Consider the following 57,671-nt stretch of genomic DNA (forward strand, 5'->3'; position numbering starts at 1 on the left):
TTGCTCATTTTGCTTTTTTATAGTGTGTGCTCACTCAAAATTTACGTTGGCGCTTTGTTTTGTTCAGTTTTCAAAGAGCAATTTCGTTGTCGTTTACTTCGTAAGCGACTTATACATCTTATCATGTTTTCGTTTAAGTTGTCAACATGTTTTTTTGATGTTTTTTTATTTCGTAAAGCTTCGTTGAAGCTGCGAAAGCTGATGTCCCGCAGCGACATGTATTAATATAACACCTATATTATTATTGGTCAATACTAAAAATGATTTTTTAGTATATTTTTTTAAACTTTATAAAATCGGTGATAAACATCGTGCCCTTTGGTCTCGACTATAATGGTATCCACTACTTTCTTTTCAATTAAGTATTCTAAAAGAACGCCTAGATCGATTGAATAATAACTTAGTTCTGGATGCTCCATTAACTCCGCTATGGTCCAAGACCCTTCTCTAGCATTCATTATTTCCAGTAGGTGTTGAGAACCGGCATTGGTACGGGAATAAATAAGGAACTCACTAGCTAGAAAAAGAAGCTCCAACCTTTTCTCCAGGGTTTCTTCACTGCTAATCAGTTCTTCGTACAACTTATATATTTCAGGTTCCATATGCTTCACTTGATTCCAAACCGTCACCTCTGGATGAAAACCTTGTTCTATTATTTCCAATCGAGCTAGATGATGTAGCGAGTGAACAATATGGTTATAGGCATCCAGGTAATGGCCATTCTCAAAAAAGTCTTTTCCATCCCTATACCTACGAATTAACTTTGAAAATTCCATTCCCATCTTCAGCTTTCTTCCATAGAAGGGAAACTCACGGATTTCGGTTTTTAAATGCTCCAGGTATTCATTTCGGTCGAATAAAATCTTCCCATTATAAATCCAATCCACGACTTTACGATTCGACCCTAATAAAATCCATTCCTTGACTTGCTCTTCTTTCACAACATGTAAAGCCGCTTTCTTATCCTGATAGGTATAGTGCTTTAAAAATACAGGTTCCTCTGCATCATCCACGATGACAAATAGGACATAATCAAACGTATCAGTGATGGGGCTTTTGTGCTCCCTTTTTTCTATTAACAAAATCCCTAATGTGGACTTCAAACTTGCTCGCTCTTGATAAATCGGGCGAAGGATATCTTCCATTATAAATTCCTCCAAAACCATTTTTCTTTTTACATTCGACAATTCTCTTCAAAAATCCTGTTTTCTGAACCTAGATGTTCTTTCCTATTTTTCCGATGGTCCACCATAAGTCATTTGTATCCTTTATTTCTTTTTTGTTCCAACCTTAGTTTATGTTATAGTTAAAGTTATATTTTAGGAGGGTCTAACATGGCTAAATATTCTAGCAAAATCAATAAAATCCGTACGTTTGCTTTAAGTTTGATCTTCGTTGGCTTTATCGTGATGTATATCGGTCTATTCTTTAAGTCGCACCCTATCGTCATGACGCTCTTCATGGGTCTTGGACTTCTATTCATTATCGCAAGCACGGGCGTTTACTTTTGGATTGGGATGCTGTCCACAAAGTCGGTACAGGTTATCTGCCCGAACTGCGGGAAGCCTACGAAAATATTAGGTAGGGTCGATATATGTATGCATTGCAATGAAACGCTGACCCTTGATAAAAAGCTGGAAGGCGAAGAGTTCGACGAAAAATATAATCGCAAAAGCCTGAACGACTGAATGGAATGGATTTTAGTTACAGTGCTTTTGCAACAAAAAAAGTTCCAACCAAGTGGCGGAACTTTTTTTAATGCGCTTCTTTCTTTGCACAATCCGTGCATTCCCCATAGATTTCCATCCGATGGTGACTTACGTTGAATCCGGTGACCTGTGCTGCAAAGTGTTCGACCTCATCCAATGCAGGATAATCGAAGTCGACGATTTTACCACAGCTTTCGCAGATAACATGATAATGATTCGTTGTTACGAAATCAAATCTAGCTGACGAATCGCCATAGGTAAGCTCTTTGACCAATCCCACTTCACGAAACACACGCAGGTTGTTATAAACCGTAGCCACACTCATATTCGGAAACTTGCCTTCTAACGCTTTATAAATATCATCAGCAGTAGGATGCGACATGGAGTCTATCAAATACTCAAGAATTGCATGGCGTTGAGGAGTTATTCTTACACCGGTATCTTTAAGGGAATCCAACGCTTCTTTCAACTGAACTTCAGACACCGTCATCCACCTCTTTTTCTAATTAAGTATGAATTATTACATTGTAATGTTTATAAATAGTGTACTCCCCATAAGCAAGCTTTGTCAATATATCTACACCCTTAGTTTATTCCTCATTCATTTAATTATTTCCTGTTTTTCTAGTTGGTCCTAGTATCCCTTTTTAGGGTCGATGATATTAATGAAATCCTTTCCGTCTTTTAGGTAGACTTTCATGTTTTCTTCAAAGATTGCAAAGGTCCTTGGTAAATATTCGCCGCTTTTGCTTGATAGGTGCGGGGTTACCGTGACCTGCTCCATTTTCCAGAATGGGTGGCCCTTCACTAGCGGTTCAGGTTCGAATACATCCAGTATCACATGAGCGAGTTCATGCTCCTGCATGGCCTCTATGAGCACGTCTTCCTTGAACAGATCTCCCCGTCCTATATTCACGAAGACGGCTGTACGTTTCATTGCTTTAAAATGTTCTTTCTTTAACAAATCCTTCGTTTCATCCGTACTAGGCAAGACGCTTACGATATAATCCGCTTTGGGCAATGCTTTCTCAAGCTCCGTAAGGGCGTATAGATGATCGATGTGTTCGACGGCTTTCCCACTACGATTCACTCCGAGGGTCGTCATTCTAAAAGCCTTGGCAAGACGTGCCACTTCCCCTCCAATTGCCCCCGTTCCTAGGATCAGCATCGTTTTTCCATTCAACTCGCCTACTTCTATCTTCCGGTCCCAGATTTCTCCCGCTTCATTCTCAATTAGTTGTTTTAATTTCTTTTCATACTGTAAAAGCATGCCGATTGTATATTCAGCCATCGGGATTTTATGGATGCCCCTAGCGTTGGTCACCATGATTCCGCGTTTCTCAATGGCGGCAAAAGGCATTAACTCCAATCCGGCACTCATGACCATGATCCATTTCACGTTCACTGCCTCTTCAATGATTTCATCGGTTAAATCTTCTCCATATGTAATAAGAACTTCGGCTTCTTGGAGCTTTTCATCCGCCCAAGTTTCTTGATACATGAATGTCAAATCGGGAAATGCTTGTGCCATCTTCTTTTGAATGTCTTCATTCGGAATGATTGTTGAAAATACTAACATGATTATCTCTCCTTTTCTTTACATAAAAAAACACGGGCACTGAATGTCCCGCGCAACTTTCTATGAGGAGGTATTCCCTTACTAAATCATATTCAGGGGTCCTCTATTTGAGTTGGACAAACGCCTCTCCCTATTAAAAAGGGCTTTATTTTAATTGATTTGGATTCAATTCGCATAATTCCCGTGGCACGAATAAACCGTCCTTACGAACCAGTATATCATCAAAGTAGATCGCTCCGCCGCCATATTCGGGTCGCTGGATCAAGACCATGTCCCAATGAGACGATGATTGATTTCCATTATCGGCCTCTTGGTAAGCTTGACCAGTGGCAAGATGGAGGCTGCCGCTAATCTTCTCATCGAATAGGATATCACCCATCGGTTCCATGATATACGGATTGATTCCCAGGGCGAATTCCCCGATGTACCGGGACCCTTCATCCATATCGAGCAAACGATTCATTTGGTCCGACTGATTGGAAGAAGCTTTCATGATTTTTCCCTTTTTAAATGTAAGGGTTATCCCATCAAATACCTCTCCTTGATAGGCGGAAGCAGTATTGAAGGAAATCGTGCCATTGACACTGTCTTTTACCGGTGCCGTGAACACTTCACCATCTGGAAGATTGTTTTTACCAGCGCAAATGACAGCGGGGATATTTTTAATGGAAAAAGCCAAGTCAGTCCCCGGCGATATGATCCGGACTTGATCCGTTTGATCCATCCAATCCTTTAGAGGCTTCATGGACTTTTCCATTTTGTGATAATCCAGTGTGCACACGTTTAACAAGAAATCTTCATACTGTTCAAGGCTCATGCCGGATTTTTTTGCAGAACCGATGGTCGGATAATTCAGTAACACCCAGCGCCGGTTATTGACGAAGAACATGGTGGACGTTTTCATGGCATCCTCCTGAAGGCGATATCTCTCATGAGGGACACTCACTCCTCGCCCTTCGTTTCCATCGCCCGATATGATGATGACTGCATCCACATCTTCGTATTTCTTATAATTCCATTTCGATAAGGTATCGAGCTGTTCCTTAACATTCCCTTTTAGCAGATGACTGGTAATTTCGTCATCTTCAAGTTCCGCATAAGGATAGGCCCCCATTCTATAGGCTTCGTCAATCAGTTCCTTCAATAGGGCCTTTGCTGCAACAGGCCCACGGATCAAGACTCGCTCTTTCGCCTGCAGCCTCAGTGAATGATGAATCAGCTGCTTGGCAAGCTTGATAAGTCGCTCATCCTTCATTAGCCTGTACCTTATTTTTCTAGGTCACGAAGAGTTTCCAACGCTTCTTCGACGTGGCCCTTTACTTTGACTTTACGCCATTCTTTAACGATCGTTCCTTCCTTATCAATCAGGAAAGTCGAACGCTCAATGCCCATGTATTCCTTACCGAAGTTCTTTTTCAATTTCCATACGCCATATAATTCAGCGGCTTCTTGCTTTTCATCAGCAAGCAACAGGAAAGGCAACCCATGTTTTTCAATGAATTTTTCATGACGTGTTACCGGGTCCGGGCTAATGCCTATGATGACAGCATCAAGCTCTTCGAATTGTTCATTAGCATCACGGAAATCACAAGCCTCCGTCGTGCAACCGGGTGTCATGTCTTTTGGGTAAAAATATAATACAACGTGTTTACCCTTGAATCCTGATAGGGTAACTTGTTCTCCGTTGTTTGCTGGTAATTGAAAGTCTGGTGCTTTTTCTCCAATTTCGACCGTCATTCTAAACCCTCCATTTCTTTCATCATGGTAAGCGTACCCAATAATTGAAAGAAACACAACTTTCATTTCTTGTTCTTTCTTTCCTTCTGTTCAAAATCGATGACAGCCCTGATCACAAATGCCGCAGGAAGCGTATAGCCAATGAATGCTTGGATTGTCGCGATCATCCGGCCAATGCCGATTGGGGAGATATCCCCATATCCGACGGAGAACATCGTCATCGCACTAAAATAAAATGAGGTCTTCAGCTGCTCGGAAAAGGTCCCATCCAAGCGATTGCCCATATCAAGAATCACCGAATGATTCTGAAGCTCGTATAATAAATAAATCAGTGCAAAACCGACTAATAATGTCGCATATAAATTGCCGAGCCACAGCATATCTTCAAGAGAAAACTTCTTTGCCTCCGACTCAGAAAGAAATAAGGTCCGAATGCTCATCACCATGCAAAAGATAATCCCCACAATCAAAATATAAAAGGTCATCCCCCACGCCTCATTTCAAAAACAACCCACTTCCCTTATACATACTCTTTTCCGAGTCAATATATGCTCGTTTTAGGGGTCAGACCCTATTTCCCAGCTACTGCACCATCTAGGAAACATAGATACAGCATGGGTTCTTGTGCCATATGGTGGGGGTCAGACCCCATTTCCCGACTTTTTCCTTGTTGACCCATTTGGTTGGGGTATGCTAAGATGGGTTAAGTTTTTATAATATTTTGTAAATTTCAGCGTCCGTGTTTATGCGGTCGGAGTTTTTTGTGAATTTCATATGTGGAGATAGGTTCCTAAGCTTTTAGGATTAAAAGGGAAGTCCGGTGTAATTCCGGCACGGTCCCGCCACTGTAATGGGAATGTATAGCGCTTTTGTTTGATGCCACTGGTCCTTTTGGATTGGGAAGGCTTTTAGTGCTAAGTAAGAGTTCCCTGAGTCAGGAGACCTGCCTATTTCGACAACACTGTTTTAACCTACGGGAGATAGGGAGGTGTTAGGGACCTTATAATGATAAGGGGTATTTTCGTGCCCCTTTATTTTAAGCATTTCTAACTTTCTCTTTTGACGGTTAGGGATGCTTTTTTGTTGTTATTTCATTAAAAGGAGATGGATGTGTTGAAAAGTAGTAATATAGGGTACCCACGAATCGGTGAGGATCGTGAATGGAAACGTACATTAGAGGCCTATTGGGCTGGAACATTAAATGAAACGGAATTCATGGCGCAATTGGAAGCGATCCGTTTAGGCAATTTGCAAAAACAAAGAGATCAAGGCATCGATATCATCCCGGTCAACGACTTTACGTTATATGATCAAATGCTCGATATGTCCGTCATGTTCGGCCTGGTGCCAGAACGCTATTCGGCTTATAAAGGTCGCATGGTCCCCCTTTCCGTTTATTATTCAATGGCCCGTGGGAACAAGGATGAAGTCGCTTCCGAAATGACGAAATGGTTCAATACAAATTATCACTATATCGTTCCAGAGCTAAAACAGTCCCAGCTTACGTTGACAGAAAACAAGCCGCTTGCCGCTTACCGCGAAGCCAAGGAAAAACTAGGAATCGATACGAAACCGGTTATAGTCGGACCTTACACATTCATTTCTTTGTCAAAGGGCTATGAAAAAAGTGATCTTCCGGCCATCATCCTGAGCCTGTTGCCTTTATACACAAAAATTTTGCGAGAGCTGGAACAAGAAGGCGTGAAGTGGGTGCAGATCGATGAACCTTCCCTTGTTTCTTCCCTTTCCAAAGACGAGATGAAAACTGTTACATACCTGTATGAAAAATTGAACGAAGCTGTCCCCAACCTGAACATCATGCTGCAAACATACTTTGATGCTGTAGAACACTACCAAGAAGTGATCGACTTGCCCGTTCAAGGAATCGGCCTTGATTTGGTCCATGACAAAGGAAAAAATCTCAGCAATCTTCAAACAGTCGGTTTCCCGCAAGATAAAATACTTGGGGCCGGTGTGATTGACGGGAAAAACATTTGGCTTTCTGACTTGACGAAAAAAATCAAGTTGGTCGAGTCCATTACGAAACACGTAGCCGAAGATCGAATTTGGCTTCAACCTTCCTGCTCCCTGCTACATGTTCCAGTGACGGTTCGAAACGAGACAGAACTAGCTAGCGAAGTGAAAGAAGCCCTTGCCTTTGCTGATGAGAAACTAGAAGAAATCACACTTTTGGTCAGAGGAAACAACGAAGGTCCAGAATCAATCGAAGAAAAGGTGACGGCAAACAAAGCTGCATGGCAGACCTTAAATAATTCAAAGGCCAGAAACCATAAAGACGTTCAATCCGCTGTCGAACAGGCGAAGCAGCAATCCCATGGCCGTACCCTGCCATTTAAACAGCGCTATCAAAAACAACAGGCGTATTTCAACCTGCCCTTCCTTCCAACCACGACAATTGGAAGCTTTCCGCAGACCGCGGAAGTTAAACAGGCCCGCGGGAAATTCAAACGCGGTGAATGGACGGCTGATCAATATGAAGCATTCGTGAACGAGGAGATTGGCAGATGGATTGATATCCAGGAAGAAATCGGATTGGACGTCCTTGTGCACGGGGAGTTTGAACGAACCGATATGGTCGAGTTTTTCGGCCATAAATTGGGCGGCTTCGTCTTCCTTGAAAAAGGCTGGGTTCAATCATACGGCTCCCGCTGTGTCAAACCTCCCGTTATCTATGGAGATGTCCATTTCATCGATCCGATGACGGTCAAAGAAAGTGTGTATGCACAAGCCTTGACGAAAAAAACGGTGAAGGGAATGCTGACCGGTCCTGTTACGATTCTGAACTGGTCGTTCGTCCGTGACGATATTTCACGGGAAAATATCTGCTATCAATTGGCATTGGCCTTGAAACAAGAAGTAGAGGCACTGGAATCAGCAGGGATCAAAATGATCCAAGTCGATGAACCAGCCCTGCGTGAAGGCCTTCCATTGAAAAAAAGCGACCGTGATGAGTACTTAAACTGGGCGGTCCATTCATTCCTGATTTCCACTTCGAGCGTCGAAGACACAACACAAATTCACACCCATATGTGCTATTGTGATTTCAATAGCTTCATGGATGTCATCTCTTCCCTGGACGCTGATGTGATTTCCATTGAAACGTCCCGCAGCCACGGCGAGCTCGCTTCCGCATTCGAGGAGAAAACATATGAAAAAGGAATCGGCCTTGGTGTGTATGATATTCATAGCCCTCGCGTTCCTGCAGTGGAAGAAATGGTCGATATGATCGAACGTGGCATCAAGGTACTGGATAAAGACCAATTTTGGATTAACCCTGACTGTGGCCTGAAAACAAGGGGCGTTCCAGAAACCGTCGCTTCACTGAAAAATATGGTCGAAGCCGCAACGGTTGTCCGGAATAAGCTATTGGTCCAACAGGAAAATGACTGATTTAACAACAGGCATTCCCGTTCAACAGTCACGGACGTTTTTAACGGACCTCGTTTTTCCACCTGATACGAACCATCACAATACCATCTTTGGTGGAAAAGTGATGGCGTATGTGGATAAAATCGCCTGCATTGCAGCGATGCGCCACTGCCGGAAACCGGTCGTAACCGCTTCAAGCGACTCCTTTGACTTCCTGGCCCCCATTAAGACCGGGGATGCTATCAATTTGGAAGCCTATGTCACCTGTGCCCATCGAACGTCAATGGAGGTATTCGTAAAAGTAGAACGGGAGAACCTGTTGACTGGCGAAAAGCAACTCACCGCCCGCGCTTTTTTAACGATGCTTGCGATAGACGAAGATGGAAAGCCTATACCGGTTCCACAGGTCCAACCGGAAACGGAAGAAGAAAAGCGGCAGTACGTCCAAGCACAAGCTAGATATCTCGAGAGAAAAAACAAACGCATATAAGCAAAAAATCCCTTCAACAAAATTGTTGAAGGGATTTTTTTTAGTTTCCTGCTCCGCGGTACCTTTTCACACCCTGATTCCAAATGAAGATTGAGATCATGAAAAAGACGACCCCTATAACAGGTGTGGCGAATGCATACGCGTACCACTCTTCTTTTCTAAGAAAATAGGAAGCGGGATACACACCGACAAAGGCAAACGGCAGCACCCAAGTCAGAACAAAGCGGATGACCTTATTATAAATATCAACCGGATAGCGCCCGTAGTTCCCGATGTTATACATCATCGGCATGATGGACGTTTTGGCATCAGACCAGAAGCCGATGCTTGCAATCGCAACAAAGATGGCGGCATACGCGAGTGCCCCGCCGATTGCAAAGATGATGAAGAGAATCGGGTCATACCAAGTTAGTTCCAGGTTTAACGAAACACCGGAATAGAAGATGATGATCAAACCGGTCACGACACCAAATAATGATTCAAGCTCAATCCGCTCTAAGATGACTTGAAACAGGCTGTGAATCGGCCTTGTTAAAATCCGGTCCATCTCCCCTTTGACGATGTAGCGATCGTTGAAATCCCAGATGTTGAAAAAGGATGAAAATAACGCAAACGGGATAAGGAAAAAACCGTATATGAATATGATTTCATCCCGGCTCCACCCACTTAGGAACTCCGTATGTCCGAAGACCACTAAGATAAACACCAGATTCACGACTTGGTTCAACAAATCAGAAAGAATCTCGATGACGAAATCAGCCCGGTACTGCAATCTCGTTTTCATATATTGACTCACATATTGAAAAAACATTGATACGTAGAACATCCCATCAACCTCCCTGAATAATCAGCTGTTTTTTTGCGACTATCCATAAAACCTGGATGGGGATAACGAGAATGATGACCCAGATCAATTGCTGTAAAAGAGCCATGCCGATGTCTCCCGTTCCGTATCCATTTGTGAAAATCATACTCGGGACATAGCTGATTCCTTGAAACGGCAGAAACTTCATGATGTCCTGTGCCCAGATTGGATAAAAGCTGATAGGCAATAACAAGCCTGAAAACAAATCAACAATGACACGTTTTGCCCGGATCAATCCAGCATTATTATATAAGAAAAATGTCGTGATTCCCGTTAGCAAATTGATTTGCGTATTGATGATGAAGCTGAATAACAGGGAAATTCCGAAAAGCCCCCATGTTGCCGGTTCATTTGGCAAATGGATGGGGAAAATGATGGCGACGAGCAGCATACCTGGTATGGAGAAGAAAAAGAAACGGAAAATCCCCTCACCCAGGCCTTGCATCGTCTTCATTCCTAAGTAGTTATAAGGTCGAATCATCTCGATTGCGACCTTGCCGTCCTTGATCTCATCGGCAATCTCACGGTCAATATTATTGAAATAAAAGGCACGCGCCATCCAGGCAACCGCCACATAGGTGGTCATCTGCATGCTGGATAGCCCTTCAATGGAACTTTTTTCTCCATATATCGCATTCCACAAGAAATAATAAGCACCAATATTGATGCTATAAATTAAAATACCGGTATAATAATCGGTTCGATACGCAAGCATCATCAAAAAACGCATGCGAATCATCGCAAGATACTTTCCCATGGTCCTCTCCCTTCTTGGTAGACACACTTTTTCTGAAAGAGTCAGACCGTGCCTTCTTCATAAATATTACGAACAATCTCTTCGATGGACGTTTCATGGATTTTGACGTCCTTGATTTTAAAATGTGAAACGACAGCGGCGACAAGTTGTGAAATATGATCACTTTCCTCTTTTAACACGGCTATGTATGCATGATTCTTTTCATCGTGCTCCCAATTGACGTGAAAGGATAACGGTAAGGATTGCAGTTCATTCAGTTCGACAGGTTCGATGAATTGGAAGTGGACCTGTTTTTCCTCTGCCCAATTATCTTTCAGGCTTTGCAATTCCCCATCATAAATGATTTGACCTTCATCAAGCATGATCACCCGCTCGCACAAGGCCTCGATATCCCCCAAGTCATGCGTGGTCAGAAGGATGGTCGTGTTGTATCTTTCATTGATTTCCTTCAGAAACTCACGGATTTTCATTTTCACTAACACGTCAAGACCGATCGTCGGCTCATCCAGGAAAAGCAACGGTGGATTGTGTATCAAGGCAGCAGCCAGTTCACAACGCATCCGCTGGCCAAGGGACAGCTTACGCACCGGCTTATCGAGTAACGGCCCGATATCCAACGTCTTGATTACATGTGCCATATGATCGTTATATTGTTCATCAGACACCTTATATACTTTTTTCAGCAGCCGAAAGGATTCCTGGACGGCGATATCCCACCAAAGCTGCGATCGTTGCCCGAAGACGACCCCGATGGTCTGGGTGAACTTTTCCCGTTCTTTATGCGGATTCATGCCATTGACCATGATATCACCGGACGTCGGCTCCAAAATCCCCGTCAGCATCTTGATCGTCGTCGACTTGCCTGCCCCATTTTCCCCGATATACGCTACCATCTCACCCTTTTTTACAGTAAAATTGATATCGTTGACAGCAGGCACGATTTTATAATTTCTTGTAAGTAAGTCGCGGAAGGCCCCTTTTAATCCGGAACGGCTTGAAACCGACTTGAATTCCTTCCGTAATTGATTAACCTGAATTGCATTGCTCATTATGTTATTTTCCTCCATATTCCTTGTCCTAATCAAATAGTTTAGCCAACCTCAGCTTTTTAAACAATAAAAATGCCTGGATTCAGGATATCCTGGGTTGGGCGAATTTCGACGATGTATGTATTACCTATAAAAAGGAGACTAATCGCTATGAATATAAAAAAGTTATTGCTCACGCAAATCGAAAAAATCGTACTGGAATTACGGTATGATTTCTTGTACGAGGACGAATACGACCAACTATTGTGCCAGATCGTCCAAAGGGATTCGTCCGGGTCCATCGAAAATACCCCACTAAGCTTTCATTTACATATTAATGAAGAAAAAGGAACAGGACACGTAACCTACTACCAGGCCCAAGGCGAAATCAAACGCCAAACCTTCAACATCGAAAACCCAAGCACCATCCTAGATATAATGTCCTTCATAAGTGAAACTTTGGGGTCAGACCCCATTTCCCAAACGAAATAATTCATCCAAAAAGCTGTACCATCAAGGGTTCCAGCTCTTTGGATTGGGGGTCAGACCCTATTTCCCAGCTCTTTATAGGAGACTAGTTCGATGTCACGCGCGGCTATGGCTTTTTGGATCAATGGGTCTGTCAGGACGGCCATTTCCTTTACACGTGGCAGGGCGTAGGAACTTCCGTTTAGTATCGATTCGTCTATATACCCGGGATGGCACATGATTTCGACTGTCTCGGAAGTTAGACTTGTATCCAAGATATCAACTAAATGGCCTGTCGTCAGGTCCAATCCAAAGAAATCCGTTATCAATTTCTCTGTCCTTTTCACCTCTTGATAACCATGAAGTGCCCCATCCAATTTCCGAACCGGCAAGCTATGCGTTTTCGCTATCTTTTCAACGATGGGATAAACCTTCTCCAAGCCGTGAACATGGTGATGGCTATCAATGTGAGTCGGTTTCAGCCCCAATGATAGGAATCTCTCCATCTGGCTGTTCAATTCTTTTTCTATATCCGCAGGTTCAGCAAACTTATGCATATCGTTGCGTCGATGAAACGCGCCATCCTCCCTCACCAGCGAAGGAACATCGCTTCTCACTGGATAGCCGCAGGTCAAAACCAAGTGAATCCCCACGCCAAGATTCGGATTTTCCTTAGCCAGCGCTGCCGCATGCTCGGCACCCGGCATATTGGCCATCAAAGTTGCCGACGTCACGACACCATTCTGAAAACATTCAATAATCCCCAAATTAATTCCCTTACAATACCCAAAATCATCTGCATTAATAATCAACTTCGTCATCCTTATCCCCCTCCCATTTCCCGTACCTACTACTATGAATATACCAGACCATGGGGGTCAGACCCTATTTCCCAAACAAAATAAAAAGCATGGAAGCTTGGTATATATGGGTTTCGGTCAGCTTGTTTGGGGGTCAGGCCCCATTTCCCAGGGATTTTAAAGTGGAAAAGTGCTATGATTAGGAGTGATTATGTTTGTATTTTTAGGAGGTTTTTAGATTGGATTTTACTAATTCGGAAATTATACATAAAGAGGCGTTGGAGCATATCGTCGGTGGGGTTAATAGTCCTTCCCGTTCTTATAAAGCCGTGGGCGGCGGTTCGCCGGTGGCCATGGATCATGCCAAAGGAGCTTATTTCTGGGATGTTGATGGCAACAAGTATATCGATTATTTGGCGGCATACGGCCCGATCATCACAGGTCATGCACACCCCCATATCACAAAGGCGATCACAAAGGCTGCAGAAACAGGTGTTTTATACGGTACGCCTACAAAGCATGAAGTCACCTTTGCCAAAATGTTAAAAGAGGCGATGCCTGGCCTTGATAAAGTCCGTTTCACCAATTCTGGTACGGAATCCGTCATGTCCACCATCCGCGTAGCCCGCGCTTACACGGGTCGCGATAAAATCATCAAGTTTGCCGGCTGCTATCACGGTCACTCCGACCTTGTGTTGGTTGCTGCAGGTTCTGGTCCATCCACACTTGGAACACCGGATTCCGCTGGTGTCCCTAAAAGCATTGCACAGGAAGTCATCACGGTTCCTTTCAATGATATCGAGCCATTCAAAGAGGCACTGAAAAAATGGGGCAACGAAATTGCCGGTGTCCTGGTCGAGCCGATCGTCGGCAACTTCGGCATCGTCGAACCGCACCCTGGATTCCTGGAAGACGTGATTTCCTTATCTCATGAAGCTGGAGCACTCGTCATCTTTGATGAAGTCATCACTGCATTCCGCTTCATGTACGGTGGGGCTCAGGACTTACTTGGCGTTCAACCCGATTTAACCGCTCTTGGAAAAATCATCGGTGGGGGTCTTCCAATCGGTGCTTACGGCGGCAAAAAAGAAATCATGGATACGGTCGCACCATTAGGACCTGCATATCAAGCAGGAACGATGGCCGGAAACCCTGCTTCCATGCTATCCGGGATCGCTTGCTTGGAAGTGTTGAAGGAAGAAGGCGTTTACGACGAGCTTGATCGCTTAGGGAAGCTCCTTGAAGACGGCATCCTTAAAGCCGCTCGTCAATATAATGTACCTATTACCATCAACCGCCTAAAAGGTGCTTTGACGATCTATTTCACTACAGAAACAATCGAAAACTACGAGCAAGCTGAAAATACGGACGGCGAAATGTTCGGTAAATTCTTCAAGCTGATGCTTAATCAAGGAATCAACTTGGCACCATCCAAATATGAAGCCTGGTTCTTGACAACGGCCCATACGGATGAAGATATCGCTTATACTTTAAAAGCGGTTGAACATGCATTCAAGAACTTGATTTAAGCTGGACAAAAGAATAAATATGCACCAACCATTCAACCCCAAGATGGATATCCATCTTGGGGTTTTCTCATATCAGCTAAATAAAACTTTCAAATTGGCTTTCACGGAGTTTTTTCTAAATAACACACTCTTCCACCCTATCCAATATACTGTATAAAAAATTGATTTCTGAATATTTAAATGATATGATACCAATACATTTATATCCATTTATTCTATTTTATATCATTCAATTAAAAAGCTTGAACAGTTGTTTAAGTTTACCAATATGAACGTTTCATAAAATCAAAAGCCACAGGGGGTGAACGGCAGCAAATAAGGGTTATCCTTATTGACGCCAAACATATGAATCAACAATGGACACCTGCTACATTCAAAGAATTCTATAGAGAAGAACATGATGCCTGCGGTATCGTAGCCCGTATCGAAAAAAAGAAAATCCCCACCAATGAGAACATTTTCGCATGCATCGATGCACTGGTTAAGATGAATCACCGTTGCGGATTCATCAATGGCGAAGGCGATGGCGCCGGTATCCATATTGATATTCCACGTGCTCTTTGGAAAAAGAAACTTGAAAAGGAAAACATCGATTCCGGCATCGTCGATCAAGATGATTTCATAGTCGGTCACCTATTTTTAAGCAGAAAAACAGATGCAGGCAAATTAAAAACCGAAGTCAAAGAAAAGTTGCAGAAACGTGGGCTATCGCTCGTTTTTGAAACGGATAAAGCATACCGCTCTGAAGCTTTGGGCCCGATTGCCATCCAAGAAGATCCTGTGTTCTGGCAAATTGCCTGTTCATCCACGACTAACAATCAACAGGAACTCACCAACATCCTTTTCGAGTTGACGTCCGACATCGAAAATAGTGATTACATCCATGTCGCTTCCTTAAGCCAGCATCATGCCATCTACAAAGTAATGGGTGCCGGAGATACACTCCCTGCCTACTATCATGATCTTGCCGACCCCCTTGCAGCCTCAACTATGACACTGGGTCATAACCGTTTTTCCACCAATACTCTATCAAGTTTTTTCCGTGTGCAGCCATTCAGTGTTCTAGGGCACAACGGCGAAATCAATACCATTGCCAAATTACGTGATGAAGCCAAAATGATCGGGGTTCCGATTGCTAAAGACGGAAGTGATTCCCAGGATTTGAATAAAACGATTGAAACATTCATCTGCCGTCACGGCTACTCTTTATTCGAGGCAATCGACCTGGTTTTTCCGCCAATCATCAACGAGATCAAGGAATACCCTGAGCATTTGCAGAACCTTTATACGTATCTAAGGGAAGCATGGGGGCATTTTGCACAAGGCCCAGCTGGAGTCATCTCCCGATTCGGAGATGAAGCCGTATTCTCCGTAGACTCGTTAGGCCTACGTCCGCTTTGGAATATCGAGACGGCTTCTTCCTATATGTTCACTTCCGAGCCTGGGATCATCCCCTCTTCAGAATATACGGGAGACCCAAGACCGATGGGACCAGGGGAAAAGGTCGGGTTAAAATGGAATGGCGACCTTATTGAACTATATAACTATAAAGAATATCAAGGGAAAGTGTATGAGCGCTTCAATGAACGTTTTGTTCTTTCCGATGACCTCGTTCGCCTGCAGCCACCAATTTTCGAGAAGGTGATCACCATGACGCAGCCACAGGCCATTCATAACGGACAATATAAGGCATTCGGTTGGGAAAGGGAGCACGTTCAATTAGTCGAGCAGATGGCTGAAAAAGGTGCAGAACCCATCCGTTCATTGGGTCATGACGCACCGCTTGCCGCCCTTAATCCACAGCGGACCAACCTGTCGGATTTCATTAAGGAAAGTGTCGCCGTCGTAACCAATCCAGCCATCGACCGGGACCGGGAAACCGAGCACTTTTCCACGAGAACCATTATTGGAAGACGTCCTTCTTTATTTGAAGCAAAGAAGGCCGGTCACGTTACCGAACTTCTGACACCTTTATTAATCGAGGGACTGACAGGGTATGAATGCTCCTCCACCCTTTCACAACCAAGCTATGATCAATTTGTCCGTCACAAGCAGGATCAAAAACTGGCACATTTCATTTCAAGCACGTTTACGGAAAAGGAGAGTATCCCTGAAGCGTTAAAAAGGATAACGGATGAAGCCGTAAAATCGGTCGATGCCGGGAAAACGCTGCTCATCCTCGATGATGCCCTTGCTCATCAAAACGGGAACCTATGGCTTGACCCTCATCTTGTCACGTCAGCTGTCGATCAAGCATTGGTCAATTCCGGCAAGCGCCGCGATTGCTCGATCCTGTTACGTTCTGCATCCCTAAGGTCACTGCATGATATCATCGTTGCCTATGGCCTCGGTGCCAACTTGATCAGTCCCTATTTCATGTTCCTTTCACTATCTTCCGGGGACCTGAAAGGCGTTATGAATCTATATAACTCGTTGACTAAAGGACTGGAAAAAGTGATCTCCACCATCGGGATTCATGAATTGCGCGGCTATGGCCGGCTATTCTCAAGCATTGGGTTACATGAGGAGATTGCCTCTTATTTGAATGTGGCCAATTTCTTCGGAGCAAACCATTTAGACTATGATTTTGACAAAATCAAAGAGGATAGCATCCAGCGTTCATTAGATTATGATAATGAAAAAGAACGGATGGGTAAAACCTTTCATCTATTCCCGCGGATTTGGAAATCCATCGGCGAAGTCGCTTCCACGGGAAATTATGACGCCTATCGTGAAAAGATCACGGAGCAAGAAGAATCAAACCCGACGACAATCCGTCACCTGACATCACTTAAGTTGTCAGACACACCTGTCCCAGCCGAAGATGTCAGTCTATCCATTGGCGATCAGGAGTTGCCTTTCGTCATCGCCTCCATGTCATTCGGTTCGCAAAATGAAATAGCTTTCCGAGCGTACGCAGAAGCGGCAGACCGTTTGGGCATGATCAGTATGAATGGCGAAGGCGGAGAAATTAAGGATATGCTCGGAAAATACCCGAAATCACGTGGGCAGCAGATTGCTTCCGGAAGATTCGGTGTCAACGCCGAACTCTTGAACTCTTCCAATCTCTTGGAAATTAAGATTGGGCAAGGGGCAAAACCTGGTGAAGGCGGACATCTTCCCGGTTCGAAGGTTACGGCAAAAATTGCGGAAGCACGGAATGCGACGATCGGTTCTGACTTGATCTCCCCTTCCAATAACCATGATATATATTCGATTGAAGATTTGGCCCAAATGATCCATGAGCTGAAAACGGCCAACGACAAAGCCAAGGTGGCCGTCAAGGTACCGGTTGTGCCCAATATCGGAACGATTGCCGTCGGCGTTGCCAAAGCCGGTGCCGATATCATCACGCTTTCCGGCTTTGATGGCGGAACGGGTGCAGCACGGATTCATGCCCTTGAACATGTAGGTCTGCCTGTCGAAATCGGCGTAAAAGCCGCCCATAATGCGTTGCTTGAATCCGGGATTCGGCAAAACATCGAAATCTGGGCTGACGGTGGATTGAAAAGCTCGATGGATATCCTGAAATTGATGTTGCTCGGGGCCAACCGCGTTGGTTTCGGTACCCTATCGATGATTGCCGTTGGCTGTACAACATGCCGCGGTTGTCACCTGGATACATGCCATGTCGGGATTGCCACTCAAATCGAATCGGAAGCACAGGCAAAAGAACATGGATTGCGACGCTTTGTTCCTCGAAAATTTGATTTGGCGGTTCAAGGATTGACGAATATGTTCACGGCATTCGGCCAGGAGCTCAAAACCCTGACTGGATCACTGGGTGTGAAGAACCTTCAGGATATCGTCGGCCGCTCTGATTTGCTTGAGCAAGTGAAAGGCCAACAATTGCTGGATCTGACCTATTTATTAAAGAACCTTGATATCACGCCATTCTCCAATAGGGAAAAAGAAGCTTATTTGAATGAAAGTTCCCTACAGGTGGCGGTGGGAGCGGAATATCTCGATTCACATGTTGAAGAATTACAGCAATCACGCAGTTATAGTGGCATCACTTCCGAGCAACGGGTCCTTGGTAGCCGTGTTTCGTGTCACCGCGTCCGTAACAGATTGGATGGTTCGTATAAGAATCTGCCTCCCGTTCATCTTTCCTATCAGGATGGTTCCATCCCTGGTAATGGCCTTGGTGCCTATAACACCGAGGGAATCACCATTAGCGTAAATGGAGGAGCCCAGGATGGAATCGGCAAAACGTCAATCGGTGGGAATATCGCCATTTTCAAATCACAGGGCAAAGATGGCAACCTTTACAATGGCTCTGTCGGTAAAGGTTTCGGGTATGGGGCACAGCACGGACTCCTTATCGCCCAAGGTGATGCCGATGCAAGGGCGGGAATCCGGCTTTCAGGTGCCGACATGATTATCGGTGGCCTAGTGAAAAAGCCGATTCCAGAAAATGAACATGGCAATATTGCGGTAACCTCGAACATCAAGGGATTTGCATTTGAGTATATGACAAATGGCAGAGGATTGGTTCTAGGGGATCCGGGTCCATGGATTTGTGCAGGCATGACCGGCGGTGTCGTTTATTTAAGGCTTCAGCCGGAAGTCGGCCTAACGAAAGAAGTTATCCAAAGAAGGATTGCGAAGGGTGCGAAAGTGTCGATTGAATCCCTTTCCAAAAAAGGACTTCAGGACGTGAATGAGCTCCTTGGCAAATACGTTGCCCTTTTAAAAGAGCAAGGGCAAGAAGAGGAAGCAGCCTCTCTTGGGGCCTTGCTCCATAATCCGGGAAACCACTTCCTTCAAGTTGTTCCCGTTAAGGAACAAGCAGATCCATCTGTATCAACCGAGTGATGATAAAAAAGCTAATGTCTTTTTACAGGACATTAGCTTTTTTCCATCTTTGTAACTCCCCAAGCAAGGGGAAAAAAGCACCTCATTTACATATGTCATAAAATCTTCATTTTTTCCCTTCCGTAAAAAGCTTATAATTACTTTTACGGCTGCTTCGCTCCATTACTTTTTGTTTACAACATTAAAAATTAGTGTAAAGTACTAACATATAAGTTAGAATACAACTTTACGAATATCCTGTATAAAGAAAGAGCTTCTTATCAGGAACAATAACATCACAAAGAAAGGATTTACCTATATATGAAGTTTGGTGCCCGCATTCTCAAAACAGGAATAGCGATTGTTTTAGCGCTTTATATTTCGGAACTGCTTAATCTTCCTGCTCCTGTCCTTTCTGGGATTGCTGCTATTTTTGCCATCCAGCCAACCATCTATCGTTCTTATCAGACGGTGCTGGAACAAATTCAAGGAAATATCATCGGTGCCTTAGTCGCCATTTCCTTCGTTTTATTGTTTGGTAATGATATTTTCATTATCGGATTGGCCGTAATGGTAGTCATTACGATAAATCTGAAATTGAAAATGGATAAGACGATCGTACTTTCCATCGTGACGGTTATTGCCATTATGGAAAGCCAAGAAGGAGAATTTTTAAACTTTGCATTTGTGCGTCTTTCATCCGTCTTACTTGGGATTATTGCTTCATTTATTGTCAATCTCGTTTTCATCCCGCCAAAGTATGAGGCAAAGCTATATACGCGCATAACCGATGTGACAGAAGATATTTTGAAATGGATCCGAATAAGCACTAGGCATGCTACAGAACATACCTTATTGAAAAAGGATATTAGCAGATTAAAAGAAGATTTGCTTGATTTAGAGCATATCTATTCCATGTATAAAGAAGAACGTGAATATTTCAAAAAGAAAAGTGTAGCTAAATCAAGGAAGCTTGTCGTTTATCGTCAAATGATCATCACGACGAAAAAGGCGTTTGAGACCTTGAGAAGGATTCATAAATTCGAGAATGAAATCTATCATATGCCTGAAGACTTCCAGAAGACGATTTTACATCATCTTGATTCCCTCATACGTAAGCATGAGCAGCTGATTTTATTGCATATCGAAAAAATCAAAAACATTGAGGAAATCGATGATTGGGATCAGGGTTCCCTCAGCCGCAAAGACCTTCTTGCCCTCTTCTTTGAGCAACAAAACGAAGTCGACGAAATGCATGATGACCTCGGGCATCTTTCCGCCCGCCTTGTTCCATTGATTTCTTACATCATTGAGTATGACGAACAATTGGAGCATCTCGAAAAGCTGATTGTCAGCTTCCAATCCTTCCATAAAGATGAGAATGAAGTGTCTATCCAATATGAAGAAGATTAATAGAGAGACGGTTCACTAGATAACCGTCTCTTCTTTTATGTTGGGCTCCCAATATTTCCTCTTCAATATATGCGAATAGTCTAACTATATAGAAAATATCATTCCCCATTGACATTTATTCACAAACGAATTAAGCTAAGATAACTCAACAATAATGTTTAAACTCAGCACTTGCTGAGAGACGGAATTTTAAAAGGATTTCCTTTTTTCGTTCGTCACTTGCCATCTAGGCAGGTGGCGATTTTTATTTTTTAGGGGTGAAAAAACATGCAACTTTTGAAGTATTCTATAATGGTTTTAATTGGTTCCATCTCATACGGCACATTATCCACCATGATGAAATTCGGATTCAAGGATGGTCATTCTTCCGGGGACCTAGTCGGCAGTCAATATTTGATTGGATGGCTGATCGTCGCCGTTTTGTTCCTTTTTTCGTTTAAATATAAAATTCCTTGGAAAAATGCCGGTTTGCTTGCCATTACTGGGATGATGTCCGCTTTTGTCGGAAAAGCCTACGCGGTGGCTGTTGCGGAGCTTCCGGCTTCCATTGCCGTAGTATTTTTATTTCAGTTCACCTGGATTGGTGTCCTTATTGAAAGCATCATAAACAAAAGACGTCCAGATCGAAGCAAGGTCCTGGCCATCTGCTTGCTCTTTATCGGGACATTATTTGCAGGTGCCATCTTTGGCCAGCCTCTCTCTGCCCTTAGTTTGACGGGGGTATTATTCGGGCTTCTGTCTGCCTTGCTCTTTGCTCTTTACATGTTCTGCAACTCTAAGTTCGCCGTTGAAGAGCCCTCGATGAAACGTTTGTTTTTCATTGCGACAGGTGCCATGCTGACTGCGGTATTCACAACCAATCCGGTAACGCTTGCCACCAATCTTGTCGAAACCAACCTTTGGCAATTCGGTCTATTGCTCGGTACACTTGGTGTTGTGGTTCCCTTCTTTTTCTTTGCCGTCAGTATGCCGAAAGTCGGCGTCGGCCTGGGGACGATCCTATGTGCCGCAGAATTGCCTTCCGCGATGGTCGTTTCCGTCATCTTCCTTGGAGAAGGCGTAACATCCCTTCAATGGTTTGGAATGTTCTTGATTATCGTCGGAATCGCCTTGCCGGAGTATTTAAAGTATTTGTTGAAAAAGACTCATACCAAGAAAAAGCCTTTGCACGAAAAAAGGGTTTCTTAATGTAACATTCATACGAAAAAAAGAGAAGGATAGCTGAAGCAACTATTATTTGCCTCAGCTATCCTTTTTGCCGTTTCAGTATAATGCCTTGATGGATAATAATAGACATATACATGCTAACGTAAAGAAAAGAACCGAAATTTTGAGATTCTTTCTCATATTAAATCCGTAGGCACTAAAGAAGATGGCAGCGGCTAATTTGGCAAAACCTTTGAAATAAGCATGATCTGAAAAAAGAGTACTGCTAAAAACAACGGAAATCACCAAAGTTACAAAGATTAGAATTTTAAACCACAATGGCTCTCTCAGGAAATGTCTAACCATAAATTTTATCCGCTGCATGATTGTATAACTCCCCTTCGATACTCTTTATTAACTAATTGTATGGTATTTTTCACAAGTTTATTAGAATACTCTGCCTCGAAATTCATCTGCATCCTATGTATTCCAAAATGATCAAAAAGACCATCCCGCAACAGCGAGATGATCTTTTTTTGATGTCAGTTATCCAATTGCTGCACCTGAAAGAGTTTATAATAATTACCTTGTTTTTGCATGAGTTCTTCGTGTGAGCCGATTTCAGTTATTTCCCCGTTATCGATATGGACAATTCGATCGGCATGCGTGATGGTGGAGAGACGGTGCGCCACGATGATCGTGGTTCGGTCCTTCGCCAATATATCAAGGGCTTCTTGAATATTATGTTCACTTTCCAGGTCAAGGGCCGATGTTGCTTCATCCAGGACAAGAATCGGTGGGTTTTTTAGAAAGACCCTGGCGATGGCTACCCGTTGCTTTTGGCCACCTGAAAGTTTCACGCCCCGCTCGCCCACTTTCGTATCATAGCCTTCTTTCAATCCCATAATGAATTCATGGGCATTGGCTGCTTTGGCGGCTGCAAATACCTCTTCGTCAGTGGCGTCGGGTTTCCCCATCAGGATATTGGCCTTCACAGATTCACTGAATAAGATGTTATCTTGCAGCACCATCCCGATTTTATCGCGCAAGCTTCGAACTTGATAGTTTCGGATATCGGTTCCGTCCAGTAAAACGGCCCCTTCCGTGACATCATAGAACCGGGAAATCAAACTGACGATGGAGGATTTTCCCCCACCACTCATGCCGACCAGTGCAATGGTTTCGCCAGGCAACACATCCAGGTTGATATGTTTTAGAACAGGTGCCTCCTTCTCGTCATAAGCAAACGAGACATCCTTGAAGGTGATCCGTCCGTCCACATGTTTCAGTTCTTTTGAATCCGGAGCATCATCGATATCGTACTTCTCATCCACGAACTCGAATACCCGGTCCATGGAAGCCAATGTTTGGGTCATCGTCGTCGATGAATTGACTACGCGACGTAGAGGATTATAAAGCCTGTCTATGAACCCGACGAAGGCGACCATCGTTCCGAGTGTCAGCTGCCCCTGTATGACTTGATATCCGGCAAAGCCAATCACCAGTAATGGGGCAATGTCCGTAATCGTATTCACGACGGCAAACGATTTTGCATTCCAGCTTGTATGCTTGAGTGCCTTATCGAGGAAATTTTTATTCTGCTTCGCAAACAGTTCCTGCTCGCGGTCTTCTATCGCAAAACTTTTGATGACAGACATCCCCGAGACACGCTCGTGAAGATGACTCTGCACATCGGCCAGAGCTTGTGACCGTACTCTCGTATAGATCCTAAGCTTGCCGAAGAAATGCTTGATTGAAAACGCATAAAAAGGCAGCATGAGAATCGAGACGATCGTCAGCTTCACATCCATCGTAAACATGATCACAATGACAATGGCGATGGTGGCGATATCGAGCCAAAGGTTCATCAGGCCCGTAATCACGAAATTCTTCGTTTGCTCGACATCTGTGATCATCCTTGAGATGACCTCGCCCACCCTCGTATTGGAATAATATTTAAAACTTAATTTTTGCACATGAGTGAATAAATTATTGCGAATATCATATAAAATCTTCGTTCCGGTCCATTGGGCAAAATACTGTCGGTAATATTCAATTGGAGGCCTTATTGCCACGAAAATGAATACCATGATGCCCATCGCCCACAGGAGGTGTTCGGTTTTCTCTTCCGTTGTCAGATTTCCATTAATGATGTCATCCACAACATATTTACTTAATAAAGGAATCAACAGTGGAATTCCGAATTTTAACAGACCTATGAAGACTGTCCCGATAATCTGCCATTTATATGGCTTAACGAATTGCATATATCTCTTAATGCTGCCCACGGGGTCCCTCCATTTTCATCTATTTTCTCTTCTTACTATACCCTATTAGCCTTGATCGACCGACCATCTGCAAAAGAAAAAGCCTGCAATGTTAGCAGCAGGCCATCTCACTGTTATCGATACGTTAAAAAACGTTCATACCAACTATCAATGAATTCCGCTGAGAATGGTCCCTTTCTCTGGCGAATCATATATATTAGATAGTCTACATTCTGCTTTAAAATTTTATCGATAGCTTCAGGATAATTCATTTCTTTCGAATGTCTTTCATATTCATCCTCATCCAGCAAATTAAACGTCATATCTGGGAATACTTTGATGTCCAGGTCATAATCAATGTATTTCAGTGCTTCGGGATCGTATGTGAACGGAGAACTGATATTACAGTAGTAATACACCCCGTCCTCTCTCAACATGCCAATCACATTAAACCAATACTTTGAATGAAAGTAACAAATCGCCGGTTCCCTTGTGATCCAGGTCCTACCATCAGATTCCGTCACGATCGTTCGGTCATTGGCCGCAATCACCAAGTTTTGAGTTCCCTTCAAGACGGTGGTTTCTTCCCAGATACGATGGATATGTCCATTATGTTTATAGCTTTGGATTTGGATTTTTCCTCCTTCAGCAGGAACAATCCCCATTTATCTCTCCCTACTTTCTATAGACACCTTCAACGTACTGTGCCCTATTCCGTTACAATCGTGTGGATTCGTTTATATACATTTTTCCATTTACCCTATATTCCTATATTATAGCGATTTATTCGGAAATTTAAAACAAAAGAGGCTAATCTACAGTAAAAATGTGTAAAAAGATTAAAAAAAGCAATCTTTTTCCTCATTCTCATCTGAAAATTAGCCAATGTTTTTATTGAACTGCCGCTTGTTCCTGTTGATAACATCGAATGACATCCTCCGTTTGCCGCTCGAACGTTTCATGAATCGTCTTCAATTCCATTTTTCTATGTTGAATTTCCTCTTGAACGGTGACCGCTTTATCTTCTTCCTGATTCGCAAGGAATTTTTTCTCTATATCTTGATATCTTTCGATTTCGGATTGTACATATAAAAGTCGTTCCATCGTTTTCAACTGGGCGTTAATGAGCCGGTTAAATTCCTCCATATTTGCACCATCCTACATCTGTATTTTTCCCATAGTATGTATATTCTATTTATTTACAGTATTTCCTTTTACATTTAATTTAAAACTTATCCCTTCTCTAAATTTTAACAAAATCCCCTTTCATCTATTCGTCTGGGCAGGCAAGATTAAAACGGGACCAAGGGCGCCAAGCGTGAAGTGGAACTAACATCAATTTAAGGTATAGGTTTTCCATGGCAAATGATCACAATAAAAAGGCACCCTTCATAAGAAGGATGCCTGGTCGTGGTTGGAGTTCAATTACCCTTGGCTTTTTTTGCTTTGGGATTTTTGATTTTGTTGTTTCACATCTTGTACATTTGTTTCACTCGCAAACTCTGTACCGTATTGGCCTTGGCCTTGTTGAGATTGCGCGTTTTGTTTTTTAACTTGTTGAATGTCAGTACCTGATTGTGTTTTGTTTTTGTAATTAGCCATTGATATCACCTCCACGGTAATAAGGTATCCATCATCACCGTGGGCTATCCGGCTAATTTTTACCAATTACTTAAACAAGCAGGGAAATTCCGCCATCGACGATGATCGTTTGACCACGGATCATGCTTGATTCATCCGCTATCAAGAAGAGAATCGTGTTCACCATATCCTCCACTTCGACCATCCGTCCTGCAGGTGTTTGTTCGGCGGCTTCCGCAAGCATTTGTTCGCGGTTTGGGAATGACTTTAAGGCATCCGTATCAATGACACCGCCTGAAACCGCATTGACGCAAATGTTTCTTGGTGCCAATTCAACGGCCAAATACCTTGTCAATGCTTCGAGCGCAGCCTTTGATACTCCGACTGCAGTATAGTTTTTCAGATAGCGAATGGACCCGAGTGAACTGATGCTGACAATTTTCCCTCCGCCGTTTTTTTCCATTAGCTTTGCCGCTTCCTGGGCACAAAATAAAAGGGCTTTCGTATTGATATCCATGGTCCAGTCCCAATGTGTTTCTTCAAGCTCCATTAAAGGACGCTGTACGCCAGATGCCGCATTATTGATGAAAACATCCAAACGCCCGTAATGGGCATCGATTTCGGCGAACATGTTCTTCACTTTTGCGACATCGCCGACATTGGCCTTTACGACAAGCGCTTTTTGCCCCATGGCTTCGATTTCAGCAGCTACTTCTAATGCTTTGGACTTGCTCCGGGCATAATTAATAACAAGGTTGTACCCTTCTTTTGCAAGACGTAATGCCGTGCTTCTTCCGAGACCCTTACTGCTACCTGTAACGAGTGCTACTTTTTGTTCCATATGTTTATTCCATCCTTTCTGAGTGAACATTAAAGTATAACGAATAAAAAAGGAGTGTGTGTCTATGTATGTTGGACGAGATATGACAGAGTTGTCCATGATGGAGAAATCGGATTGGGAAAATAGCGAGCTTGCCTATTTTCATCACTCCCTTCAACAAATGGTACCTTATTTGAACCAAGAAGGACAGAGTATCCATAAGGAAATCGTTCAAGAAATCGAAAGAAGAGGCGGGCTGAAAAGACAGGAAGCCGATTACACTCATGGTACCGAGACAACCTACGATTGACTTGAATTTAATGAAAGATGCCGAAAGCAAAGCTTTTCGGCATCTTCTTTGTTGAGTTCATTCTAAAATATATTTACGTTAAGCAGTTTTTTCTTCATAAGGCAAAATTGAATTAGCCCCTATCGTTATAGGCTTTCATCATCTTTTGGTGAGAGACTGGAAATGCAAATTCCTCCATCGCCTCTTTACTCACCCACTTCAGCTGATTTTCCGCTAAGATGTCATCACCGATTGGTTCCTTCACCACTCCGGTATACGTATCCATCTTCCATACCAGATGGGAAAAGACATGTTCAATTTTGACGAGCGAATCGATTAGTTCCGGTTTGCTACCGTAAGTCTCAAGAAAACGCGCCTCAAAAAATTCCCGTTTATGTTGAAGGGTTGTGTGAATCTCGAAGTTCGGGTATTCCCAAAGGTTCGCAAGCAAGCCTTCCGACGCCCGCTTGTGAATGAGGAATTCACCTTTTTCATTCGTCAAGATCGCAGCAACGATCGGCACGTCACGAGACTTTTTCTTTTGGATCTTGACCGGCAGCTCTGACTGCACTCCCTCCTCAAATGCCAGGCAATGGCTTTGCACAGGGCATAGCAGGCAGGCTGGCTTGCCTGGCGTGCAAATGAGTGCACCCAGTTCCATCAGGGCCTGATTGAACTCAGACGTATGATTGGGATCGATTAGCTTGCGTACGGCAACCTCGAAGGTTTTCCTCGTCTTCGGCTTAGCGATGTCTTCATAGATCATCAATATCCGGGACAACACACGCATGACATTTCCATCGACGGCCGGTTCTGGCTTTCCATAGGCAATGCTTAGAATCGCTCCGGCCGTATAAGGTCCGACACCCTTCAGTTTCGAGATTTCCTCCGGGCTATCCGGTACTATCCCATTATAGGATGCTTGGACTTCCTGGACGGCACTATGCAGATTGCGGACCCTTGAATAATAACCAAGGCCTTCCCACGCTTTTAATACCTTTTCCTCATCGGCAACCGCGAATTCACCAAGAGTGGGGAACCAGTCCATAAACCGGTTAAAATACGGGATGACGGTATCCACCCTGGTTTGCTGCAGCATGATTTCAGAAACCCATACCCTGTATGGATCCTTATTTTCACGCCATGGCAAATCCCTTTGTTCTTCAAGGAACCAGTTGACCAAATCTTTCTGAAACGCTTCAATATTTACTTTTTCTATGGTTGGGATCATTATTTCTTTCGCCATTTTGTTCCTCCAAAGATGTTAACTCTTATTAAAAAAGGGAATACACCATAATGGGCATTCTTTTTTAACAGGCACTCATTTCGTTTTATTGTAAGGGGCAAGGTAAGAAAGTCAAATATATTCATTTGATTGATAATATATAAATACGGTATGATGGAAAGAAGACATATTTTTCTATATTGTGGCAGGGAGGTTTTGCTTTGGATACAGGCACTCACTTTGTCATGGGGATTGCTCTTGGAGGACTTGCCACATTAGATCCTGTTATTGCGCAAAGCCCCATTACTTTCAGTGCGGTAATGGCTGGTACGGTTTTGGGTTCGCAAGCTCCTGACATCGACACCATTCTAAAATTAAAAAATAACGCTGTTTATATACGAAATCACCGGGGAATCACGCATTCGATTCCTGCCGTGTTACTTTGGCCCCTGCTTATCAGTGGCACCCTTTACATGATCATGCCTGAGACGAATTACCTTCATTTATGGCTATGGACATTTCTGGCCGTATTCCTGCATGTTTTCGTCGATATCTTCAACGCCTATGGGACACAGGCGCTACGGCCCATTTCCTCGAATTGGGTGGCACTTGGGGTCATCAATACGTTCGACCCGTTCATCTTCGGGATCCATGTTGGCGGCTTGATATTATGGGGATATGGTTTTCCCCCTGGTTATCTATTTCTGACGATGTATGCCATACTCGTTCTTTATTATCTCGCCCGTTTCAGGGAAAGAGCATTCGTAAAGAGGGCAGTCAGACAGCAGATTCCCGGTGCACGGAAAATTCTCTTATCACCAACGATGAGCTATCACCGCTGGAGAATAGCCGTGACTGCCGAAAAGCATTATTATGTGGCCCGGGCTGATCGAGGCTACGTGACGATTCTTGATACGTTTGATCGAATCCCGCTTCCTGAAAGCAAAGTTCTTGAAGCCGCCAAGCATGATATCAATTTGGCAGCCTTTCTCTCTTTTTCCCCCGTCTACAGATGGGAAATTGAGCAGAACAAGGATTATTATGAAGTCCGGTTCATCGATTTAAGGTACCGCAGCAACGGTTATTATCCTTTTGTCGCCGTTGTTCATTTAGACGATGACTTGAATATCTTGAATTCATTTACCGGCTGGATTTTTAGTGAAGCGAAACTCAAGAAGAAATTGAATATCATTTTGTAGTACCTTCATAAGAAAAAAAGGCTGATTCCGAGGGGGAAATCCCCAATGGAATCAGCTTTTTTTAATGAATTTGGTTCTGTTGATCCAGTAAATGCTTATATTTAGGATTTTTTGCAATGAATTCGTGGAATCGTTCCCCGTAGTTGTCGATCCAAGTCTGGACAACTCGTGATGTCATTTCTTCGCCCGCATATTCATGTCCCGCTTTCGCATAGGTCGCCTCGAAATCTTCCCATAATAATTCAACCCAAGTTAGAGCCTGCTCATACGTTATGTGATCATTTTTCTCGAGCAAAATCTTGGTTAATCTTTCATGGTAATCATTCATCTAAACCACCCCGTTGCCAATATTTTTACAGACTGAATCTTACTGTTCCTTACCCATACTAGTAGAGAACAGAAACACTTTTTTACTTATTCTAATGCTTGGAGGAGAAAAACTTGAGAAATAAACAAAAAGGTTTTCCTAACCAAAACAATAATAAATTCCAAGGCGAACCTCGCGCAAAGGCGAGATATGCTTCAAAACGGGCGGATGGCAGCATCAATACACATCCACAAGAACGTATGAAAGCTTCAAGCGAAAGAACGGAATAAAGATACTACCAAAAGGAATCGGGTTCGTCACGATTCCTTTTTTTATTTCAACATCGAAATGGGCAACGCTTCCTCTTTCCCACTTCCACCTAAACGGTATCCCCAGGCAAAAACGCCATTCATATAATCAATTTTGAAGTAGACACCCGGGTCGCCTTCAACTTGATAAATTTCACCTTTTTTAAAATCATCCGGATTTAACAGATAGGCTTTAGCCATGGTCACTTTCCGTTCCAATACGGAATATTCGTTGACCATTCCCAGTTGCTCGGCTTTTCTCGCCTTTTCCGTCAGTGTGGCAATTTCTTGCTGCAGCTCGTAATCCGACATCGTGCTATATCTTACCTCGCTCATATATAAGGCTCCTTAATTAATAATATGTACTTCTATATTAAACAAAATTATGCGTTTTGGCTATGCATGTACCTTAATCGACATCAGAATCGTTCAAATAGCGGTCGATCAATTCGATGGGGAACCCTTTTCGATATAGTGCCTGCTTCATCTTCTGCTTATACTCAAAGCCTTCATAGTTCCGGTAACGGCGTTGAAGTTTTTCGGCATGATGCGTAAGCGAGGTCCATTGCTCATCCTCGTCTTTTTCCACGCCCACCTCTTCCAAGGCCTCGTGTATGATGTCCCGGGGATATCCTTTACGGGCTAATGTTTGTTCCACTTTTTGCTGTAATGCCCGTTCCGAGATATTCTTTTCTTTCCTGATCGACTTTTCGGCAAGCTTTCTTGCATGCTCCACTTGAATCTCGTGGGGGTATTCCAACAAAGCTTGTTCGATCAGCTTATCCTGAATCCCTTTTTCCTTCAGCTCCTGCTTTAGCGTGATTGGTCCTTTATTGCCACCGTTCACATGCGTCCGGACATATGCCTTGGCAAAATCGAGATCGTCGAGATAGTGAAAGCTGTACAGCTTATGTATCGCTTCTTTTATAATCGGTTCTTCGATATCCTTCTTTTTTAAATACAGGCGGACTTCCGATTCTGAACGCATGCGGTAGGATAAATAATGGAGGGCATCGGTAAACGCCTTTTGTATTTCATCATGAAACTGCACTTCGGCAAGAAGCAAATCATCGAGTACCGTGCCTTTTTTCAACTGAAACTTCAGAAGGACCTCTTCGTCCACACTGAACGCATATTTTTCATCGACAAATATATTGTAACGGTCTGTCCTTTTCTTTTGGGTCGTTATTTTGGTTATGTTCGGCATACTTTCCACCCCCTTCTTACTTTACCCGTTTCTGTGAACCTTTTCTAGACGAGCACGTCCAAAAATGAAAAAAGAACCCGAGCGTGTTACAGTGAAGGAAAGACAGAAAAAGGATGTGATTTTCATGAAAATAGCCATTGCCGGTGGAAGCGGTTTTGTCGGCTCTGCCCTTATTGACGAATTATTAAAAGAAAATCATGAATTATATATATTGACCAGGCATCCAGATAAATATGATAAGCAAGAGCATATTCATTACGTAGGCTGGCTGAGCGCAGGATCAAGCCCTGAGAGACAGTTGGAAGATCTTGATGTGTTCATCAACCTAGCCGGGGAGTCATTAAATAGCGGTCGTTGGACACAGGAACGGAAACGGACGATTGTCGAAAGCCGGGTCGAGGCTTCCAAGGAAATGAACCGGATCCTCTCCAAGCTTCCGAAAAAAATCCCGTGCCTGATCAATGCCAGCGCAGTGGGATACTATGGCATATCCGACCAGGAAACCTTTACAGAGGAATCGGATTCCATCGGGGAGGACTTTCTGGCCCGCACCGTCAAGCTATGGGAAAAAGAGGCGATGAAATCCAGCCCCTACTGCGAACGTGTCGTCCTCACAAGATTTGGCGTAATCCTGGGGGGAAAAAAAGGGGCACTCCCCATGATGACCCTCCCCTACAAACTTTTCGGCGGTGGAAAAATCGGCAAAGGTACCCAATGGCTTTCCTGGATTCATATTCAAGACGTCGCCCGTGCGGTTTCTTTTTGCATGAAGGAAAAGAATATCCAGGGACCAGTCAATTTCACAGCGCCAAACCCCGTTCAAATGGATACGTTCGGTAAAACGATTGGCGCCGTCATGAAACGGCCTCACTGGTTCCCGGTCCCTCCATTCCTTCTAAAAACCGCACTCGGCGAAATGAGCATCCTGGTCCTTGAAGGGCAAAAGGCCCTACCAAGCAAACTAATGAAGGAGGAATTCACATTCTCCTTTCCCACTCTTAAAATGGCCCTAGAAGATATTTTACATGTATGATTGAAGTTATTTGGGAAAAAATAGGACTATCACATGAATTGGAGATGATCTAAATGGCGAAAAAAACGGATAAAGAAAAAAGTTTCCTAACAAGCATGCAAGAGATCACTTACTCTCGCGAATTCAAACAAGCAGATCGAGCCGGCGGTTTTACAGAAAAGAAACCCCGTCGTTAAGTTTGGCGCTTTTTTCCGTACATGATGATCTACCATTCAACACACAATAAGCTGGAGATGATTTAAATCAAAATCATTTCCAGCTTATTTACTTTCATCGAGGGGGCGCTAACATGGGTCGAAATAACATTCACCATAATCGGGATAAAAACAAACAAAAACTGCCACAGGTACCTAAAAACCTTAAAAGTGACGGAATTGATGTCGAATTTTCTACCGAACTAGCCGACCAAGATGATATGGAGGCTCAAGCGCGCGCCAATGCCGCTGACCGTCGAGCCCATAACCGTAAATCATAGCGTTTAGAGGAGGCTGCTTATTCAGCAGCCTCCTCTTATACACACCATCTTATCCACAGCCCTGTTAATATTGTGGATATTTTCTGAATATACCGATAAATAATGGGTAATACGACACCTCTTGATTATATGAAAATAATGTAAATTATGGATAACTCTGTGGATAATGTGGATAACAAGCTATATTCCTTGAATCGTAAGCTTTTTACATGTGGATAACATTTAAAAGGAGACTCCTATGACTGGAGTCTCCTTTTCTTATTCATTCACTAATTCAACTAATGAATCGATCATCACCCATTGTTGCCTTAGACGGTATTCTGTGGATTTTTCATAAACTAATTTGCTTGCGGCAGCTTGATCGCTTTCGGCATTCACTAAACTGCGTCCTTCGAGAATGGAATGTTCATCGACGACCGCATGCCATGCAATTCGAAATGACTTACTCAATTTGTTCCCCCCATTATGTTTTCTCATGTTGTCCTTTATTTTATCGGCCACTCGGATTTTTATTTTAAGGGGAATCCTCAAATTATTGTTCTTCCACGACGTTCTCTTCCAACTGTTTGCGAAGCATGAATTTCTGGATTTTGCCACTTGCGTTTCGCGGCAGCTCCTCACAGAAAATATATCGTCGTGGACGCTTATAGTTAGCTAGCGTTATGCTATTCCTGCACCAATCCTCTAAATCCTTCTCAGTTAACGATGGATCTTTCGCCACGATAAACGCCGTCACCGTTTCTCCCCATTTATCATCTGGTTGACCGAGCACGGCACAGTCGAGAACCCCCCGATGTTCATAGAGGGTATCTTCCACTTCACGAGGGTAAACGTTCTCGCCACCCGAAATGATCATATCATCCACCCGGTCCTTGACCCATAGAAAACCGTCTTCATCAAGGAAACCGATATCCCCGGAATGGTACCACCCTTTATGAAGCGCTTTTTGGGTCTCTGGCTCTCTTTGAAAGTACCCTTGCATGATGCAAGGTCCTTTCACGAGAATTTCCCCTGTTTCCCCAGGACCCATGGCATCATCGGGATCCGCTGGCCCATCTTCATTCGGACGGGCAATGACGATTTCATGGCCACGGCATGCCTGGCCGGCTGAACCGGCTTTCCGGATTTGGTCGTCTTCCAGCAGCAAGGTGATGGCTGGACCCATTTCGGTCATCCCGTAAGCCTGGATGAACTGGATGCCCAGTTTTTCCTGGCAAGCGAGCACAAGCGTCGGGGCCATTGGGGCTGCCCCGTACAATCCAAGCTTGAGGCTTTGAATATTATAGTTCTCCAGGTTCTCCTGAAGCAGCATGTTCCACATCGTCGGGGCTGCGAATAGTTTGGTGATTCCTTCCGCTTCGATCAGCTCAAGTGCCAGCTTGGGATTGAACTGATGCATAATCACATTCTTAGCTCCGACCTGAACGCGTGGTAAAAATGAACAGTGCAATTCAGCACAATGGAACATGGGTGCGGTAATCAAACCGACGTCTTGACTTTCATATCTCATCGCCTCTGTTATTATGGCTGACTGCTCGACCATATCCTTATGAAGATGGATCACTCCCTTAGGTCTTCCAGTCGTCCCGCTCGTATACATGATGGCATAGACATCATTTTCATCCACGGCTACATCAACCGGTGTGGAAGATGCATGGATCAGTTTTTCCTGATAACTCTTGGCATAGCTAGGAACTTTCTTATCAATGAACCAGAAAGCAATGCTTGGAAAACGTTTTTCAATCGCCGCCACGGACGATTGCAACTCCTCCTCGAATATCAGCACCTTTGGCTTTGCATCACTGATGATGAAGGCCAGCTCTTCTGCCATCAATCGAAAGTTAATCGGATTAAAGACAGCCCCAATCTTGGCACAGGCAAAAAACGCGGTGGCCAGTTCTTCATTATTATATAAATAAGTAGAAACCCGGTCTCCTTTTTGGACACCTTCTGCTTGGAGCGCAGCCGCCAGTCTATTCACCTTGTCGTTCCACTGGATGTATGTATATCGGGCATTCCTTCTCACGTCGTAGATAGCTTCTTTAATGGGGAATTTTTGAACCGTCTGATCGAATATGGTGTTAATCGTAGTCGACATCTTTTTTCCTCCTCAAATACCTGCCATCATCCGGGGGATTCCTGATGATGACAGCTTTCTACTTCATCCAAACTTGACCTTCACGTGAATTTACCGATTACTCAACCTTTCGATGATTGTTGCATTGGCCATCCCATGCCCTTCACACATCGTTTGCAGTCCATAACGGCCGCCTGTCCTTTCCAGTTCATGCATCATGGATACCATCAGGCGGGCACCGCTTCCGCCAAGGGGATGTCCCAGGGCAATCGCCCCTCCGTTTGGATTCAGCTTCTGCGGGTCTGCGCCCGTTTCCTTCAACCAAGCCAGGGGTACAGGTGCAAACGCCTCATTCACTTCAAAGATATCGATATCTTCGATGGAAAGACCCGACTTTTCCAAAGCCTTTTGCGTAGCCGGAATCGGTCCCGTCAACATCAATGTCGGATCTGAGCCGACAACCACCCGCGTATGCACTTTAAAACGTGGTTTTAAACCAAGTTCTTCTGCCTTACTTCTCTCCATCAACAGTAAGGCCGCAGCCCCGTCGCTGATCTGGCTCGAGTTCCCGGCATGGATTAGACCATCTTCTTTAAAAACGGGTTTCAGTCCAGATAGGACCTCAACCGTCGTTCCAGCTCTTGGTCCTTGATCTGCCGTGACGTCAATCGGGTTGCCTTCTTTATCCGTACCTGTAACGGAAATGATTTCCCGGTCAAAATAGCCCTCTTTTTGCGCGCGTATTGCCCTCTCATGGCTTTCAACGGAAAATGCATCACATTCCTCGCGTGTGATTTCCCACTTTTCGGCGATTCGTTCAGCTGAGAGTCCTTGGTTGATCACCTCATAGTTGTCAACATACTTTTGGCTCGTAGTCGCCCCTTGGTAATTGAATCCCATCGGAACACGGGACATATTTTCCACACCACCCGCTACGACCACATCCATATCGCCTGATAGGATGGCTTGGGAAGCGAAGTGAACAGCCTGCTGGCTTGATCCGCATTGACGGTCGATGGTCGTTCCTGGCACTTCAATCGGATAACCGGCAATCAAGGCAGCCACACGGGCAATATCTCCAGCCTGCTCCCCGGCCTGTGTTACACAGCCTAAAATGACATCTTCAACGATGGCTGGGTCGATTCCTGCTTTTTCAACCAGTTTCCTTAACACTTCTCCAGCTAATTCGTCAGGACGAAAGTCCCGCAGGACCCCATTCCTTCTACCAACCGGTGTACGGATTCCCTCAACAATAACCACTTCACGCATCTAATCGCTTCCCTTCCATTCTCTTTTAGAGGCCAAGATTCTTGGCTATGATTTTTTTCATGATTTCATTGGTTCCTGCGTAAATGCTTGCTACAGGTATATCCCGGTAGCGCCTAGCAATCTTGTATTCTTCCATATAGCCATAGCCACCGTGAAGTTGCATGCATTCCGTGGATATTTTCCTGGCGGTTTCCGTCAATCTCCATTTCGCCATCGACACTTCGGTTACAACGTTTTCCCCTGCCATATGGTTTGCAATCAGTTGGTCCAGAAAAGCTCGGCCCATTTTGATTTCCGTTGCCATCTCGGCTATTTTAAACTGCGTGTTCTGGAACTGGCTCACCGATTTGCCGAATGCTTCACGACTTTTCACGTATTCAATCGTATCCGCAAGCATGTCCTCCGATGCAGCTTGGGCACAGATTGCGACCACAAGGCGTTCCTGTTGCAGTTTCTCCATTAAATAGGTGAATCCCTTGCCTTCTTCACCAAGCAGGTTTTCCTTTGGCACCCGGCAATCCTCGAAAATGAGCTCTGCTGTATCCTGACAATGCAGGCCAAGCTTTTTCAACTTCCTTCCCCGTGAGAACCCGGGTGCATCTCGTTCCACGACGATCAATGAAACGCCTTTATGCTTCGGAACAGCATTTGGATCGGTTTTACAAGCTACGATAATCAAATCGGCATGGATGCCATTTGTGATGAATGTCTTTTGCCCGTTAAGAACATAATGATCTCCATCCAAGATCGCCGTCGTTTTAATATTGGCCAAATCCGATCCCGTCCCCGGTTCCGTCATGGCGATAGCCGTAATCCTTTCCCCGGTCGTACATGCAGGAAGCCAGCGCCTTTTTTGTTCCTCGGTTCCATAGGCGGAAAGATAGGGTACCGTAATATCGCTATGAAGCCCGAAACCGATTAATCCCGAGCCCACCCTTTCCAGTTCTTCATTGATGATGACCCCAAAGCCCCAATCGACTCCTGACCCACCAAACTCTTCATCAAGATCAGGACAGAGAAAGCCTTGCTCGCCCATCTTCTCCCAGAATGACCGTGGGATGAGTCGCTCTTCTTCCCACTTTTCATAATGTGGAACCGCTTCTTTTTCTAAAAACTTCCGTAATGATTTACGGAAAATCTCGTGATCTTCTGTTAAGTAAGAATGCTTCATCTGTTCTCGCTCCTCTTTCTTTTCTCTTCTTCTATCATTACTCCGGTGTCATGGTCACCTTGGTGACATCCTGATGGCCCCGTCCAGCCGGATCGTTTCGCCATTCAGCATCGGGTTGGTTATGATGCTTTCCGTTAGCTTCGCGTATTCGTTTGGATACCCGAGCCTTGATGGGAACGGTACCGTTTTCCCAAGGGATGTCCTCGCTTCTTCCGGAAGCGAATCGAACATCGGTGTATGAAATAAGCCAGGTGCAATCGAGACGACCCGAATGCCAAAAGAAGCAAGATCCCTTGCTATCGGTAAGGTCATGCCGACGATTCCCCCTTTTGAGGCACTATAAGCAGCCTGCCCGATTTGGCCTTCAAAAGCAGCTACGGAAGCCGTATTAATGATCACGCCCCGTTCGCCCTCTTCATTCATTGGATTATGGACCATTTTCTCCGCTGCGAGACGTATGACATTAAACGTGCCGATTAAGTTGACCGTCACCACTTTTGAGAACGCTTTCAATTCATGTGTGCCTTTTCGGCTGACGACCTTCTCGGCAATGGCAATCCCCGCACAATTGACGACCGTGTTAATCGTCCCGAATGTTTCGATTCCTTGGTCCATGGCGGCTTGGACACTATCCTCTTGCGTCACATCCGTTTTAATGAACAGGACGGAATCCCCTAATTCCTCGACCAGCCTGGCCCCTTTTTCTTCCGAGAGATCAAGGATGATCGCTTTCCCGCCTTTATGGATGATGTTTCGCACCGTTGCCTCACCCAGTCCTGAAGCCCCACCTGTCACTACTGCCACTGTCTCTTGAATATTCAAGTCCTCCACCTCTTTCCCTTTGTTTTTGAAGCTTATGATTCAACCTTCAAGTTATGAAGGGTTTTCTTAAAATCATGGATCATATATTCAAAATCCCGCTTCAATTCATCAAGTTCCCTCATTCGTTCATTGATTTCTTCTAATTTCTGTCCCGCTTTTTCTATCGTTCTCTCCAGTTGCTTGACCCCTGTTCTGTCCTGCTCGAAAAGGACCACAATGTCTTTTATTTCATCCAAAGAGAACCCATACTTCTTGCCACGCATGATGATTTTAAGCTGTGCGAATTCTTTCTTTCCATATACTCTGTTCCCTGTTTCGGTCCGCCTCGGCTTTAGCATGCCTAATTCCTCATAGTAACGCAGCGTCCTCGTCGTCAATTCAAACTCTTTGGCTAACTCAGAAATCGTGTACATCCTATAACCACACTTTACAAAGGGATTATTTACCTTTATCTTACCATTGACGTTAACGTAAACTTCAACAAGTATTCATAAAATTTCATGAAATCAAAAGAAAAGGGTCGTTTTACCTGTTATACTAAAGATATATTCTTGTAAATGAAGGGATGGATCAACATGATCTGCTCGAAAATACTAGTTGCCTATGACGAATCTGAATTAGCTCTCAAGTCTTTGGAAAAAGCGATTGAATTAGCCAAGCTGGATCCAGCCATTGAAATTCATGCGATACACGCTGTAACGCTACCGATTCATCCAAGTATATATGGAAACGCTTTTCAAGAAATCGAGGAATCCATGCTGAAGTATGGAGAAGAAGTCATCTCAAAAGCGGATGCGCTATTATCGGAAATTCCGAATAAAACCCAGACATTTGTCGTGGAAGGCTCCGCCATCAAAACGTTATTGGAACATGCGAAATCCCAAAACTGCGACCTTATCATCATGGGTAGCCGCGGCTTAAGCGGGTTCAAGGAATTCCTGGGAAGCGTCAGTCATTATATCGTGCAGAACTCCCCGGTACCCGTCTTATTGGTTAAGTGATTACATAGTACGACTCGTTTTCAAAAAAGCTGGGCTCCTTGAGACCAGCTTTTCTGCTAGCTTGACAATAGGATGTAAACGGCAAAGAGATTCTTATTTTACAAACCCTTATTTCTATGGGTAAAATGAAAGTACTTTGAAGAGATAAGCAGGTGAAGCGATGGATATTAAGCATTTACAATACTTCATAGAAGTGACTAATTTTAACAGTTTCACTCGGGCAGCCGATCATTTATTCATTACTCAGCCGACCATCAGTAAAATGATCAAGAACCTGGAAACCGAACTTGGTGTTGAACTTTTCGATCGTTCCCGCAAGCAACTCGCTCTGACCGATGCCGGTCGGGTCGTATTAGAGCAGGCAAAATTGATTGATAAAGCCTTTCATAACTTGGAAACAGAAATGGATAATTTATTAGGCCTTAAAAAGGGACATATACGAATCGGTTTACCCCCGATTATCGATGCCTCTTTCTTCCCCCGAATTCTTAGCCGTTTTCATGAGGATTATCCCAATATCACCTTTCAATTGGTTGAAGATGGTTCAAAAAAAATTGAAGAGTCCGTTCAAAATGACCAACTGGATATAGGCGTAATCGTCCTGCCGACCAACACCGTTCTATTTCACCATTTTGCATTTTTAGAAGAAGACATCAAGTTGATCGTTCATCCCTCTCACCCACTTGCTTCCGAGGATGAAATCGATTTGATAGATCTTCAACATGAGTCCTTTATCTTATTCAATAAGGATTATGTTTTGCGTGACCTCATCATTTCATCTTGTAAGGAATCAGGTTTTTCTCCACACATCGTTACCGAAAGCTCTCGATGGGACTTTATAGAAGAAATGGTTTTCTGCAAGCTTGGCATCGCCCTTTTACCAGAAAGCCTCTGTCGGTTGGATAGTCGTGTTAAGACCATCAAGGTTAAAAATCCATCACTGAGCTGGAACTTGGCATTCATTTGGAGTAAGGATCAATACCTTTCATACGCCGCAAAGGAATGGCTGAAATATACAAAGGAAGCGTTGGCTAAAAAAGAGTGATCATACACCTTCAATAAGAAAATAATGTAAGCACTATCATAGATATGAGTTATCTTCATGATAACATCTAACCATTTTACTTTATTTACTTGCCGAGTTAGACTTGGTAGTGAGTAAAAAGCACTGCAATACCGATATATCGATATTTTCTGAAAGGAGATATTTATGATCACTTTATCTAGTGTCGATGAGTTACAAGCAACCGAAGAAGCGTTGGAAAAAATTAAATATTCATACCCCGAATTATTTAAAAAACTGCTTCATGTCGTTGCCTTAACACGAGCTTTCCAATTTAAATATCAATTTATGGGCACATTAATCATGGATGAAAACCCTAACGAATACACCCCTGAATTCGTTATGCCCTCCGTTATCACTTTATATAAAGAGGAAGTTCAAAAGTTAAAGAATGATCCGAATATCGAGGTTCTTCGACAAACCCTCTCCCAAAATGAAAATATTGGATATGCGAAAATCAGTATGCTAGTGCTCGGTAAAAGCCCTGAATCACTTTTAGGCGCTTCATACATTAAATAATACCCCCTGATATGTTCCTAAAAAAACCTCCCGTTTTCGGAAGGTTTTTTTCTTTAGCTATACGTCAAAGGACTTTACTCAAAAATGCCTTCGTTCTTTCCTGCTGCGGATTGTCAAAAATCTCGCTAGGCACATTTTCCTCAACGATCAACCCTTCATCCATGAATATCACTCGATCCCCAACTTCTTTTGCAAATCCCATTTCATGTGTCACCACAACCATCGTCATGCCTTCTTTCGCCAATTGCTTCATGACTTCAAGCACTTCACCGACCATTTCCGGGTCTAGAGCGGATGTCGGTTCATCAAACAACATGATCTTTGGGCCCATAGCTAGAGACCTAGCAATGGCTACACGTTGCTTTTGCCCTCCTGACAAAGAGTCCGGATAGGCGTTCGCTTTATCCGAAAGGCCCACCTTATTAAGCAATTCCATGCCCGTCTTTGCTGCCTGTTCCTTGGAAACTTTACGCACTTTTATCGGCGCAAGCATGATATTTTCAAGAACCGTTTTATGCGGGAATAAGTTAAAATGCTGAAAGACCATGCCGACTTCCGTACGGATTTTATTGATATCGACTTTCTTATCCGTCGTATCAAGCCCCTCAATGTAAATGTGGCCACCCGTTATCGTCTCTAGCTGATTGATGCATCTTAGGAAAGTGGATTTCCCAGATCCCGACGGACCAATGACCACGACGACTTCCTGTGGGGCAACGGTTGCACTGATATTCTTCAATACCTCATTGTCACCAAATGACTTATTTAAATTTTCCACCTTGATCATTCTGTTTTCAACCTACTTTCAAGTCTATTTAGTACGAAACTTAGAACGAGCGTCAGGCAAAGATAGATGAAGGCACAGGCCAAATATGGCTCCCATACTTTAAAATACTGACTGCCCATCGCTTTTCCCCAATACATCAATTCCGGGGCAGCAATGACACAAACCAAGGAAGAATCTTTCAATAATACGATGAATTCATTACCTAGAGGAGGAATCATGCGTTTGAATGCTTGTGGAAGGACAACGGAAATCATGGATTGAGTGTGCGTCAAACCTAAAGAACGTGCCCCTTCCATTTGTCCTTTATCAATGGATTGAATTCCGGCCCTGAATATTTCAGCAATATATGCCGCTGCATTTAAAGAAAGTGCAATGACTCCCGCTGCGACGGCATTCGTTTCGCCGGTAAAGAAAGGAACCACCCCAAAGTGGATCAAGAAAATCTGGACCAGTAATGGTGTCCCCCGGAAAACCGTGACATAGCAGTAAAATGGAAAGGCGAGCCATTTATTTCTTACAATCTTCCCTAATCCAATCAGCAATCCAAGAAACGTCCCGATTAGAATCGAAGAAACGGATAGACCAATCGTAAGCAACGTCCCCTTCAATAAGAAAGGCGCATATTCAAAAATAATATCCCAACGAAAACCCATTCTATGTACCTCCTAAAGTCAAAAAAAACTGCGTAACTTCACACGTAAAGTTACGCAATTTTTCTCATAACCTATATTATTGTTGTGCTTTTACCGTCTCGATATCTGGATCTGTGCCAAACTGTTTTTTATAGATTTCGGCGTACTTGCCATTATCGAGCATGGTATTGATCGCTTTATCGAAATCGGCCTTTAACTCACTGCCTTTAGGGAATAGGACTCCATAAAACTCCTCTTCAAAGCTGCTGCTGTCTTCCACGACCTTCAACTTTTGATCAGGATTATTTTTTACGTACTCTTCAACGACCGTATTATCCGCCACGACCGCTTCAGCCCCACCCTTGAGCAATTCCTGAATGGCTAAGTTATTATTCTCGAATTTCTTGATATCTTTATGGTTTTTCCCAAGAAGGGCTTCCACCGCTTCTTGACCCGTTGTACCTGTTTGGACAGCTATCTTCTTCCCTTTCAGATCTTCTCCCGATGCCACATCACTTTTTTCGGGAACCAAGATTTTATTAGTGGAAAGGAAATAAGGAACCGAAAAATCATACGATTGTTTTCTTTCATCATTCACTGTAATTGCCGATACAGCTAAATCTGCTCTTTTTGATTCAATCTCCACAAAAATCGGATCCCAGCCTACATGCTCAATCTCGACTTTATACCCAGCTTCCTTCGCTACGGCATTGATAAAGTCAACATCGAATCCGACGATTTTATCACCTTCGAGGTATTCAAAAGGCGCATATGCCGCATCCGTCACGACTCTAAGCGTCTTTTCCTTCGGCCCTTCATCACTTGTAGTGGAAACTTCCTTTTCCTTGCCACATCCTGTCATGATCAAAAGCAAAGAAGATATCACGACCAACATGTATACAGATACCCTTTTCAACATAATCCCCTCTTTTCTCCCGTAAACTCTCACTCAAAGTAGTCTAATAATTTAGATTTGAATGATTATTCAGTATTTTTTACTTAAAAATAGTATACGTTTTTTTGAGTTTTCATGCAATAAAAAGTAAAAAAATAACTTTAGTAGAATACAAGTTTATTACAGTAAATGACAAAACCAAGTATCATAATGGACTTTGAACATGTGAATAATCGATTCATCTTCTTTTTCCATAAAAAATAGAAAATTATATTGAAAACGAATATAAAAAAATAAGCAACCACCCATTTAGAGGGTTGCTGCTTATTATGGTTCGTCCAGTGCACGGTTAGTTTCTTCATCAATATCTAACATATCCAATAGGAAGATAAAGATTGGTATCCCGATGATCAATCCCCAAATTCCAAGGAAGTGTTCGGAAAACAGTAAGATCATAAACGTGAAGAACGTAGGAAGATTTGTTTTGGCCGACATGAATTTCGGGTTCAGAATATAGCTTTCAAGCGCATGAATCACCACAATCATGATCAACACTGCAATGACCTTTGGCATGCCTCCAATACTATAGGCAATCATGCTTAGTGGAATCAAGGAAATAATGACCCCAGCCACTGGAATCAAACCAAGGAAGAAAATCATGATCCCCAAACCAATTAACTGTGGAAAACCAAGAATCCATAAGAACGCAACGGATAGAATGGCATTCGTAATGGCAATTAGGAATTGAACCTCAATGACTTTTCCGAATGAGTTAACGAACTTCACACCGAAATGTCCAATATTAATGAAGAAGGAATTGAATTTCCCCCGCTTAAACTTGGAAGTGAAGCGGATGATTTTATCCTTTTCCAACAAGAAAAACAAGCTAAGCAGTATAGAAATGAAGATTTGAAACGCCAGTTTTCCAAAGTCAGATATATAAAGATAGAGCGTATTCATCTGCTTTTGAAGATCCAGAGGTGATTCAAGTTCATTCATTAAACTAATGGCATATTGAATGACCTTGCTATCAGGCGGATGTTGAAAGAAGAATACAATCTGCGTAATCAGCTCAGTAAATTGTGTCGTAATAACCGGCAAGTACTTATAAAGGACGATAGCTAAAGAAGCAATGAACACTATATAAATGAAACTTATGACCACTTTGGAATTGATGGGCATCACTTTTTTCAGATGAAGCATGATGAATTGTTCAAGCCTTCCCATCAGGAAAGTGAAAACAAATGTGAATAAAACGATATTGACCATACTTCCGATGCTTACAAGAAATAAAAACAGCACAAGTAAGGTAATGAATCTTGAAAATCCTTCGCTTTGTAAATACTCTTTTACCACTTACCTATCTCCTATCTACCATTTTGCCGTAATCTATCTTTGTATTTATTATTTTACACGGAATGGAGGAAATCTACTACAAATACCTTCCAAAAAATAATAATTCGAAATATCTTGCCCGGACTCCCTCAAAAGCCCCGGCTTTGTATTAACTATAACCGGTACAAAAAAGGGATGCACCTATTATGCATCCCAATCAAGAAGACTTAGTCTTCGTCCTTAATGTCTAGATCTTCCGGAATCGGTTCATTCGCCAATTCTTCGACTAACATTTTATATTTCTCCAGCTGTTCAAAGTGCGTCTTGAACTGGTCCTTATAGATCAATACTACACCCTCGCCGTCATCCACCACTCTAATTTTTCCTTGTAAGATTAAACTTTCGACATATGGTATGGACACCGATAAGTAATCAGCCGTTTCCTCTACTGTTAAATACACGTTTTCGTCACTCCTACTACTATCTTTATAGCTATTATACCAGTAGTTCACTTTTTCTGCTTTTCTCCTATTGCCCAATATCCTCCGTCCATTTGAAAAGGGCCTTTCCCAGATTGAGAAAGGCCCTTCTATTATTTCACTGTCACTTTGACCGTTTTGGCATTTCCGGCCTTATCGGTTGCCACAACCGATAACTTTGTCTTTTTCTTTTGTTTTTTCATCGTCACTTTATATTTGCCATTTTTATCGGCTGTCGCCTTTCCGAGAACCTTGGATCCCACTTTAACCTGCACGGTTGCTTTGGCCTCTGTTTTACCGGAAACCGATTTACTTGAACTCGTCACTGCGCTGACTGTAAGCATTTTGGGTGCCGTCACGTCTTTTACCGTCGTTTTGACCGGGGTGGTCTGGTACTCTTTTCCACCCACGGTTCCTGTAGACCAAACAGAGACTTTGGTTCCGGCTTTTTGTTTACCAATCGTGACAGAATACTTGCCGTTCGCTTTTATCTTTGTTCCCTTTTTATTGACAACTTTATTATTGACCTTCACATATACTGTGGTATTCGGTTCAGCTTCCCCGCTTATCTTTGTATCCTTATCCCCGACCTTTTTGATGGTCGGCCCAGACATGGTTGCACCTACTGCGTATTCTTCCTGGCTTTTTAAACTCCCTGTGTCTTTCACTTTAATATAATATGTTCCCGGAGATACGGAATAGAGTTGAGTATCCGCTTGATCTACACGGTTGGAACTTTCCAGGCTCACCGCTTTATTCTTGGCATTATATAAAGAAAAGTCTAGCGAACTATTAAACTCCGTAGCAGCGACCACATATAAGAAACCATAATGCTTCACTTTGATTTTATAGTAATCTACATCGTTCGCTTTATTGAAAATCCCCAAACCAAATTGTTTCAGGCTTATTGAGTTAGACTTTTTAATCGTATTATTCGGTTCTTTTTCAATGAGATACTCACTTGCCATCTTCTTGTATGACTGATTATGTACACGCTCGAAAGGACTTTTCAGGCCTGTTCCCTTTTCAACTGAAACTGTAGCGGCTCCTACCGCCCCTAAATTAAGCGAAAATAGACTGAATACCAATGCCAGAATAAAAACAAATGATTTTTTCATAGTTCTCTCCCTTTTTAATAAAGTAAAAGATTTTCTTCTTTTCCCTTGTCTCTACCCACACGCAAAAAGAAGATAAACCCTCTTTTACCAAAATATACTAATAATTACTCTGTGCGTAAAGGGACTAAAGCCTGATATGTCCACCTTATTTCCTGGTTCGTAAATATCAAGGAAAAAAAATGCGTTTAACCTTATAAATCAAACCCATAAAATGTAAAATAGTGTTAATGTAGGAGTTCTATAGACTAGGAGGATTGAAAAAATGACCTTACTTTATGTCATGCTTGCAGCCATTTTCGCGATCATTGTGGTTATCTTGGTAAAGCGGAGAAGTGAGCCGGTCAGAATGGAACGGTATCAGCAAGAATTCCGGAGAAGGTATGAGGAGACGTTGGACATAGGCGGGAATGCTATCGTATCGGAAGCCTTAATAGAAAAGCTAAATCAAGCCATGGAAATCGAGTATATGGAAAAGGTCAATACCGATTTCCGTATGAGACACCCACGTTATACACAGGGGAATGTCAACGAGTTATGGCGGGAATTAAAACGGTACTTCATCATGACGGCCGTGTTCGGTAAAATGGAAATGTTTCATGCCACCGTCGATGAACTCTGGCATATCATGCTGGATGATAAACAGAAATATGATAGGTTCTGTCGGGACTTCCTTGGCCAGATGATCCTACATCATCCCCACACAGAGCCTGTCTTTAAACCAGAGGAACGGACACTGTTCGACTTTTACTATGTCCAGCTGTTCACTATTGATTCGCCCTCGATTCTAACTTGGGGAAAGTTCTTCAAACATGATAAAGCAACCTCCTTGCTCCACGATTTCGAAACACTGGAAGTTGACCAGTTAAAGGAAAAATACATGCGAAAACCGACGAGTGTGGAAGCGGAAGAAACTTTTGATAGGTTCTCGGGCCTCATAAAAAGTGACCGCACAGAACGGAGTGTGGATTGGCAAAAACGGTACAATCAAATGGATTATGCTGCACCCGCTTACTTCATTTATGCAAGTGCGGATGCATGTGATTCGGACTTCAAGCATCTGTTTGGTGACGATCCCGCTCACGGTTCCCATTCTGGAAATGTAGGTACCGACAGTCATGGCAGTGTTCATGATAGTGGATCTGATTCCTCGAGTTGTTCTTCCTGTAGCTCGTGCTCTTCATAAAAACAGCACCACCGTTTGTTAGATGGTATCTAGGTGCTGAACACTCTTTGTCCAATCAATAAAGTACCCGTTACCATTTCACCTTCCCCAACCCATTTAAAAATGCCTCCTTTTACTCAAGGAGGCATTAATGGATATCAGTTTTGCTTATTCATGTTCCAGTTTCTTCACCTGTACTTTTACATCAAGCGTTTGGTTCCCACCTCTGTAAACTCCCTGTAACGGGCTGACATCTGAATAGTCCCGCCCAGCGCTAAGACAAATGTGATTTTCAAGTGCCTCTACATTATTCGTAGCATCGAGCCCAATCCAGCCGATACCAGGAGCCATGAATTCAACCCACGCATGGGAGGCAGCATCACCAATCAGCTCCGAGTTTTCACCGACGTAGAGATAGCCGCTTACATATCTGGCCGGAATCTTCCTGGCTCTAAGAACGCCCAGCATAATATGAGAATAATCCTGACATACGCCTTTTTTTAAGTCAAACGCTTCATTAGCCGTTGTGCTTACATTAGTCGATTCTCCGTCATAGTTCATGACCTCATGAAGATACCTCATTAACTGAAGGGAGAATTCAACTGGATTTTCAATATCACCTACCGCTTGGATAACTTGGTCGATTTGATACTGATATAAGAAGGTATAGCTTGTTTCGTTTAAAAAACTCTTATAATGATCATGAAATAATTCCGAATGAAAGATATATCTCATTTCTGGAGAATACTCGATTTGTCGAATAAATGGCGACCTTTGAATACTGACAATGGAGGTCGTCTTCACTTCCAACTTCGTATGTTTTTGAGGGATAAAGAAACTCTCCACGTGATTCCCCCATAAATCCACATGTTCCTTTGGCATCGATACAGGTGTGATTTCATTTTTATAAGATAATAAACGCTGACATTCATCCGTCCTAGGCTTCAAACGAATGGTATTCATACTTTGGTCTACTGCTGTATCATAGTAAAAAGTATTTACATGTTCAACTTCATATTTCATGGCCATTTCTCTCCCTGATACTATGGTTTTACTGTCCTGTAAGAGGAAGGGTTTTTTCTGGGAATGCTCCCTTTCATTTTACAGGATCAGCTTCTAAGTAATACGTTTCGGAGAATAACTTTCCAAATTCCAGGCACTGGCTATAAGCCGAATCAATAAAAACCCCAATCTCTTCCGTATTCAGTTTTTTGATGTCCACATCTTTGAATTCACTGATCATATTGTCAATGGCCGCATACATCTTCCAAGAATAATGGGCCACCTTTTCACCTTCAAGTCCTTTAATAACTTCTCTGACATGTTCCATGCAATAACAGAGGGAACGAGGAAAGCTATGATCGGATATCATGAATTGCAGGACAAATTTGGGTTCCATCAAAGGTTTGAATTTCTTAGTAAAGTCCTCATATCCATTAATGAGCTGTAGACTTGTACGCCAGTCCAATTCTTGCCCTTCCAAGTCACCATATGGAACGGATTGTCGATACATCATCTGCATGACAAGAGCTGTTTTTTCAGCCCGTTCCAGCCATTTTCCTATCTTAATAAAATGATAGGGCAAATCTCGTGACATGGTAGAATCTATTATTCCAGTCGCAATCATTGAAGTGGTTTTAATACGCCTGATATAGGAATGAATCTCTTGGATGGAGTAATCCTCCCTTGCTTCGGAATTTTCTTGCTCTAAGTAAAACTCATTCCATACCTCCCAAAGCATGTTAGGGATTCTATCTCTTGTCATCTTGGCATTTTCTCGAATATTCTTGGTCATCCTCGATAGCGAATTGAAGTTATCCTCTGAAAAGGCCAAATAATGGACGACATTTTTCATCGTAATTTCTTCATAAAGAGAATCGAATTCCTCTTTATCCCCACAAATCCCGATGATCGCTTCCAAGTCATGTTTGACCAGGATTTCATGCTCGGATGCCTCTAGCATTTTTATTAACTGAACCTCAAGGATATCTGCATTACTTTCCATCCGTTCACAATTCCTTGCCATCCAAAATAAAGAATCGGCTACACGACTAAGCATGCTGCATCTCCTCCTTTAACACCCAGGTATCTTTTCCGCCCCCGCCCTGTGAGGAGTTCACAACGAGTGATCCTTCCTTTAAAGCCACTCGCGAAAGTCCGCCAGGCAGTACATGTACCTGTTCCCCCTTCATGACGAATACGCGTAAATCTACATGGCACGGGTAGAATCGGCCTTTTTGGTACGCCGGGGCCCGTGATAATTTAATGGTAGGCTGTGCTATATACTGATAAGGATTTTCAATGATTTTCTGACGGAATACTTCCCTCTCTTCCTCGGTAGCATGGGGTCCGATTAGCATATCGTAGCCACCAGAAGCCCCTACATTCTTCACGACGAGTTCATCCAACCTTTCAAGAACCCACTCCCTCTGGATTGGATCGCTTAACAGGTAGGTATCCACGTTTTTAATGATCGGTTCTTCCTTCAAATAATATCGAATCATATCCGGTACATAGGAATATATCGCTTTATCATCGGCCACACCGTTTCCAATCGCATTCAAGATGGAGACATTCCCCTCTTTATAAGCAGCAATCAATCCCGGCACCCCGAGTAACGAATCTTCACGAAACGCCTCCGGATCAAGAAAATCATCATCTATACGGCGATAGATGATATCCACCCTTTTTAATCCCCGAATGGTTTTCATGTAAACCATGTTGTCTTTCACGATCAAATCTCTTCCTTCTACAAGCTGAATATTCATTTGTTGTGCTAGAAATACATGATCATAATAAGCCGAATTATACATTCCGGCTGTTAAGAGGACTGCTCTAGGTTCAGTGTTTTTCGAGATGTTATTTGGCACATGCGATAATAAGGAGTGCTGTAAATGAGCAATTTGATTTTCAAGTGTGTTGAGAGAATGTTCAGAAAAAAACTCGGGGTAAACCTGACGCATAACATAACGATTTTGATACACATACGAAAGTCCTGAAGGATTTCGTAGATTATCCTCAAGAACTCGATATTCACCATGTTCATCTTTGATTAGATCGATTCCTGCCAAGAAGATATGATTTTGTAACGGGATATCAACCCCGCCTACCTGTTTATAGTAGTAATACGGGCTATTTTCTACCAGATATTTCGGAACAACATGATCTTTCAAAATTTGTTGATCATGATAGATATCATCCAAAAAGTGATTAAGTGCTTCGACTCGTTGAATCATGCCTTTTTCAATCACTCCCCATTCTTCAGCAGGGATGATAATTGGTATGAAGTCAAACGGCATGGTGCGCTCCGTTCCGCTTTCTTCCCCGTACACCGTAAAAGTAATTCCCTGTCTTAAAAAACTGAATTGAGCTGTTTCATGCTTTTCCCTATACTCTTCTTCTGAAAACTGTTGAAGAATTGAATGGAAGTATCGATAGTGGTCTTTTGGCTCTCCATTTTCCTGAAGCATTTCATCGAAAAAGGAGCCCGTTTCATAAGTTTTGAACAATGCTATACGCCTCCAAAAAATGTTATGTAAAGAGTAATGACTATTTAATTACGACAAATTTCATGGGATATCCTTCTTTTCTAACAATATTTTTACTAATAATTTAGATTTTTCTAATAATTGTCGATTGGTACCGTTTACATTTCTTCCTTTATAAATTTACAAGAAAAAAACTAATAGGTTGCCCTATTAGTTCCATCGGTTGAACCAATTTTTGATTCGTTGTTTATTCTTTTCGAGAACTTCCTGCGATGTTTGGTTGTCTTTTTGTTTTTTCCATTCAAAGAAAGAAGCAATGGCGATGAGGAGCCCTCCGCCGATGACTAAGTACAACCACCATGGCATCTGTCCCCACATCGAATTTGTATTCATATAGATATTGAACAAGATCGTTACGGTTCCCGCCAAGAAATATGATTTGTATTTCATCGTAAATCCAAGGAGGATCGCCGCTAAAGATATCGTCCCGATAACCAGTGCATCATATAGGGTGTTGCTTGCCATGGCATCTCCTATCATGATAATAAAGAGAACGAAGACGACGCCCATCTCGATATACTGCGTTAATTTGCCTCTATTAAAAATTTTCCGTAATAAGATGGTACTTATGATAAAGAGTGGCAGGATCTGTGCCTCTACCTCCAGGACATCCGGGAACGGAATCTTATCGATGATGACCCAATATGGATATAGACTGAGCACTATGGAAGCTGCCAAATAAATTTCCCTCTCCCTTACTCTCACCGTCATCGCCCTCATCAAGATGAAATAAACCGGCAATAAAAGAGAAACGAAAATGTCTAGAATGATGGATTTAGATTCTCGATTATGAATATCCATCATCATCGCTACAAGGAAAAGAAATCCGTACACCCGGTAAAAATCGATTTGCAAAATGATCGCGCCTTTTTTCACGATTCCACTAAAGGATCTTCTACTTACTAACACCATTGCCGCCGTACATCCGAAAAGGACCCCAGTGCCAATGAAAATGTCCAATGTTCCTGCATAGGTCATGATGGTCCAATACGGGTACAATCCAAGAATCCCTGCCAACAATGCGTATGTTTCCCTCTCCTTTGCAGGGATCGTAAAGTGCCTCATCAAGATGAAGTACCCAATCAAGAAACAAGAAACAAGGACCTTGAGTGGCCAATACGTCGGTTCATTCATAAATGCTTCGACATTCATGGTCAGTAAAAAAAGCAAGCCATATATCCGGTATACATCCACCTTGATTCCTGATTCATCCTTCCTTACCAAGCCTGTAAAGAAATGTCTGCTCAACAGGATCATCACGAGCATACAAGCAAAAAGAACGCATTCACCCGTAATCAACGAAACCGTATGAATGTATTCCACGATGCTAATGAACGGATACAGACTGAGGATCATCGCAAGAGCGGAATACACCTCCCTTTCTTTCCATCCATGTGTAAAGCTTCGTATCAGAATGAAGTAGCCTGGGATCAATAGCGCTACAGGGACTTGTAAAAGTGGATAAGATGGTTCATGTACGAGCACTTCCCCATTCATGGCAAGTAAGAATAATAGTCCATAAATACGGAATGCATCGATTGCCGTCCCCGTTTCGTCCGTCTTAAACAGCCCTTTGAAGTATTGCCTGCTCAACAACAGCAACACGACCATACAGAGGAAATGGACAACCAGAGCTGTCACGATCGGCAGCGAGTGGACGTAATCCCATATGTTGAAAAACGGATACAATCCGATGACGGCCGCTACACCTGAATAGATACCTCTTTCCTGTCTGCCTATCGTAAAGGTTCTCATCACGATAAAGTAAATCGGCAGCAACAAGGATACCGTTATTTTCAAGATTTCAAATTCCGTAGAATCCCAGAATACTTCCCCATTCATATCAAGTATAAAGAACAAGCCGACTATTCTATAAAAATCAATGATTTGCTTGTCACCTGCTTGGTTGACCAAGCCCGTGAAATATCGTTTACTCATGAACACCATCCCAACAGCACAGGCAAACAGGACGGCCATTCCAAGAAGTATCGATAATGTGCCCGCATACATCACATAGAAAATGAAAGCCATGCCGAGTGGAAGCACCACATAATTTTGCCAGTTCCTTCTCATGAGTAAATACCAAGCAAAGAGAAGCTGTATAGTCACCAAACCTACCCAAATGATTTCTCGATCAAGAGGGAATTCATACAGGGCCGTTTCAACAATCGACATGGCAGCCGTTATATGAATGAAAGGAATCAAATAAAACTCGATGATGCCTTTCCACTCTTTTTTGGAGACCGCCCATAAACCCGTAATGATTCCTGCCGTGATCATCAAGCAAATCGAAAAGACGAACCGTGTTGGCTCCATGTCGGTAAAAAACAGCTCGATTTGTAGAAACAAGACGGTAAATCCAAGATATGCGAAGAGGAACCTTTCCCATTTCACCTGGGTTCGCAGTGCACTCACATATAGGAGAAGTTGTGTGATAAATAGAAAGGGTGAAACATCAGACATCGTGATCAGGATGAATCCAAGCGGTATGGCAACAAGGTTGGCCAAATGGCTCGAATAAAGGAAATACTTTCTTCCAGTCTGTGAATGCCTCCCGATCCATTCCCCTACAAGGAAAAAGATGAATGGACCAAACAGCACAAAACCAATCTGGTATGAAGTCTCACCGAAATCAAAGACCTCATATAGCGAACCATACAATCCCGCACTTGTGATGATGACCGGAAGCCAATAAAGAGATGTACGGTGCAAATAAACGGACCACCCGTTTATAGCCGTCGCAACAGCCAGTAAAACGGTGACCTCCAAAGGACTCAATGCACCATATCCGACCAGCAAGAAAGCCATGAAGGACAGGAACTGGCCACTAAAGAAAAAGGGAGGGAAGAAGATCCCCAATGATTTTTTCAAGGTATACGCTGCTCCGATGGAAATCAGGGCTACCATCATTAGATGCATGCTGAATGCCATATTCGACTGAAACCAATCGCTTCTTTCCATCAAATACGGGTAAAACGCGATAAGCCCCAATAAGAAGGAAATCGGAAATCCATATACACTGACTTCCTTGATTTGTCGAGCATCCCCTTTAAGATAGGTAAGAAAGAACGTGCCAGATACTACGATAAGACCGATGCCTACTTCTAGCCAGGCCATCTCGCTAAATTTGATTGTCAATATTCCCACCATGATCAAGGAAGAAATAAGCAAGACACTCTGTTTAAACAAGCCGTACCTTGCATGGCGATTGTATACATACAGACCGACATACAAAAGGATCTGAAGAAGGAACATCAGATTCAAAACAGTGGGGAGAGTAAGTGAAAACGCAAAACAAAGATAAAAGCATCCAAAATTAAAGACAGCAACCGCCGGATAGGTGAAGTTCCTATTTTTCGTGTGCAGGGCAACATAAACCAATTGGGCAGTCACGATCATCAGAGCGATAAAAATCTGGGCATATTTTTCCTGATAGGCCATCGCATTGATATATAGGAAAACGATTCCGACCTCGACCAGGCTGGTCACCATGAAGCTTTTGGATAGCCCAGGCTCATTCCTTCTTGCCATATAAGTTGAAAGTGCCATGAAAATCAGCGGGATACTCGCATAAGCGATGACCATGTAATCGCTTAGAACAGAGTTAAAGACAAAATGGATATATCCATAAGTGAAGATGAAATTGAATGCCAGCTCATGATACTTCTTGTGGAATTTCACGGCCAATATCAAAAACAAGATAGAGATGACCATCAATGTAATCGAATAGACCAAGTTACTCGAAAATAACGTGAAGGCGACAAAGCTTTCCACGATGATCTTAAACTGGATGAATCGAAACAGATATGGCCTGAATAGGGCCAACACCTTTCGATTCTTCAGATATTCGACGTTCCATACCAGCAATAAATTAAATATACTGACCATCAATAACAACCACTCGATTGTCGGCGTCAAATAGGCAAAACCGAAATAACATGTGATGACAAAAGTGAAAATGGAAATGAAAATGAATATTTTCGACTTAAAGTATGCTGCAATTCTGTAATAGATCCCTAAGCAAAGGAGACCGCCAAGAAACCCAAGCAGGCCTCCTCCCCCGCCTTCCAGGGATAAATACCCTCCGAAGATCTGATAATAGGAAGCTGATAAAATCGTAATCGGGATAAATAAACTGGCCAATGTCAGAAAAGCAAAAGCCGTTTGTTCAATTTTCAGCTTGGAAGCGATAAAGGCCATGCCAGTGAATACAACAGACACCATACCAATGAACAAGACCTTCCACACCGCGTTCAAGTTCCCCCATGAACTGGTCGCCAAAATCAATCCGCCAAATAAGAGAAGAATGACTCCGGTAAGGAGAACGACGGAAATATTCCTCTCCCGTATCTGTTCCGGTGTCTTTTTTGGTTTTTCTGGGCGCACCACCTTTTTCTTCTGAGTCACCTGTGGCTGGGGAACAGTTTTTTCCACGGGAGCGCTTATGATGACCGGTTCCTCTATAGGCCTTAAATCCTTTTTCTCCTCGGTGGATTCCTCGACTCGTGGAAGATTTGGCAGATTAGGAGTCTCTTGTACCGTTTGCTCTTCCCTAGCCACATCATCAACAGAGTAAATGGATGTTTTTTCGTCTTCACGCTCCTGACTTTTCCTTGCAGGCTCTCTTTCAAGTTCAGCTTTCTTTTTTGCCTCATTCATGCGCTTTTCCTGATAGATGGCCAGTTGAACATGCCGGTCATATGCCCGGCTGATCCGGATATATTCGGTTTTAGGAATGAGCCGCTTTTCCCATAAAGCTTGGAGCTCTTCTTGGAAAATCTGCTGCCTTCTTTCTAAACCCATTTCCTCATTTGAAGAATCAACCATCCAGAAACCCCTTCCTTCGCCATAGCTTCTTCCCATTTTATGTATCTACTACTTTTGATAATAACAAAAATTACCTATTTATAGAATATTAAACCATTTAATAACGAAGAAGCCATCGATTTGACAGCCAAGGTTAGTCCCCCTACCCTATGTGTCCAGTTTCCTAGAAATAGAGAAACAAAGATAGCCCAATGCCACTAGTACGATAAAAATAGGAATGGCAAAAGGCGTCAAAAAGCAAAATACAAAGAAAATGCTGCTAATCGCGAATAGAATCCAGCTTATGATTAGGAAAAGACTCGAAAAAAAGTCCGTCATTTCATTACTCATGCTGTTCACCCCCACAATAGGTTCATTGAATCATATAATGTTACAATCCTTCGGGACCGTATTGAGCATACAAGCACAAAAAGGGCGACCTACTAGCGATCACCCCCTCGTTTCTATAATGTTCTTAACTTATCCTCACTTCTTACGATCAATAAATAGACCATGATTGAAATCAAAATCGAAAAAGCTGCCGTGACATAAATGCTTCGATACCCGAATAGATACCCGATCTGTCCGAACACGATGGCTCCTATTCCAACGCCCAGGTCAAAAAAGGAAAAGTACGTGGCATTCGCCATCGCTTTACGATTCGGAGCCGTTTTCTCGATTGACCATGCCTGCAAAGCCGGCTGCACAGAACCGAACCCCATTCCATAAAGCACGGCTGCGATGTACAGAACCGATTCACCCGGCATCCATGCCAATAGCAACATCCCCGACATAATAAGCAATGCGGAGGGCACGAAAATGGCCCGGTGGCCTCTCCGATCATATAAACGTCCGGAAAATAACCTCGTAACCATGAGTGCCAGGGCATACAGCAAAAAGTACCACTGAATGCCACTGACCCCTTTTTCCGCCGTATAAAGTGGCAGGAACGTCGCAATTCCTCCAAACGTGACGGATATGAAAAAGATTAACAGCGAAGGCTGCAACGCACTTTTTTCATAAATATCAAACCGTTTAGTGCTGAATGCGGCAACCGGATCTCTTTCCACTTTCTGATAGGTGATCAATGACGCCATTACCATGGCCAGTATTCCCAACAACGAGCAGATCAGGAATAACTGTTGAAATGGAAGGACTGTCACAAGGAAAAGACCAAGGGTCGGTCCAAGTGCAAGTGCTAGATTACCAGATAATCCGTAATACCCCATCCCTTCACCGCGACGTTTACCCGGAATGATGTCAGAAGCAATCGTTCCGGACGCCGTTGAAGACAACCCCCAGCCGACTCCCTGAACAATACGCATCAAAAATAAGAAGCCGATGCTTCCCATGAAACCGAAGGAACCCACAGAGAAGGCGAATATGGCCAACCCAATCAGAAAGATGATCCTTCTTCCCTTCGTCTCCAACATCTTGCCCGCAAATGGCCTTATAAGCAATGCAGAAAACGTGAATACCCCAAGGACTGCCCCAACCAGGCGGTCATCCCCTCCAAGTTGCTCAACAAACAGCGGGATCGTTGGCATCGTCATTTGGAAACCCATGAAGATACATAGATTCGCCAAACAGATCATGACAAAGTCACGCGTCCATATTCTTTCCGAACCTTTAACCCGTTCCTCGGCTAATGGTTCCCCCATATGATTTCACCTTCTATCCGAAATAGTCATTTCCAGTTTACTAAAAAAGGAAAAAATTAGCGATGAATTGAATTTTGAAGTGCCAAATGAATCAAATTATAACGCCCCGTTCAAAACGGGACCCCTTATATCCTTATTTCTCCCTGCCCCTTACTTTTCATGAAAAATTTTTTTAACAGCATGCTACTTTTTCCTTTTTAGAGTTTATATAGACAGTGAACTCAAAATAAACCTCAATGAGCTAAAAAGGAGCCGAACACTAATGATCTATGAAGAAACGTATCGCTATTTATTACGAAATGTAAACTCCACTGAATTCGACACATGCTTATACTCCGTATTGCATATGGATTGGGATGGCGTAATTCAAAGCCCGATTCACCAAATGGCCAAAGGAGTAGGAACGACTGAAAAATACCTAAAGAAAATCATCAAGAGGCTATCATCGCCGCAGCCCGGTTGCGGACGTAGAATCTTCCTTCCGGTCGATCAGGGAATGGTAACGAAATACCAATTCAATTTAGGTCCAACCGGCAGCTTCACCAACAGAAAAGATCGATATTGTAAAAAATACCGTTTCTTCTATACTGATGCCTTTCGCAGTCTCCCCCTAGCGGCCAAGAGACTTGTACTTATGGCTGCCTTCACGATGTCCGTGAAAAAATCCGAAGTTGTCTCACTGAATTACGAGGAAGTCATTCAGTCGGGAAGTTCCCTGGCTAAAAGAAAGCATATTTACGAAGCGATGAGGATCATTAACGAAACATTGAACGGCACCATGGCCTTTTCCATGGCTTCCTCCACTTTCAACCGTAAGGAATTCATCGTGGTTTCCTTCAAAACGGGCACACTTAACGAGTACCTCGAAAATCGGACAGAAAGAATGATGTTGAGAAAAACCATATAT

55 protein-coding genes and 1 riboswitch (1 of these 56 running past the window's edge) are annotated in these 57,671 nt (G+C 43.1%); of the genes, 19 read left to right on the plus strand and 36 right to left on the minus strand.

Features of this window, described 5'->3' with window-relative positions; all coding sequences use genetic code 11:
• Positions 1–281: 281 nt before the first annotated feature.
• A complete protein-coding gene (locus ACIQXQ_RS18005) occupies positions 282–1,145 on the minus strand; it encodes a nucleotidyltransferase-like protein (protein ID WP_402959283.1) in 864 nt (287 codons plus the stop codon).
• A 189-nt stretch (positions 1,146–1,334) separates the two neighbouring features.
• Here ACIQXQ_RS18005 and ACIQXQ_RS18010 point away from each other — a divergent pair, with 189 nt between their 5' ends.
• Entirely contained in the window at positions 1,335–1,688 is a 354-nt protein-coding gene (locus ACIQXQ_RS18010) for a YgzB family protein (RefSeq protein WP_402871365.1), read from the plus strand.
• A 67-nt stretch (positions 1,689–1,755) separates the two neighbouring features.
• Here ACIQXQ_RS18010 and perR read toward each other — a convergent pair whose 3' ends face one another.
• The 5 genes from perR to ACIQXQ_RS18035 all read right to left on the minus strand — a co-directional run bounded on the left by perR (position 1,756) and on the right by ACIQXQ_RS18035 (position 5,510).
• Positions 1,756–2,199, minus strand: coding sequence for a peroxide-responsive transcriptional repressor PerR (gene perR, locus ACIQXQ_RS18015; RefSeq protein WP_402871367.1), 444 nt, complete (start codon positions 2,197–2,199; stop codon positions 1,756–1,758).
• A 144-nt stretch (positions 2,200–2,343) separates the two neighbouring features.
• On the minus strand, positions 2,344–3,288 hold the full coding sequence (locus tag ACIQXQ_RS18020) for a D-2-hydroxyacid dehydrogenase (protein ID WP_402959285.1): 945 nt from the start codon (positions 3,286–3,288) through the stop codon (positions 2,344–2,346).
• 145 nt (positions 3,289–3,433) lie between these two features.
• The gene (locus tag ACIQXQ_RS18025) at positions 3,434–4,543 is read right to left on the minus strand and encodes an aminopeptidase (RefSeq protein ID WP_402959288.1); all 1,110 of its coding nucleotides are present in this window, start codon (positions 4,541–4,543) and stop codon (positions 3,434–3,436) included.
• 11 nt (positions 4,544–4,554) lie between these two features.
• Complete coding sequence (bcp, locus tag ACIQXQ_RS18030) at positions 4,555–5,025, minus strand: thioredoxin-dependent thiol peroxidase (protein ID WP_402871374.1); 471 nt, start codon at positions 5,023–5,025, stop codon at positions 4,555–4,557.
• A gap of 62 nt (positions 5,026–5,087) precedes the next feature.
• On the minus strand, positions 5,088–5,510 hold the full coding sequence (locus ACIQXQ_RS18035; RefSeq protein WP_402871377.1) for a potassium channel family protein: 423 nt from the start codon (positions 5,508–5,510) through the stop codon (positions 5,088–5,090).
• Between the two features lie 282 nt (positions 5,511–5,792).
• Positions 5,793–5,990, plus strand: a riboswitch (cobalamin riboswitch).
• A 139-nt stretch (positions 5,991–6,129) separates the two neighbouring features.
• Between ACIQXQ_RS18035 and metE the strand changes: the two genes are divergently transcribed.
• Together metE and ACIQXQ_RS18045 are read left to right on the plus strand one after the other, a co-directional pair.
• Positions 6,130–8,436, plus strand: a complete 2,307-nt coding sequence (gene metE, locus ACIQXQ_RS18040; RefSeq protein ID WP_402959290.1) for a 5-methyltetrahydropteroyltriglutamate--homocysteine S-methyltransferase — start codon at positions 6,130–6,132, stop codon at positions 8,434–8,436.
• Positions 8,429–8,905: an acyl-CoA thioesterase gene (locus tag ACIQXQ_RS18045; protein ID WP_402871382.1), complete on the plus strand. Its 477-nt coding sequence runs from the start codon at positions 8,429–8,431 to the stop codon at positions 8,903–8,905. The genes metE and ACIQXQ_RS18045 overlap by 8 nt, the downstream gene beginning before the upstream one ends.
• A 40-nt stretch (positions 8,906–8,945) precedes the next feature.
• Here ACIQXQ_RS18045 and ACIQXQ_RS18050 read toward each other — a convergent pair whose 3' ends face one another.
• Genes ACIQXQ_RS18050 through ACIQXQ_RS18060 form a run of 3 tightly spaced genes read right to left on the minus strand, consistent with a single transcriptional unit; the run spans position 8,946 to position 11,576 of the window.
• Complete coding sequence (locus tag ACIQXQ_RS18050) at positions 8,946–9,731, minus strand: ABC transporter permease (RefSeq protein ID WP_402871385.1); 786 nt, start codon at positions 9,729–9,731, stop codon at positions 8,946–8,948.
• Between the two features lie 4 nt (positions 9,732–9,735).
• Positions 9,736–10,527: an ABC transporter permease gene (locus ACIQXQ_RS18055; RefSeq protein ID WP_402871388.1), complete on the minus strand. Its 792-nt coding sequence runs from the start codon at positions 10,525–10,527 to the stop codon at positions 9,736–9,738.
• A gap of 41 nt (positions 10,528–10,568) precedes the next feature.
• Positions 10,569–11,576, minus strand: coding sequence for an ABC transporter ATP-binding protein (locus ACIQXQ_RS18060; RefSeq protein ID WP_402959292.1), 1,008 nt, complete (start codon positions 11,574–11,576; stop codon positions 10,569–10,571).
• Between the two features lie 150 nt (positions 11,577–11,726).
• Between ACIQXQ_RS18060 and ACIQXQ_RS18065 the strand changes: the two genes are divergently transcribed.
• Entirely contained in the window at positions 11,727–12,047 is a 321-nt protein-coding gene (locus ACIQXQ_RS18065) for a hypothetical protein (RefSeq protein ID WP_402959294.1), read from the plus strand.
• Positions 12,048–12,097: 50 nt separating this feature from the next.
• Here ACIQXQ_RS18065 and chbG read toward each other — a convergent pair whose 3' ends face one another.
• A complete protein-coding gene (gene chbG, locus ACIQXQ_RS18070) occupies positions 12,098–12,844 on the minus strand; it encodes a chitin disaccharide deacetylase (protein ID WP_402959296.1) in 747 nt (248 codons plus the stop codon).
• Positions 12,845–13,062: 218 nt separating this feature from the next.
• On the opposite strand from chbG, the gene ACIQXQ_RS18075 reads away from it, so the two are divergent.
• The 4 genes from ACIQXQ_RS18075 (at position 13,063) to ACIQXQ_RS18090 (ending at position 21,750) form a co-directional block, all read left to right on the plus strand.
• Positions 13,063–14,352: a glutamate-1-semialdehyde 2,1-aminomutase gene (locus tag ACIQXQ_RS18075; RefSeq protein ID WP_402959298.1), complete on the plus strand. Its 1,290-nt coding sequence runs from the start codon at positions 13,063–13,065 to the stop codon at positions 14,350–14,352.
• A 345-nt stretch (positions 14,353–14,697) separates the two neighbouring features.
• Positions 14,698–19,170 carry a glutamate synthase-related protein gene (locus ACIQXQ_RS18080; RefSeq protein ID WP_402959300.1) on the plus strand — a complete coding sequence of 1,491 codons (4,473 nt, stop codon included), beginning with the start codon at positions 14,698–14,700 and terminating at the stop codon, positions 19,168–19,170.
• A 300-nt stretch (positions 19,171–19,470) separates the two neighbouring features.
• Positions 19,471–20,562, plus strand: coding sequence for an FUSC family protein (locus tag ACIQXQ_RS18085; protein WP_402871399.1), 1,092 nt, complete (start codon positions 19,471–19,473; stop codon positions 20,560–20,562).
• 267 nt (positions 20,563–20,829) lie between these two features.
• Positions 20,830–21,750: an EamA family transporter gene (locus ACIQXQ_RS18090; protein WP_402959302.1), complete on the plus strand. Its 921-nt coding sequence runs from the start codon at positions 20,830–20,832 to the stop codon at positions 21,748–21,750.
• 500 nt (positions 21,751–22,250) lie between these two features.
• Here ACIQXQ_RS18090 and ACIQXQ_RS18095 read toward each other — a convergent pair whose 3' ends face one another.
• From ACIQXQ_RS18095 to fabL, 5 genes are all read right to left on the minus strand, one after another.
• Positions 22,251–23,996, minus strand: a complete 1,746-nt coding sequence (locus ACIQXQ_RS18095; protein WP_402871405.1) for an ABC transporter ATP-binding protein — start codon at positions 23,994–23,996, stop codon at positions 22,251–22,253.
• A gap of 113 nt (positions 23,997–24,109) precedes the next feature.
• Positions 24,110–24,640, minus strand: coding sequence for a nucleoside tri-diphosphate phosphatase (gene ntdP, locus ACIQXQ_RS18100; protein ID WP_402871408.1), 531 nt, complete (start codon positions 24,638–24,640; stop codon positions 24,110–24,112).
• Between the two features lie 226 nt (positions 24,641–24,866).
• Positions 24,867–25,121: a YgaB family protein gene (locus ACIQXQ_RS18105; protein ID WP_402871412.1), complete on the minus strand. Its 255-nt coding sequence runs from the start codon at positions 25,119–25,121 to the stop codon at positions 24,867–24,869.
• Between the two features lie 279 nt (positions 25,122–25,400).
• The gene (locus ACIQXQ_RS18110; RefSeq protein ID WP_402871417.1) at positions 25,401–25,577 is read right to left on the minus strand and encodes a gamma-type small acid-soluble spore protein; all 177 of its coding nucleotides are present in this window, start codon (positions 25,575–25,577) and stop codon (positions 25,401–25,403) included.
• Positions 25,578–25,647: 70 nt separating this feature from the next.
• Entirely contained in the window at positions 25,648–26,397 is a 750-nt protein-coding gene (gene fabL, locus ACIQXQ_RS18115) for an enoyl-[acyl-carrier-protein] reductase FabL (RefSeq protein WP_402959304.1), read from the minus strand.
• A gap of 64 nt (positions 26,398–26,461) precedes the next feature.
• Here fabL and ACIQXQ_RS18120 point away from each other — a divergent pair, with 64 nt between their 5' ends.
• Positions 26,462–26,686, plus strand: a complete 225-nt coding sequence (locus ACIQXQ_RS18120) for a hypothetical protein (RefSeq protein ID WP_402871421.1) — start codon at positions 26,462–26,464, stop codon at positions 26,684–26,686.
• A 112-nt stretch (positions 26,687–26,798) separates the two neighbouring features.
• Here ACIQXQ_RS18120 and mutY read toward each other — a convergent pair whose 3' ends face one another.
• On the minus strand, positions 26,799–27,911 hold the full coding sequence (gene mutY, locus ACIQXQ_RS18125; RefSeq protein ID WP_402871422.1) for an A/G-specific adenine glycosylase: 1,113 nt from the start codon (positions 27,909–27,911) through the stop codon (positions 26,799–26,801).
• Positions 27,912–28,111: 200 nt separating this feature from the next.
• Between mutY and ACIQXQ_RS18130 the strand changes: the two genes are divergently transcribed.
• A complete protein-coding gene (locus ACIQXQ_RS18130) occupies positions 28,112–29,089 on the plus strand; it encodes a metal-dependent hydrolase (protein WP_402871425.1) in 978 nt (325 codons plus the stop codon).
• Between the two features lie 61 nt (positions 29,090–29,150).
• On the opposite strand, the gene ACIQXQ_RS18135 is transcribed toward ACIQXQ_RS18130, so the two are convergent.
• Positions 29,151–29,417 carry a YfhJ family protein gene (locus tag ACIQXQ_RS18135; protein ID WP_402871428.1) on the minus strand — a complete coding sequence of 89 codons (267 nt, stop codon included), beginning with the start codon at positions 29,415–29,417 and terminating at the stop codon, positions 29,151–29,153.
• A 113-nt stretch (positions 29,418–29,530) separates the two neighbouring features.
• Here ACIQXQ_RS18135 and ACIQXQ_RS18140 point away from each other — a divergent pair, with 113 nt between their 5' ends.
• Positions 29,531–29,686 carry a small, acid-soluble spore protein K gene (locus ACIQXQ_RS18140; RefSeq protein ID WP_402871431.1) on the plus strand — a complete coding sequence of 52 codons (156 nt, stop codon included), beginning with the start codon at positions 29,531–29,533 and terminating at the stop codon, positions 29,684–29,686.
• Positions 29,687–29,728: 42 nt separating this feature from the next.
• Here the strand turns inward: ACIQXQ_RS18140 and ACIQXQ_RS18145 are convergent, their stop codons facing one another.
• Positions 29,729–30,040: a YfhH family protein gene (locus ACIQXQ_RS18145; RefSeq protein WP_402871434.1), complete on the minus strand. Its 312-nt coding sequence runs from the start codon at positions 30,038–30,040 to the stop codon at positions 29,729–29,731.
• A gap of 73 nt (positions 30,041–30,113) precedes the next feature.
• Positions 30,114–30,911 (minus strand): recombination regulator RecX, encoded by a 798-nt coding sequence (gene recX / locus ACIQXQ_RS18150; RefSeq protein ID WP_402871436.1) that lies wholly within the window; start codon positions 30,909–30,911, stop codon positions 30,114–30,116.
• A gap of 124 nt (positions 30,912–31,035) precedes the next feature.
• Here recX and ACIQXQ_RS18155 point away from each other — a divergent pair, with 124 nt between their 5' ends.
• The 3 genes from ACIQXQ_RS18155 to ACIQXQ_RS18165 all read left to right on the plus strand — a co-directional run bounded on the left by ACIQXQ_RS18155 (position 31,036) and on the right by ACIQXQ_RS18165 (position 32,419).
• Positions 31,036–31,944: a TIGR01777 family oxidoreductase gene (locus ACIQXQ_RS18155; RefSeq protein WP_402959342.1), complete on the plus strand. Its 909-nt coding sequence runs from the start codon at positions 31,036–31,038 to the stop codon at positions 31,942–31,944.
• 53 nt (positions 31,945–31,997) lie between these two features.
• Positions 31,998–32,120, plus strand: coding sequence for a YfhE family protein (locus ACIQXQ_RS18160; protein ID WP_402871438.1), 123 nt, complete (start codon positions 31,998–32,000; stop codon positions 32,118–32,120).
• A 113-nt stretch (positions 32,121–32,233) separates the two neighbouring features.
• A complete protein-coding gene (locus ACIQXQ_RS18165; RefSeq protein ID WP_402871439.1) occupies positions 32,234–32,419 on the plus strand; it encodes a YfhD family protein in 186 nt (61 codons plus the stop codon).
• A 258-nt stretch (positions 32,420–32,677) separates the two neighbouring features.
• Here the strand turns inward: ACIQXQ_RS18165 and ACIQXQ_RS18170 are convergent, their stop codons facing one another.
• From ACIQXQ_RS18170 to ACIQXQ_RS18195, 6 genes are all read right to left on the minus strand, one after another.
• A complete protein-coding gene (locus ACIQXQ_RS18170; RefSeq protein ID WP_402871442.1) occupies positions 32,678–32,869 on the minus strand; it encodes a hypothetical protein in 192 nt (63 codons plus the stop codon).
• A gap of 82 nt (positions 32,870–32,951) precedes the next feature.
• Entirely contained in the window at positions 32,952–34,517 is a 1,566-nt protein-coding gene (locus tag ACIQXQ_RS18175) for a fatty acid--CoA ligase (protein ID WP_402959306.1), read from the minus strand.
• Between the two features lie 90 nt (positions 34,518–34,607).
• On the minus strand, positions 34,608–35,765 hold the full coding sequence (locus tag ACIQXQ_RS18180; protein WP_402959308.1) for a thiolase family protein: 1,158 nt from the start codon (positions 35,763–35,765) through the stop codon (positions 34,608–34,610).
• A gap of 25 nt (positions 35,766–35,790) precedes the next feature.
• Complete coding sequence (locus tag ACIQXQ_RS18185; RefSeq protein WP_402871450.1) at positions 35,791–36,936, minus strand: acyl-CoA dehydrogenase family protein; 1,146 nt, start codon at positions 36,934–36,936, stop codon at positions 35,791–35,793.
• Positions 36,937–36,990: 54 nt separating this feature from the next.
• Entirely contained in the window at positions 36,991–37,758 is a 768-nt protein-coding gene (locus ACIQXQ_RS18190; RefSeq protein WP_402871453.1) for a 3-hydroxyacyl-CoA dehydrogenase, read from the minus strand.
• Positions 37,759–37,790: 32 nt separating this feature from the next.
• Entirely contained in the window at positions 37,791–38,171 is a 381-nt protein-coding gene (locus ACIQXQ_RS18195; RefSeq protein ID WP_402959310.1) for a MerR family transcriptional regulator, read from the minus strand.
• Between the two features lie 162 nt (positions 38,172–38,333).
• On the opposite strand from ACIQXQ_RS18195, the gene ACIQXQ_RS18200 reads away from it, so the two are divergent.
• From ACIQXQ_RS18200 to ACIQXQ_RS18210, 3 genes are all read left to right on the plus strand, one after another.
• Positions 38,334–38,759, plus strand: a complete 426-nt coding sequence (locus ACIQXQ_RS18200; protein ID WP_402871457.1) for a universal stress protein — start codon at positions 38,334–38,336, stop codon at positions 38,757–38,759.
• Positions 38,760–38,919: 160 nt separating this feature from the next.
• Positions 38,920–39,804, plus strand: coding sequence for a cidABC operon transcriptional activator CidR (gene cidR / locus ACIQXQ_RS18205; protein WP_402871459.1), 885 nt, complete (start codon positions 38,920–38,922; stop codon positions 39,802–39,804).
• Positions 39,805–39,969: 165 nt separating this feature from the next.
• Positions 39,970–40,341 carry a hypothetical protein gene (locus ACIQXQ_RS18210; RefSeq protein WP_402959312.1) on the plus strand — a complete coding sequence of 124 codons (372 nt, stop codon included), beginning with the start codon at positions 39,970–39,972 and terminating at the stop codon, positions 40,339–40,341.
• 64 nt (positions 40,342–40,405) lie between these two features.
• Here ACIQXQ_RS18210 and ACIQXQ_RS18215 read toward each other — a convergent pair whose 3' ends face one another.
• From ACIQXQ_RS18215 to ACIQXQ_RS18240, 6 genes are all read right to left on the minus strand, one after another.
• Positions 40,406–41,128 (minus strand): amino acid ABC transporter ATP-binding protein, encoded by a 723-nt coding sequence (locus tag ACIQXQ_RS18215; RefSeq protein WP_402871463.1) that lies wholly within the window; start codon positions 41,126–41,128, stop codon positions 40,406–40,408.
• A complete protein-coding gene (locus ACIQXQ_RS18220; RefSeq protein WP_402871465.1) occupies positions 41,125–41,781 on the minus strand; it encodes an amino acid ABC transporter permease in 657 nt (218 codons plus the stop codon). Before ACIQXQ_RS18220 ends, ACIQXQ_RS18215 begins: the two co-directional genes overlap by 4 nt.
• A 76-nt stretch (positions 41,782–41,857) precedes the next feature.
• Positions 41,858–42,676, minus strand: a complete 819-nt coding sequence (locus ACIQXQ_RS18225; RefSeq protein ID WP_402959314.1) for a basic amino acid ABC transporter substrate-binding protein — start codon at positions 42,674–42,676, stop codon at positions 41,858–41,860.
• A 306-nt stretch (positions 42,677–42,982) separates the two neighbouring features.
• Positions 42,983–44,011, minus strand: a complete 1,029-nt coding sequence (locus ACIQXQ_RS18230) for an AI-2E family transporter (RefSeq protein ID WP_402871469.1) — start codon at positions 44,009–44,011, stop codon at positions 42,983–42,985.
• Positions 44,012–44,217: 206 nt separating this feature from the next.
• Complete coding sequence (locus ACIQXQ_RS18235) at positions 44,218–44,451, minus strand: excisionase family DNA-binding protein (protein WP_402871471.1); 234 nt, start codon at positions 44,449–44,451, stop codon at positions 44,218–44,220.
• Positions 44,452–44,582: 131 nt separating this feature from the next.
• The gene (locus ACIQXQ_RS18240; RefSeq protein WP_402959316.1) at positions 44,583–45,587 is read right to left on the minus strand and encodes an Ig-like domain-containing protein; all 1,005 of its coding nucleotides are present in this window, start codon (positions 45,585–45,587) and stop codon (positions 44,583–44,585) included.
• 262 nt (positions 45,588–45,849) lie between these two features.
• On the opposite strand from ACIQXQ_RS18240, the gene ACIQXQ_RS18245 reads away from it, so the two are divergent.
• The gene (locus ACIQXQ_RS18245; RefSeq protein ID WP_402959318.1) at positions 45,850–46,770 is read left to right on the plus strand and encodes a glycine-rich domain-containing protein; all 921 of its coding nucleotides are present in this window, start codon (positions 45,850–45,852) and stop codon (positions 46,768–46,770) included.
• Between the two features lie 147 nt (positions 46,771–46,917).
• Here the strand turns inward: ACIQXQ_RS18245 and ACIQXQ_RS18250 are convergent, their stop codons facing one another.
• The 5 genes from ACIQXQ_RS18250 to ACIQXQ_RS18270 form a co-directional block, all read right to left on the minus strand.
• Positions 46,918–47,772, minus strand: a complete 855-nt coding sequence (locus ACIQXQ_RS18250) for a transglutaminase family protein (protein ID WP_402871480.1) — start codon at positions 47,770–47,772, stop codon at positions 46,918–46,920.
• Positions 47,773–47,845: 73 nt separating this feature from the next.
• Positions 47,846–48,808: an alpha-E domain-containing protein gene (locus ACIQXQ_RS18255; protein WP_402959320.1), complete on the minus strand. Its 963-nt coding sequence runs from the start codon at positions 48,806–48,808 to the stop codon at positions 47,846–47,848.
• Positions 48,801–50,258 carry a circularly permuted type 2 ATP-grasp protein gene (locus ACIQXQ_RS18260; protein WP_402871486.1) on the minus strand — a complete coding sequence of 486 codons (1,458 nt, stop codon included), beginning with the start codon at positions 50,256–50,258 and terminating at the stop codon, positions 48,801–48,803. Before ACIQXQ_RS18260 ends, ACIQXQ_RS18255 begins: the two co-directional genes overlap by 8 nt.
• Positions 50,259–50,447: 189 nt before the next feature.
• On the minus strand, positions 50,448–55,124 hold the full coding sequence (locus ACIQXQ_RS18265) for a caldesmon family protein (protein WP_402959322.1): 4,677 nt from the start codon (positions 55,122–55,124) through the stop codon (positions 50,448–50,450).
• A gap of 443 nt (positions 55,125–55,567) precedes the next feature.
• Positions 55,568–56,764, minus strand: a complete 1,197-nt coding sequence (locus ACIQXQ_RS18270) for an MFS transporter (protein WP_402871491.1) — start codon at positions 56,762–56,764, stop codon at positions 55,568–55,570.
• Between the two features lie 262 nt (positions 56,765–57,026).
• On the opposite strand from ACIQXQ_RS18270, the gene ACIQXQ_RS18275 reads away from it, so the two are divergent.
• On the plus strand, positions 57,027–57,671 hold the beginning of the coding sequence (locus ACIQXQ_RS18275) for a hypothetical protein (protein WP_402959324.1). It continues 699 nt past the right edge of the window; only the first 645 of its 1,344 coding nucleotides appear in the window; the start codon lies at positions 57,027–57,029; the stop codon falls past the right edge of the window.

This window comes from Peribacillus sp. NPDC097198 (assembly GCF_044762055.1).
GTDB lineage: Bacteria > Bacillota > Bacilli > Bacillales > DSM-1321 > Peribacillus.

Excerpts from the sequence above, each read along its gene's own strand:
- ACIQXQ_RS18005 (WP_402959283.1), bottom strand. The coding sequence starts at position 1,145 with ATGGAAGATATCCTTCGCCCGATTTATCAAGAGCGAGCAAGTTTGAAG.
- metE (WP_402959290.1), top strand. The coding sequence starts at position 6,130 with ATGGATGTGTTGAAAAGTAGTAATATAGGGTACCCACGAATCGGTGAG.
- ACIQXQ_RS18080 (WP_402959300.1), top strand. The coding sequence starts at position 14,698 with ATGAATCAACAATGGACACCTGCTACATTCAAAGAATTCTATAGAGAA.
- ACIQXQ_RS18065 (WP_402959294.1), top strand. The coding sequence starts at position 11,727 with ATGAATATAAAAAAGTTATTGCTCACGCAAATCGAAAAAATCGTACTG.
- ACIQXQ_RS18110 (WP_402871417.1), bottom strand. The coding sequence starts at position 25,577 with ATGGCTAATTACAAAAACAAAACACAATCAGGTACTGACATTCAACAA.
- ACIQXQ_RS18160 (WP_402871438.1), top strand. The coding sequence starts at position 31,998 with ATGGCGAAAAAAACGGATAAAGAAAAAAGTTTCCTAACAAGCATGCAA.
- ACIQXQ_RS18265 (WP_402959322.1), bottom strand. The coding sequence starts at position 55,124 with ATGGTTGATTCTTCAAATGAGGAAATGGGTTTAGAAAGAAGGCAGCAG.
- ACIQXQ_RS18270 (WP_402871491.1), bottom strand. The coding sequence starts at position 56,764 with ATGGGGGAACCATTAGCCGAGGAACGGGTTAAAGGTTCGGAAAGAATA.
- ACIQXQ_RS18180 (WP_402959308.1), bottom strand. The coding sequence starts at position 35,765 with ATGCGTGAAGTGGTTATTGTTGAGGGAATCCGTACACCGGTTGGTAGA.
- ACIQXQ_RS18195 (WP_402959310.1), bottom strand. The coding sequence starts at position 38,171 with ATGTACACGATTTCTGAGTTAGCCAAAGAGTTTGAATTGACGACGAGG.
- ACIQXQ_RS18020 (WP_402959285.1), bottom strand. The coding sequence starts at position 3,288 with ATGTTAGTATTTTCAACAATCATTCCGAATGAAGACATTCAAAAGAAG.
- fabL (WP_402959304.1), bottom strand. The coding sequence starts at position 26,397 with ATGGAACAAAAAGTAGCACTCGTTACAGGTAGCAGTAAGGGTCTCGGA.
- ACIQXQ_RS18025 (WP_402959288.1), bottom strand. The coding sequence starts at position 4,543 with ATGAAGGATGAGCGACTTATCAAGCTTGCCAAGCAGCTGATTCATCAT.
- ACIQXQ_RS18090 (WP_402959302.1), top strand. The coding sequence starts at position 20,830 with ATGCAACTTTTGAAGTATTCTATAATGGTTTTAATTGGTTCCATCTCA.
- mutY (WP_402871422.1), bottom strand. The coding sequence starts at position 27,911 with ATGGCGAAAGAAATAATGATCCCAACCATAGAAAAAGTAAATATTGAA.
- ACIQXQ_RS18145 (WP_402871434.1), bottom strand. The coding sequence starts at position 30,040 with ATGAGCGAGGTAAGATATAGCACGATGTCGGATTACGAGCTGCAGCAA.
- ACIQXQ_RS18215 (WP_402871463.1), bottom strand. The coding sequence starts at position 41,128 with ATGATCAAGGTGGAAAATTTAAATAAGTCATTTGGTGACAATGAGGTA.
- ntdP (WP_402871408.1), bottom strand. The coding sequence starts at position 24,640 with ATGGGGATTGTTCCTGCTGAAGGAGGAAAAATCCAAATCCAAAGCTAT.
- ACIQXQ_RS18220 (WP_402871465.1), bottom strand. The coding sequence starts at position 41,781 with ATGGGTTTTCGTTGGGATATTATTTTTGAATATGCGCCTTTCTTATTG.
- chbG (WP_402959296.1), bottom strand. The coding sequence starts at position 12,844 with ATGACGAAGTTGATTATTAATGCAGATGATTTTGGGTATTGTAAGGGA.
- ACIQXQ_RS18200 (WP_402871457.1), top strand. The coding sequence starts at position 38,334 with ATGATCTGCTCGAAAATACTAGTTGCCTATGACGAATCTGAATTAGCT.
- cidR (WP_402871459.1), top strand. The coding sequence starts at position 38,920 with ATGGATATTAAGCATTTACAATACTTCATAGAAGTGACTAATTTTAAC.
- ACIQXQ_RS18105 (WP_402871412.1), bottom strand. The coding sequence starts at position 25,121 with ATGGAGGAATTTAACCGGCTCATTAACGCCCAGTTGAAAACGATGGAA.
- bcp (WP_402871374.1), bottom strand. The coding sequence starts at position 5,025 with ATGACGGTCGAAATTGGAGAAAAAGCACCAGACTTTCAATTACCAGCA.
- ACIQXQ_RS18155 (WP_402959342.1), top strand. The coding sequence starts at position 31,036 with ATGAAAATAGCCATTGCCGGTGGAAGCGGTTTTGTCGGCTCTGCCCTT.
- recX (WP_402871436.1), bottom strand. The coding sequence starts at position 30,911 with ATGCCGAACATAACCAAAATAACGACCCAAAAGAAAAGGACAGACCGT.
- ACIQXQ_RS18240 (WP_402959316.1), bottom strand. The coding sequence starts at position 45,587 with ATGAAAAAATCATTTGTTTTTATTCTGGCATTGGTATTCAGTCTATTT.
- ACIQXQ_RS18035 (WP_402871377.1), bottom strand. The coding sequence starts at position 5,510 with ATGACCTTTTATATTTTGATTGTGGGGATTATCTTTTGCATGGTGATG.
- ACIQXQ_RS18210 (WP_402959312.1), top strand. The coding sequence starts at position 39,970 with ATGATCACTTTATCTAGTGTCGATGAGTTACAAGCAACCGAAGAAGCG.
- ACIQXQ_RS18050 (WP_402871385.1), bottom strand. The coding sequence starts at position 9,731 with ATGTTCTACGTATCAATGTTTTTTCAATATGTGAGTCAATATATGAAA.
- ACIQXQ_RS18250 (WP_402871480.1), bottom strand. The coding sequence starts at position 47,772 with ATGAAATATGAAGTTGAACATGTAAATACTTTTTACTATGATACAGCA.
- ACIQXQ_RS18060 (WP_402959292.1), bottom strand. The coding sequence starts at position 11,576 with ATGAGCAATGCAATTCAGGTTAATCAATTACGGAAGGAATTCAAGTCG.
- ACIQXQ_RS18165 (WP_402871439.1), top strand. The coding sequence starts at position 32,234 with ATGGGTCGAAATAACATTCACCATAATCGGGATAAAAACAAACAAAAA.
- ACIQXQ_RS18120 (WP_402871421.1), top strand. The coding sequence starts at position 26,462 with ATGTATGTTGGACGAGATATGACAGAGTTGTCCATGATGGAGAAATCG.
- ACIQXQ_RS18055 (WP_402871388.1), bottom strand. The coding sequence starts at position 10,527 with ATGGGAAAGTATCTTGCGATGATTCGCATGCGTTTTTTGATGATGCTT.
- ACIQXQ_RS18010 (WP_402871365.1), top strand. The coding sequence starts at position 1,335 with ATGGCTAAATATTCTAGCAAAATCAATAAAATCCGTACGTTTGCTTTA.
- ACIQXQ_RS18255 (WP_402959320.1), bottom strand. The coding sequence starts at position 48,808 with ATGCTTAGTCGTGTAGCCGATTCTTTATTTTGGATGGCAAGGAATTGT.
- ACIQXQ_RS18085 (WP_402871399.1), top strand. The coding sequence starts at position 19,471 with ATGAAGTTTGGTGCCCGCATTCTCAAAACAGGAATAGCGATTGTTTTA.
- ACIQXQ_RS18245 (WP_402959318.1), top strand. The coding sequence starts at position 45,850 with ATGACCTTACTTTATGTCATGCTTGCAGCCATTTTCGCGATCATTGTG.
- perR (WP_402871367.1), bottom strand. The coding sequence starts at position 2,199 with ATGACGGTGTCTGAAGTTCAGTTGAAAGAAGCGTTGGATTCCCTTAAA.
- ACIQXQ_RS18185 (WP_402871450.1), bottom strand. The coding sequence starts at position 36,936 with ATGAAGCATTCTTACTTAACAGAAGATCACGAGATTTTCCGTAAATCA.
- ACIQXQ_RS18175 (WP_402959306.1), bottom strand. The coding sequence starts at position 34,517 with ATGTCGACTACGATTAACACCATATTCGATCAGACGGTTCAAAAATTC.
- ACIQXQ_RS18045 (WP_402871382.1), top strand. The coding sequence starts at position 8,429 with ATGACTGATTTAACAACAGGCATTCCCGTTCAACAGTCACGGACGTTT.
- ACIQXQ_RS18135 (WP_402871428.1), bottom strand. The coding sequence starts at position 29,417 with ATGAATGATTACCATGAAAGATTAACCAAGATTTTGCTCGAGAAAAAT.